Annotated in this window: 54 protein-coding genes and 1 tRNA gene; 26 read left to right on the forward strand and 29 right to left on the reverse strand. The window is 49.9% G+C overall.

Annotated elements, in window-relative coordinates:
* The first annotated feature begins 57 nt into the window (after nucleotides 1-57).
* From U868_RS0106735 to U868_RS25910, 6 genes are all read left to right on the forward strand, one after another.
* Nucleotides 58-654, forward strand: a complete 597-nt coding sequence (locus U868_RS0106735; RefSeq protein WP_036411562.1) for a tail assembly protein — start codon at nucleotides 58-60, stop codon at nucleotides 652-654.
* A 32-nt stretch (nucleotides 655-686) separates the two neighbouring features.
* Nucleotides 687-3,902, forward strand: coding sequence for a host specificity protein J (locus tag U868_RS0106740; RefSeq protein ID WP_025152626.1), 3,216 nt, complete (start codon nucleotides 687-689; stop codon nucleotides 3,900-3,902).
* 2 nt (nucleotides 3,903-3,904) lie between these two features.
* The gene (locus U868_RS0106745) at nucleotides 3,905-4,159 is read left to right on the forward strand and encodes a hypothetical protein (protein ID WP_025152627.1); all 255 of its coding nucleotides are present in this window, start codon (nucleotides 3,905-3,907) and stop codon (nucleotides 4,157-4,159) included.
* Nucleotides 4,144-4,404, forward strand: a complete 261-nt coding sequence (locus tag U868_RS0106750) for a hypothetical protein (protein WP_025152628.1) — start codon at nucleotides 4,144-4,146, stop codon at nucleotides 4,402-4,404. The genes U868_RS0106745 and U868_RS0106750 overlap by 16 nt, the downstream gene beginning before the upstream one ends.
* Before the next feature lie 242 nt (nucleotides 4,405-4,646).
* Nucleotides 4,647-5,018: a hypothetical protein gene (locus U868_RS25905; protein WP_240182683.1), complete on the forward strand. Its 372-nt coding sequence runs from the start codon at nucleotides 4,647-4,649 to the stop codon at nucleotides 5,016-5,018.
* 55 nt (nucleotides 5,019-5,073) lie between these two features.
* Nucleotides 5,074-6,534, forward strand: coding sequence for a hypothetical protein (locus U868_RS25910; RefSeq protein WP_025152630.1), 1,461 nt, complete (start codon nucleotides 5,074-5,076; stop codon nucleotides 6,532-6,534).
* A 39-nt stretch (nucleotides 6,535-6,573) separates the two neighbouring features.
* Here U868_RS25910 and U868_RS0106765 read toward each other — a convergent pair whose 3' ends face one another.
* The 4 genes from U868_RS0106765 to U868_RS0106780 form a co-directional block, all read right to left on the reverse strand.
* Nucleotides 6,574-6,858 carry a DinI-like family protein gene (locus U868_RS0106765; protein ID WP_025152631.1) on the reverse strand — a complete coding sequence of 95 codons (285 nt, stop codon included), beginning with the start codon at nucleotides 6,856-6,858 and terminating at the stop codon, nucleotides 6,574-6,576.
* A gap of 184 nt (nucleotides 6,859-7,042) precedes the next feature.
* A tRNA-Pro gene (locus U868_RS0106770) sits at nucleotides 7,043-7,119 on the reverse strand.
* Between the two features lie 76 nt (nucleotides 7,120-7,195).
* Complete coding sequence (gene yejM, locus U868_RS0106775) at nucleotides 7,196-8,965, reverse strand: LPS biosynthesis-modulating metalloenzyme YejM (protein ID WP_025152632.1); 1,770 nt, start codon at nucleotides 8,963-8,965, stop codon at nucleotides 7,196-7,198.
* A 27-nt stretch (nucleotides 8,966-8,992) separates the two neighbouring features.
* Nucleotides 8,993-9,220 carry a YejL family protein gene (locus U868_RS0106780; RefSeq protein ID WP_004238019.1) on the reverse strand — a complete coding sequence of 76 codons (228 nt, stop codon included), beginning with the start codon at nucleotides 9,218-9,220 and terminating at the stop codon, nucleotides 8,993-8,995.
* 232 nt (nucleotides 9,221-9,452) lie between these two features.
* Here U868_RS0106780 and yejK point away from each other — a divergent pair, with 232 nt between their 5' ends.
* The gene (gene yejK / locus U868_RS0106785; protein WP_025152633.1) at nucleotides 9,453-10,457 is read left to right on the forward strand and encodes a nucleoid-associated protein YejK; all 1,005 of its coding nucleotides are present in this window, start codon (nucleotides 9,453-9,455) and stop codon (nucleotides 10,455-10,457) included.
* A gap of 78 nt (nucleotides 10,458-10,535) precedes the next feature.
* Here the strand turns inward: yejK and rplY are convergent, their stop codons facing one another.
* Together rplY and U868_RS0106795 are read right to left on the reverse strand one after the other, a co-directional pair.
* The gene (rplY, locus tag U868_RS0106790) at nucleotides 10,536-10,817 is read right to left on the reverse strand and encodes a 50S ribosomal protein L25 (RefSeq protein ID WP_004238022.1); all 282 of its coding nucleotides are present in this window, start codon (nucleotides 10,815-10,817) and stop codon (nucleotides 10,536-10,538) included.
* 172 nt (nucleotides 10,818-10,989) lie between these two features.
* Nucleotides 10,990-12,750 (reverse strand): DEAD/DEAH box helicase, encoded by a 1,761-nt coding sequence (locus tag U868_RS0106795; protein WP_025152634.1) that lies wholly within the window; start codon nucleotides 12,748-12,750, stop codon nucleotides 10,990-10,992.
* Between the two features lie 231 nt (nucleotides 12,751-12,981).
* Between U868_RS0106795 and rsuA the strand changes: the two genes are divergently transcribed.
* The 3 genes from rsuA (at nucleotide 12,982) to U868_RS0106810 (ending at nucleotide 15,746) form a co-directional block, all read left to right on the forward strand.
* Nucleotides 12,982-13,677 (forward strand): 16S rRNA pseudouridine(516) synthase RsuA, encoded by a 696-nt coding sequence (gene rsuA / locus U868_RS0106800; RefSeq protein ID WP_025152635.1) that lies wholly within the window; start codon nucleotides 12,982-12,984, stop codon nucleotides 13,675-13,677.
* A gap of 36 nt (nucleotides 13,678-13,713) precedes the next feature.
* Nucleotides 13,714-14,898 carry a Bcr/CflA family multidrug efflux MFS transporter gene (locus U868_RS0106805; RefSeq protein WP_025152636.1) on the forward strand — a complete coding sequence of 395 codons (1,185 nt, stop codon included), beginning with the start codon at nucleotides 13,714-13,716 and terminating at the stop codon, nucleotides 14,896-14,898.
* Nucleotides 14,899-15,410: 512 nt separating this feature from the next.
* Nucleotides 15,411-15,746 carry a hypothetical protein gene (locus U868_RS0106810; protein ID WP_025152637.1) on the forward strand — a complete coding sequence of 112 codons (336 nt, stop codon included), beginning with the start codon at nucleotides 15,411-15,413 and terminating at the stop codon, nucleotides 15,744-15,746.
* A gap of 115 nt (nucleotides 15,747-15,861) precedes the next feature.
* Here U868_RS0106810 and mepS read toward each other — a convergent pair whose 3' ends face one another.
* Entirely contained in the window at nucleotides 15,862-16,416 is a 555-nt protein-coding gene (gene mepS / locus U868_RS0106815) for a bifunctional murein DD-endopeptidase/murein LD-carboxypeptidase (RefSeq protein WP_025152638.1), read from the reverse strand.
* 330 nt (nucleotides 16,417-16,746) lie between these two features.
* Complete coding sequence (locus U868_RS0106820) at nucleotides 16,747-17,460, reverse strand: phosphatase PAP2 family protein (protein WP_240182684.1); 714 nt, start codon at nucleotides 17,458-17,460, stop codon at nucleotides 16,747-16,749.
* 369 nt (nucleotides 17,461-17,829) lie between these two features.
* Between U868_RS0106820 and U868_RS0106825 the strand changes: the two genes are divergently transcribed.
* Nucleotides 17,830-18,159, forward strand: a complete 330-nt coding sequence (locus U868_RS0106825; RefSeq protein ID WP_025152640.1) for a type 1 fimbrial protein — start codon at nucleotides 17,830-17,832, stop codon at nucleotides 18,157-18,159.
* Nucleotides 18,160-18,335: 176 nt separating this feature from the next.
* A complete protein-coding gene (locus tag U868_RS0106830) occupies nucleotides 18,336-18,674 on the forward strand; it encodes a type 1 fimbrial protein (RefSeq protein WP_025152641.1) in 339 nt (112 codons plus the stop codon).
* A gap of 89 nt (nucleotides 18,675-18,763) precedes the next feature.
* On the opposite strand, the gene yeiP is transcribed toward U868_RS0106830, so the two are convergent.
* The 3 genes from yeiP to U868_RS0106845 form a co-directional block, all read right to left on the reverse strand.
* Nucleotides 18,764-19,336 (reverse strand): elongation factor P-like protein YeiP, encoded by a 573-nt coding sequence (gene yeiP, locus U868_RS0106835; RefSeq protein WP_025152642.1) that lies wholly within the window; start codon nucleotides 19,334-19,336, stop codon nucleotides 18,764-18,766.
* Nucleotides 19,337-19,486: 150 nt separating this feature from the next.
* Nucleotides 19,487-20,734, reverse strand: a complete 1,248-nt coding sequence (mtr, locus tag U868_RS0106840; protein ID WP_025152643.1) for a tryptophan permease — start codon at nucleotides 20,732-20,734, stop codon at nucleotides 19,487-19,489.
* Nucleotides 20,735-20,890: 156 nt separating this feature from the next.
* The gene (locus U868_RS0106845; protein WP_025152644.1) at nucleotides 20,891-21,313 is read right to left on the reverse strand and encodes a nucleotide triphosphate diphosphatase NUDT15; all 423 of its coding nucleotides are present in this window, start codon (nucleotides 21,311-21,313) and stop codon (nucleotides 20,891-20,893) included.
* Nucleotides 21,314-21,551: 238 nt separating this feature from the next.
* On the opposite strand from U868_RS0106845, the gene fruK reads away from it, so the two are divergent.
* Nucleotides 21,552-22,490, forward strand: coding sequence for a 1-phosphofructokinase (gene fruK, locus U868_RS0106850; RefSeq protein WP_025152645.1), 939 nt, complete (start codon nucleotides 21,552-21,554; stop codon nucleotides 22,488-22,490).
* 6 nt (nucleotides 22,491-22,496) lie between these two features.
* On the opposite strand, the gene nfo is transcribed toward fruK, so the two are convergent.
* Complete coding sequence (nfo, locus tag U868_RS0106855; protein WP_025152646.1) at nucleotides 22,497-23,339, reverse strand: deoxyribonuclease IV; 843 nt, start codon at nucleotides 23,337-23,339, stop codon at nucleotides 22,497-22,499.
* A 105-nt stretch (nucleotides 23,340-23,444) separates the two neighbouring features.
* A complete protein-coding gene (locus tag U868_RS0106860; protein WP_025152647.1) occupies nucleotides 23,445-24,533 on the reverse strand; it encodes a YeiH family protein in 1,089 nt (362 codons plus the stop codon).
* Nucleotides 24,534-24,714: 181 nt separating this feature from the next.
* Here U868_RS0106860 and yieE point away from each other — a divergent pair, with 181 nt between their 5' ends.
* The 9 genes from yieE to U868_RS0106905 all read left to right on the forward strand — a co-directional run bounded on the left by yieE (nucleotide 24,715) and on the right by U868_RS0106905 (nucleotide 37,229).
* On the forward strand, nucleotides 24,715-25,581 hold the full coding sequence (gene yieE / locus U868_RS0106865; protein WP_025152648.1) for a DNA-binding transcriptional regulator YeiE: 867 nt from the start codon (nucleotides 24,715-24,717) through the stop codon (nucleotides 25,579-25,581).
* A gap of 187 nt (nucleotides 25,582-25,768) precedes the next feature.
* Nucleotides 25,769-27,250 carry an amino acid permease gene (locus U868_RS0106870; protein ID WP_025152649.1) on the forward strand — a complete coding sequence of 494 codons (1,482 nt, stop codon included), beginning with the start codon at nucleotides 25,769-25,771 and terminating at the stop codon, nucleotides 27,248-27,250.
* A gap of 344 nt (nucleotides 27,251-27,594) precedes the next feature.
* A complete protein-coding gene (locus U868_RS0106875; RefSeq protein ID WP_430623532.1) occupies nucleotides 27,595-28,686 on the forward strand; it encodes an ABC transporter substrate-binding protein in 1,092 nt (363 codons plus the stop codon).
* A 28-nt stretch (nucleotides 28,687-28,714) separates the two neighbouring features.
* Nucleotides 28,715-29,812 carry a FecCD family ABC transporter permease gene (locus U868_RS0106880; protein WP_025152651.1) on the forward strand — a complete coding sequence of 366 codons (1,098 nt, stop codon included), beginning with the start codon at nucleotides 28,715-28,717 and terminating at the stop codon, nucleotides 29,810-29,812.
* Between the two features lies 1 nt (nucleotide 29,813).
* A complete protein-coding gene (locus tag U868_RS0106885) occupies nucleotides 29,814-30,632 on the forward strand; it encodes an ABC transporter ATP-binding protein (protein WP_025152652.1) in 819 nt (272 codons plus the stop codon).
* A gap of 279 nt (nucleotides 30,633-30,911) precedes the next feature.
* A complete protein-coding gene (locus tag U868_RS0106890; protein ID WP_025152653.1) occupies nucleotides 30,912-32,885 on the forward strand; it encodes a ligand-gated channel protein in 1,974 nt (657 codons plus the stop codon).
* Between the two features lie 582 nt (nucleotides 32,886-33,467).
* Nucleotides 33,468-34,847, forward strand: a complete 1,380-nt coding sequence (locus U868_RS0106895; protein WP_025152654.1) for an APC family permease — start codon at nucleotides 33,468-33,470, stop codon at nucleotides 34,845-34,847.
* Nucleotides 34,848-34,973: 126 nt separating this feature from the next.
* Complete coding sequence (locus U868_RS0106900) at nucleotides 34,974-35,759, forward strand: sulfite exporter TauE/SafE family protein (protein WP_025152655.1); 786 nt, start codon at nucleotides 34,974-34,976, stop codon at nucleotides 35,757-35,759.
* 261 nt (nucleotides 35,760-36,020) lie between these two features.
* Nucleotides 36,021-37,229 carry a tyrosine-type recombinase/integrase gene (locus tag U868_RS0106905; protein ID WP_025152656.1) on the forward strand — a complete coding sequence of 403 codons (1,209 nt, stop codon included), beginning with the start codon at nucleotides 36,021-36,023 and terminating at the stop codon, nucleotides 37,227-37,229.
* Here the strand turns inward: U868_RS0106905 and U868_RS0106910 are convergent.
* The 16 genes from U868_RS0106910 to U868_RS0106985 all read right to left on the reverse strand — a co-directional run bounded on the left by U868_RS0106910 (nucleotide 37,195) and on the right by U868_RS0106985 (nucleotide 43,399).
* A complete protein-coding gene (locus tag U868_RS0106910) occupies nucleotides 37,195-37,383 on the reverse strand; it encodes a helix-turn-helix domain-containing protein (protein ID WP_025152657.1) in 189 nt (62 codons plus the stop codon). The two genes, U868_RS0106905 and U868_RS0106910, sit on opposite strands and share 35 nt — an antisense overlap.
* Nucleotides 37,380-37,697, reverse strand: coding sequence for a hypothetical protein (locus tag U868_RS0106915; RefSeq protein WP_025152658.1), 318 nt, complete (start codon nucleotides 37,695-37,697; stop codon nucleotides 37,380-37,382). The genes U868_RS0106910 and U868_RS0106915 overlap by 4 nt, the downstream gene beginning before the upstream one ends.
* A gap of 166 nt (nucleotides 37,698-37,863) precedes the next feature.
* Nucleotides 37,864-38,004 carry a hypothetical protein gene (locus tag U868_RS25680; RefSeq protein WP_205275491.1) on the reverse strand — a complete coding sequence of 47 codons (141 nt, stop codon included), beginning with the start codon at nucleotides 38,002-38,004 and terminating at the stop codon, nucleotides 37,864-37,866.
* Nucleotides 37,988-38,245: a hypothetical protein gene (locus U868_RS0106930; protein WP_025152659.1), complete on the reverse strand. Its 258-nt coding sequence runs from the start codon at nucleotides 38,243-38,245 to the stop codon at nucleotides 37,988-37,990. Before U868_RS0106930 ends, U868_RS25680 begins: the two co-directional genes overlap by 17 nt.
* Entirely contained in the window at nucleotides 38,242-38,463 is a 222-nt protein-coding gene (locus tag U868_RS0106935) for a hypothetical protein (RefSeq protein WP_025152660.1), read from the reverse strand. The genes U868_RS0106930 and U868_RS0106935 overlap by 4 nt, the downstream gene beginning before the upstream one ends.
* The gene (locus U868_RS0106940) at nucleotides 38,460-39,053 is read right to left on the reverse strand and encodes a hypothetical protein (protein WP_025152661.1); all 594 of its coding nucleotides are present in this window, start codon (nucleotides 39,051-39,053) and stop codon (nucleotides 38,460-38,462) included. The genes U868_RS0106935 and U868_RS0106940 overlap by 4 nt, the downstream gene beginning before the upstream one ends.
* A gap of 13 nt (nucleotides 39,054-39,066) precedes the next feature.
* Nucleotides 39,067-39,636: a hypothetical protein gene (locus U868_RS0106945; protein WP_025152662.1), complete on the reverse strand. Its 570-nt coding sequence runs from the start codon at nucleotides 39,634-39,636 to the stop codon at nucleotides 39,067-39,069.
* The gene (locus tag U868_RS0106950) at nucleotides 39,636-40,466 is read right to left on the reverse strand and encodes an ORF6N domain-containing protein (RefSeq protein WP_025152663.1); all 831 of its coding nucleotides are present in this window, start codon (nucleotides 40,464-40,466) and stop codon (nucleotides 39,636-39,638) included. Before U868_RS0106950 ends, U868_RS0106945 begins: the two co-directional genes overlap by 1 nt.
* Nucleotides 40,467-40,468: 2 nt before the next feature.
* A complete protein-coding gene (locus tag U868_RS0106955; RefSeq protein ID WP_025152664.1) occupies nucleotides 40,469-40,684 on the reverse strand; it encodes a hypothetical protein in 216 nt (71 codons plus the stop codon).
* Nucleotides 40,681-41,019: a hypothetical protein gene (locus U868_RS0106960; RefSeq protein ID WP_025152665.1), complete on the reverse strand. Its 339-nt coding sequence runs from the start codon at nucleotides 41,017-41,019 to the stop codon at nucleotides 40,681-40,683. Before U868_RS0106960 ends, U868_RS0106955 begins: the two co-directional genes overlap by 4 nt.
* Before the next feature lie 74 nt (nucleotides 41,020-41,093).
* Nucleotides 41,094-41,513, reverse strand: coding sequence for a hypothetical protein (locus U868_RS0106965; RefSeq protein WP_025152666.1), 420 nt, complete (start codon nucleotides 41,511-41,513; stop codon nucleotides 41,094-41,096).
* A gap of 2 nt (nucleotides 41,514-41,515) precedes the next feature.
* Nucleotides 41,516-41,770: a hypothetical protein gene (locus tag U868_RS0106970; protein ID WP_029990816.1), complete on the reverse strand. Its 255-nt coding sequence runs from the start codon at nucleotides 41,768-41,770 to the stop codon at nucleotides 41,516-41,518.
* 36 nt (nucleotides 41,771-41,806) lie between these two features.
* Nucleotides 41,807-42,025 (reverse strand): hypothetical protein, encoded by a 219-nt coding sequence (locus tag U868_RS0106975; RefSeq protein ID WP_025152667.1) that lies wholly within the window; start codon nucleotides 42,023-42,025, stop codon nucleotides 41,807-41,809.
* A 1-nt stretch (nucleotide 42,026) separates the two neighbouring features.
* Nucleotides 42,027-42,224 (reverse strand): hypothetical protein, encoded by a 198-nt coding sequence (locus U868_RS0106980; RefSeq protein WP_025152668.1) that lies wholly within the window; start codon nucleotides 42,222-42,224, stop codon nucleotides 42,027-42,029.
* Nucleotides 42,208-42,450 carry a host cell division inhibitor Icd-like protein gene (locus U868_RS26325; RefSeq protein ID WP_115660423.1) on the reverse strand — a complete coding sequence of 81 codons (243 nt, stop codon included), beginning with the start codon at nucleotides 42,448-42,450 and terminating at the stop codon, nucleotides 42,208-42,210. The genes U868_RS0106980 and U868_RS26325 overlap by 17 nt, the downstream gene beginning before the upstream one ends.
* Nucleotides 42,451-42,670: 220 nt before the next feature.
* Nucleotides 42,671-43,399, reverse strand: coding sequence for an XRE family transcriptional regulator (locus U868_RS0106985; RefSeq protein WP_240182685.1), 729 nt, complete (start codon nucleotides 43,397-43,399; stop codon nucleotides 42,671-42,673).
* Nucleotides 43,400-43,482: 83 nt separating this feature from the next.
* Between U868_RS0106985 and U868_RS0106990 the strand changes: the two genes are divergently transcribed.
* The 4 genes from U868_RS0106990 to U868_RS0107010 all read left to right on the forward strand — a co-directional run bounded on the left by U868_RS0106990 (nucleotide 43,483) and on the right by U868_RS0107010 (nucleotide 47,592).
* Nucleotides 43,483-43,740, forward strand: coding sequence for a transcriptional regulator (locus U868_RS0106990; protein ID WP_025152670.1), 258 nt, complete (start codon nucleotides 43,483-43,485; stop codon nucleotides 43,738-43,740).
* A 512-nt stretch (nucleotides 43,741-44,252) separates the two neighbouring features.
* Entirely contained in the window at nucleotides 44,253-45,830 is a 1,578-nt protein-coding gene (locus U868_RS0107000) for a DEAD/DEAH box helicase (RefSeq protein WP_025152672.1), read from the forward strand.
* Nucleotides 45,827-46,813: a DUF7146 domain-containing protein gene (locus tag U868_RS0107005; protein WP_025152673.1), complete on the forward strand. Its 987-nt coding sequence runs from the start codon at nucleotides 45,827-45,829 to the stop codon at nucleotides 46,811-46,813. The genes U868_RS0107000 and U868_RS0107005 overlap by 4 nt, the downstream gene beginning before the upstream one ends.
* A complete protein-coding gene (locus tag U868_RS0107010; protein WP_025152674.1) occupies nucleotides 46,813-47,592 on the forward strand; it encodes an antitermination protein in 780 nt (259 codons plus the stop codon). Before U868_RS0107005 ends, U868_RS0107010 begins: the two co-directional genes overlap by 1 nt.
* Nucleotides 47,593-47,624 lie beyond the last annotated feature (32 nt).

The following is a 47,624-nucleotide window of genomic DNA, read 5'->3' on the forward strand; positions in this document are numbered from 1 at the left end:
GGGATCTCTCAGCGCTCCGGTGGGTTTTTTTATGGGGTAAATATGTCACAGGAAATAATGACAAAAATAGAGTTGGGTGGTGTATTGGGTAAAACCTTTGGTAAAAAACATCAACGGCTTGTCTGTACTACGTCCGAAGCCGTCCGTGCATTATGCTGCACTATCTCCGGATTTGAGCAATTCCTGAATACCAGTAAATCCCGAGGACTGACTTACGCGGTATTTCGCGGGAAAAAGAATATCGGGGTGGATGACCTCGGTTTTCCGGTGACTGATGATGTTATCCGGATTGTACCGGTGGTGATCGGTAGCAAGAGCGGTGGGTTATTTCAGACCATATTCGGTGCTGTGCTGGTGGCCGCTGCGGTGTGGATGGGGCCGGGTGGTATTGCTGCCGCTTTTGGTGCTGGCGGCATGGTTGGCTTTATGGCCACAACCGGCGCGGCGATGATGCTGGGCGGCATTATCCAGATGCTGTCCCCGCAGCCAAACGGGATCGCCATGAAAGATCAGGGCGAAAATAAACCGTCCTATGCGTTCGGTGCGCCGACGAACACCGTTTCTCAGGGTTACCCGGTACCGATCGGTTACGGTAAGCGCCGCATCGGCGGAGCCGTTATCTCAGCCGGAATTTACGTCGAAGATCAGCAGTAATCCTCTCTCCGTTATTCAGCAGGAATCCCACAATGACACAAATCACAGGCCGCAAAGGCGGCGGTGGCAGCCCGCGCACGCCCGTCGAACAGCCGGACGACTTACAGTCTGTTGCAAAAGCCAAATTGCTGATCGCCCTCGGTGAGGGGGAATTTTCCGGTGAGCTGACCGGGAAGAATATCTTTCTGGACGGCACGCCGCTGCTGAATGCTGACGGATCCGAAAACTTTCCCGGCGTGGTATGGGAATACCGTCCCGGCACTCAGGCACAAACTTACATTCAGGGGATGCCGGCGGCGGAGAATGAAATTACGGTCGGCACTATGGTGCAGAGCAGTACGCCGTGGGCGCATGCATTCACCAATCCGCAGTTGTCTGCAATCCGTGTCCGCCTGAAATGGCCGTCCCTGTTCCGTCAGGAGGATAACGGGGATATGGTCGGCAACGAAGTGAAATACGCCATTGATTTACAGACTGACGGCGGCAGCTGGAGAACCGTTGTGGATGGTCGCGTAAAAGGTAAAACCACTTCCGGTTATGAGCGTACTCACCGTATTGATCTGCCGCAGTCGGTCACATCCTGGACGCTGCGGGTGCGAAAAATCACGCCGGATGCCAACAGCGCTAAAATCGGTGACACCATAGTGCTGCAGAGTTATACCGAGGTGATCGACGCCAAACTGACCTATCCGCATACCGTGCTGCTGTATATCGAGTTTGATTCAAAACAGTTTAACGGCTCGATCCCGCAGGTCACCTGTGAGCCGAAGATGCGGGTTATCCGTGTACCGTCAAACTATGACCCGGAACACCGGACGTATTCCGGTACCTGGGACGGTTCGTTTAAGTGGGCGTGGACCAATAACCCCGCCTGGATATTTTACGATATTGTGGTTTCCGATCGCTTCGGTCTCGGTGACCGCATCAAAATGCAGAATATCGATAAATGGGAGCTGTACCGCGTTGCGCAGTATTGTGATCAGCCGGTACCGGACGGTAAGGGCGGCAGCGGCACTGAGCCGCGCTATATCTGTGATGTGTATGTGCAGGATCGCAATGAAGCTTATACCGTGCTGCGTGACTTTGCCGCCATCTTCCGGGGCATGACCTACTGGGGCGGCAACCAGATTATCACCCTGGCGGATATGCCGCGTGACATTGATTACAGCTACACCAAAGCCAACGTGCTGGACGGAAAGTTCACCTATTCCGGCAGCAGCAGTAAGGTCCGCTATTCCTCCGCGCTGGTATCGTACTCAGATCCGCTGAACGGCTATGCCGATGACATGGAACCGGTATTTGAAAATGAACTGGTTTTCCGGTTCGGCGTTAATCAGCTGGAGATGACGGCGATCGGCTGCACCCGCCAGTCAGAGGCCAACCGCAAAGGCCGCTGGGGCATACTGACCAACAACAAAGACCGGGTAGTGACATTCGGTGTGGGGCTGGACGGTAATATCCCGCAGCCTGGCTACATCATTGCGGTGGCGGATGAAAACCTGTCCGGGAAAGTGACCGGCGGCCGCGTCAGTGCAGTGAATGGCCGGAGTATCACCCTCGACCGCAAGCCGGATGCCGCTCCGGGCGATCGCCTGATGCTGAACCTGCCGTCCGGCAAATCACAGGCCCGCACTATCCAGATGGTCACGGACAAGGTAATTACTGTCACCACAGCATACAGCGAAACACCGGAACCGGAGTGCGTCTGGGTGACTGAATCAGACGATCTGTATGCCCAGCAGTACCGGGTGGTGAGTGTGACTGAGAATGATGACGGTACGTTCACGATATCCGCAGCTATGCATGACCCGGACAAATACGACCGGATAGACACCGGTGCGGTACTTGATGAGCGTCCTATCAGTGTTATTCCGCCGGGTAACCAGTTCCCGCCGAAAGATATCACCATCAGCTCTTACTCTGTGGTGAATCAGGGGATCAGTATTGAAACCATGCAGGTTACCTGGTCACCGGCAGAGAACGCGATTGCTTATGAGGCGCAGTGGCGGCGTGATGACGGTAACTGGATCAATGTGCCGCGCAATGCCACCACTTCGTTTGACGTGCCCGGGGTGTATTCAGGTCGCTATCTGGTGCGTGTCAGGGCGATTAATGCGGCTGAAATTTCCAGCGGCTGGGGATATTCAGAGGAAACCCGGCTGACCGGTAAGGTGGGAGATCCGCCGATGCCGCTGAACTTCCGTGCGGCCACACTGGTATTCGGGATCAAACTGAACTGGGAGTTCGGGAGATTCACGGAAGATACCCTGAAAACCGAAATTCAGTACAGCAAAACCAATGACGGACAGAACCTGTTGCTGTTAGCCGATGTGCCGTACCCGTCCCGCTCTCATGAGCTTGCCGGTCTGGCTGCCGGTACCGCGTTTTATTTCCGCGCCCGCCTGGTGGATAAAACCGGCAATCAGTCTCCCTGGACTGAGTTTGTGCGCGGTGTGGCCGAGTTTGACGCCTCGACCATTATTGATGAAGTCGCTGCCGGGCTGGGTGACTCACAAATCATCAAAGACCTGCAGTCGCAGGCGGATGATAACTTCGAGGCCATTATCAACAACGCCAACAACGCTTATGGTCAGTGGGGTTACTGGCAGCGTGAAAACGGCGCGATGAAAGCCGAAATTATCGAAGTCCGCAACTATACAGTCACGGAAACCACGGCGCTGGCCGAGAAAATCGACGCGGTGAAGGTGACTGCAGACGACAGTTTCGCCATGGCGCAGAACTCCATCCGGGCGCAGTGGGATATGGCATCCGGTCAGGCATCGGTGGTTCACGATATGAAAGTCCGTATTCATTACAACGGTGAGGACTATTCCGCTGGCATGGTTATCGGTGCCGAACTGAAGGGCGGACAGGTAAACACGCTTATCGGATTCAGCGCCCAGCAGTTTGCATTTTATAACCCGGTGAATAAATCCATGGATCTGTTTATGTACATGAAGGACGGTCAGGTGTTTATGCGTGAGGCGTTCATTAATCAGGCATGGCTCAACAGCGTGGTTGTCACTGATAAAATGCAGTCGGAGAACTATGTGCCGGGTAAAGCCGGAAATGGTTTCCTGATTGATGCCAAAACCGGAAATGCTGAGTTTAACAGCGCAATATTTCGCGGAACGCTGGATGTTGATTCAGGGGGAAACACCGGTCGGATGGTAATTAAAAACAATCAGATAATCGTTTATGACGAAAACGGGAAACTGGCAGTGAAAATTGGTTACCTTGGGGATTAACAATGAAAAAACTAATAGCAGTCATAACAGCAGTAATGGTGTCAGGGTGTGCAACAGGTTATGAAAAAGTGAACTGCACCGGTATTTACAGTATTAAAACGCCGGGCATGGGGAATAACGTGATCGTTAAATTTGATAAGCGACGACAGAACAAACAGGGATACATGTATCACCAGGTTCCTCAGCTCGGTTTCAGGATCAGAGGAGGATGGATAAAACCGGAACACCTTGAGGAGTTCTCATGTCATGGGGAATAGAAATCTACGATGACAAAGGAAAGCCGATAAAAATTACCGGGTCCAGTTTTATTCTCGACCAGTTTAATGTGACCATGGACGGGTCACGAACTTATTCAAATATCCCGCATGGTAAAACACTTTCAATATCCGCAATTAATATCAGCCCGAGCATAACCGGGACGCTCATTAGCGTTAACGGAAATACCGTAAGCTGGAAATGCGGCAATAATGCCAATGTGGTGGTAATGGTGATGGTCACATGAGATATGGCGCACAGGTTTACAACAACGGAACGGAAGAAATACTCTCCCCCTACGGAGCTTCTGTTTTTTATAAAAAGATAAGAATAACGCCGGGAGTCACACAACTGTTTCAGCGCACGGATCAATCCACACCGCTTGTTTTTATCCGGGCTGCAAATTTTACCGGAATATCATTAAACGGATTATGTGATATCACAGTGGTAAATAATTACTGGTGTGTGGATCTTAAAGGCGACCCGGGTATGCCGTTTGATATTTATGTATTCGTAAAATCATCGTATTACATTTCCGCCTTCCCTCAGAAGTGGGGGGTGCGTATTTACAATAACGGATTATTAACTCATGCATCCAGTCAGAGACCACTGCGTATACTGACCGGAAATAATTTTGGTTCACAGTCAGGAACGGCGGAAACCGGGGTTCCCTGCGCTGTTCTGATATCAACGCTTGGCATTCTTGGATTACCGGATGATCACGGAGGTAAAACGGTAAGAATTACAGGCTGCGGAGCAGGGAGTAAAGCCATATGGAATTCAATGATTGTCGCAGGACAAATGTCAGGCACCAATATCGGTAATCAGTATTTTTATATAGATACCAGGGAATATAACTAATCACAATAACAACCGCTCCGGCGGTTTTTTTTCGTCTGAAATTTAAGGAAACCCCATGATTTACACAGACGGCACTATAGCCATTAACGCCGGTTCACCGATTGTGACCGGTACCGGTACACAGTGGAAAAAGAACATTCACGGTGTTGCCCCGGGCCAGCTCATCAGCATCGAGAACGGTACTGCACCTGTCAGCATGATGATCCGCGCGGTAAACAGTGATACCGAACTGGTGTTGTCATTCAATGCTCCGGTAACGCTCAGCGGCGCGAAATACTCCATTGCCACCACGGTACCGGACACCATTTCAGATGTAGCACGTACCATGTCAGCCAATCAGGGTTATATCGTTTATTTTCTCCAGGCAATGCAGCAGTGGATGACAGACACCGGCCAGGTAGAAATTGAGCTGCCGAACGGCCAGAAGGTGACGCTGGATAGCATTAAAGCGCTGAATGAAGCGATTAAGAAAATAGACGAAAAAGTAGATAATATTAAAATCCCTGAACCTAAAGATGCAACAACGACCCAAAAAGGGATTGTGCAACTCTCAGCATCAGTCGGGGCATCAACAACTAAAGTGCCACATGAGAAAGCGGTAAGTGAATGGGTTCGCAATACAGAGACATACCGGAGTACGTTGCTGCCTTATAATGCTCCTGCCGGTGAACCAAATGATTTGAATGACAAGCTTGCCAGGCAAACACATTTTGATTATCGCAACCTTGATTATAACTACACACGAAGCTTTGCTGCGTATCCTCCCGGTGTGTCCTGCGGAATCAGTACCAGAGATAAAGTATGGGGCGGAACAGACAATACCGTCATTGGAATGGCAACATTCAGAGGATGGCCTGACGTATCAGGGAATAGGTCAAACTTCCAGTTATTGACGCAATCCGGGCATTTATATTTCAGATCAGGGAATGTTAATTTAGCAACCATGTCAAATGCCTGGACGGTATGGACAGAATCCAACACTGCCGTTGACGGCAATGGATTTATTAAACGGGCATCGCCTGTCATTCAAATCCACCCGGACGGCAACTACAAAACCAACGACGAATCCGAAGGTGCAGAGGTTCTCTGTACCGGCACCGGCCAGTATCACATTACTGGTATACTCGGTTATAACGCAGATGGTGCATGGGGCGTAAACGGTGGTATTTCGGTACCGAAAGACAATAACGGCCTTGAGCTGGTTTATGTCGATGACCGCGTACAGGAAGACGGTAGTCTGATTATTGAAACCTGTCACCGTCAGCATGCGCATTTACCGGAACGCTTCCAGAACTGGCGGCTGAAAGAGATCACCCCGGAAGGTGAGCGTATTTTCTATCAGGACGGTGAACCGTGTGATCTGCCGGAATCCACTCGCCTTGATGTGCGTGTGGAAATGCCACAGGGCTCTGTGTGGAATGTGAAGCAACGTGAACTGGCGGAACAGATGGAGCGTGAGCAGGCTGAGCGTGAAGCGCAGGAAGCAGCAGAGCAGACCGGAGGCTCAGAAGAATAAAACAAAGCCGCGCAGGTGGATGTCCGGCGCGGCTGTCGCTTACTTATCAAAATATTCTACATCATCATAGACATCTTCCATTTCCGGCATCCAGCCGTCATCCTCCCAAATCTCCTGCATAAGCGTCTCCAGATCTTCTTTTTTGTCACCTTTCTTTAATCCATCTAGAGAAAAATTAGTATTTGATCCCCAGGCGATTCGTATATCAGATTCCTGATATTTTTGTGGGATGCGTTTTTCGATTTCATCACGAAGCGCGTCAAAAGTGCCGGTGGGTAAAGTGTCTTTGAGTGCTTTGTCAAAAATTACGTTGATACGAAGCATGCGATTACCTTATTTATACTGTTTAAATATACAGTATAAATTAACGGGGCAGAATAATACTGTCAAGGCGGACTTCGATCTTTTTGGCGGCGGTTTTACCATGGTTTTACCATTATTTTACCATCGACATTTTGACGGACACAAAAAAACCAACCCTAACAGGTTGGTTTTATTATAAAAAGACTGGTCGGCATGACAGGATTTGAACCTGCGACCCCCGACACCCCATGACGGTGCGCTACCAGGCTGCGCTACATGCCGAATACTACCTATACTACTGTTTTCTTTGATTAAAGCAAGACAGCACTGTGCCGGTTGCGTTTTTTTTGTCCGGGGATCAGTGTGTGTCGATAAAGCGTTTTTGTTCAGTCAGCACCTGAAGTAATTCAGCCATATCCGGTTTGGCATTGCGGATCTTCCCGTTATTTTCATCAAAGCGCTGATATTTACCCTGTGTTGTCAGCAGTGAGGCAGAGTCTGGTTTGATAATCACCAGATTGCTGTTATCGCCGGTAAATATCCGTGGTTTACGCCGTGTGGCGCTGAACAAATCATCACCCTGAGTGTATTCCCCCGGCGGATTGCTGACGTGCAGCAGTCGCTGCATCAGGGTTGCCATAATATCCGGATGTGCGGTCAGTTTGCTGATAGTCTGCGCCGGGGTATCCGGCCAGTGAATAATCAGCGGAACACGCAGCTGGTCACGGTTGAATTTGCCATCGGTGACCCAGTTGTCCTGCAGTTTTGCCATGCTGTCACCGGTACCGGCGGTGATGACGATAACGGTTTTATCCCACTCGCCGCGTACACGGATATCCTGAATCAGTGTGCCCAGCGTGTTATCAATATTTGTCATATCCGGGGCGGAATGACCATCCGGTAACGGGGTGCTGAGGTTAATCAGCGCAAACCACGGCTGATCTTTACGGGTCTGTTTCAGCCAAAGTGACCAGCGTTCTGCCACATCCGCAGAGGCGGTGGCTGTTCCGCGGTTGTCCTGCCCGTCACGCAGCGGCGGCAGGCTGTAATCCGCCAGCAGGGCATAGCGGAAGAGCGGGGAGGCAAAGTTTTCCGTTGAGAAGAATCCGGTCTGATAATTCTGAGCACTCAGTGCGGTCATCAGTGCAGACGGAACGCGTCCGTTGAGGATGCCGTCATAATAAGTGCCGGAGATACCGTAATAAAGCCCGAACTGCGCCCGTTCCGGATTGATCTCACTGCTGTAGTGCTGTGTGAATTGTGTACTTTCCTGTGCAAACCGGTTCAGGTTCGGCATTGCCTTATCAATATCTTCCCGGCTCAGCGAGGTGAGGGTGATAAGCAGTAAATTATAGCCGCTGCCATTGTCTGCATAAGTCAGTTTATTGATCGGGTATTCAACGCCCTGGGCGGTCGGGTCGCCGTGCAGAAGCAGTTGCTGCTCATAACTGGTGCTGTCGAGCAGGCCGTGGCGCTCCAGGAATTTGCGGGCGGTCATCGGGTAAGATACCGGCAGATTATAGCGCTGCATGGTCACCGGGCGGTAGAAATTGGCATCCGCCCAGATATACATAATATGAGAGGTAATAAAGGCGGTGATAAATACCACTGCAATGGGTTTACCGAATTTTTGCCGGTTCAGGCTGCGCAGTTTCTGCCAGCTCCAGGTGCCGAACAGCATCTCGACCAGGAAAATAACCGGGATCGCAATAAAGACAAACTGCCAGCGCCGCGCCATTTCCCCTTGCTCCGGGTTCACGACCAGATCCCACACCACCGGGTTTAAATGCAGGCGGAACTGTTCATAGATGCCGATATCAAACAGCAGCAGTGTCAGCCCGGCGGTACCGAGGGCGGCGGATAAGAAGCGCAGCAGCCGTTGTGACATCACCACAAAGGTGAGCGGGAACACGATCAGCAGATAGAGAGCAAACGCCAGGAAACTGAAATGTCCCAGCCAGCTGGTGATGGCGTAAATACGGCCAATCAGCGTATCCGGCCAGTCAGAAATAAACAGGTAACGGCTGCTGAGTGCGAGACCCAGCAGAATATTAAACAGGGTAAACCAGTGCCCCCAGCTTATCATCTGGGAGACTTTGTCACCGTATTTCGGACGATACGTTACCATAGAATTTCGTCGTCAGCCGGAATGCGGTCAGTGCGCTTTATCTTCACTGACGGAAGATTGCAGGGCGCGGGCGAAGGATTCAGCAATATGAGCGCGTTGTGACGGCGCAACACTGGTATTGATGAGATTGGTCACCATATTTCCTAACACCATAAGAGACAGGTCGGTCGGTGTCCGGTTTTTTTCCAGCACACTGACCAGCTCAGCCAGTAATTTTTCAACGTGTTCATCACTGTAGCGGGATGATTGCGGCATAAACGTAGATATCCTGATTGTACAAAGCTCTATATCATAACTGATGAGCGTTCGTATTTCTGCTTTTTGCGGAAAATTATTTCAATTATGGATCCGGTTACGCAGGGAATACGTCATTTTCAGTATGCACGCTGCGGATTATCCTGTCTCGTCACATTCTCCTGTCATTGTGACTTGCGCACAGATTGTAACGGTGTTTGAATACGCGCAAACGAGGCCGAAGGAGTAAAAGATGAGTCTGGATATCATTCAGATTGCGTTACATCAGCTGATTAAACGCGACGAACAGACACTGGAAGTGGTGCTGCGGGACACACCACTGGAAAAGACCGCCATTGTTGAGGAAATGATGGCTGAACTGCACCGGGTCTACAGTGCGAAAAGCAAAGCGTACGGTGTGTTTAATGAAGAGAGTGAGCTGTCTGCCGCACTGCGCCTGCAGCGGCAGGGCGAGGAAGAGTTCCATGCCTTTACCCGTGCGGCAACCGTCCGCCTGAAGGATGAACTGGCAAAATACCCGTTTGCCCAGGGCGGTGTGGTGTTATTTGCCCATTACCGCTATCTGGCGGTGGAATATCTGCTGGTCGCGGTGCTCGATAACTGCCAGAGCATGCTGGTCAATGAGAGCCTGGAGCTTAACAGCACCCATTATCTGGATATCCCGCATGCGGATATCATTGCCCGTATTGACCTGACCGAATGGGAAACCAATCCGGAATCCAGCCGTTACCTGACGTTCCTCAAAGGCCGGGTCGGGCGCAAAGTGTCCGATTTCTTTATGGATTTCCTCGGTGCCGCAGAAGGCTTTAATGCCAAAATCCAGAACAAGGGCCTGTTACAGGCTCTGGACGATTACTGTGAGGAAGCACAGGCGGACAAACAGGAGCGCCAGTCTTACCGCAAACAGGTGTTTGATTACTGCACGGAGCAGTTACAGAGCGGTGAAGAGATTCAGCTGACAGAGCTGTCTGCGGAACTGCCGCCGCTGGGTGAGCAGAGTTTTGCGCAGTTTACACAGGAAAAAGAGTACGGGCTGGAGGATTCTTTCCCGGCCGATCGCAGCACATTGCGCCAGCTGACAAAATTTGCCGGCAGCGGCGGCGGGCTGACCATTAATTTTGATGCGATGTTACTGGGTGAGCGGATTTTCTGGGATGCGGCCACGGATACCCTGACGATTAAAGGGACACCACCGAACCTGCGGGATCAGTTACAGCGCCGTGGTAATAAAGGATAGTGAGAGCAGAAATAAATAACGCCGCAAAAGCGGCGTTATTTACTCGGCGTCCCGATTAAAGCTCGATAGGTGGCGTAATTAAGCGCGCAGGAAATCGATGTGTGTCAGTTTTGGCTTGAACGGATGACGCTGTACAGCCTGTACTTTCACTTTAGTTTCTTTACCATCGATAACCAGGTTCAGAACTTCGTAAAATTCTGGTTTAGCTTCCTGGTTGATCAGGACGTCGTGGTCCAGTTCGATGGAAACAGGCTCCTGGTTGCCACCATAAACGATAGCAGGGAACTTGTTTGCGCGGCGCAGGCGGCGGCTCGCACCCTTACCCTGCTCTTTACGTAATTCAGCATTGATAGTTAACATAGCTTTTCTCTTTAACAAGAGTAAAAAAAATCTTTGCTACAGGCGACCCAGCAGCAAAGTCGGTATTTGGCTTCAGCAGGGTTACCCGTGTTGAAGCGGCGTGCATTTTACCGAAAATGCGGACAAACGGCAAACGAAACCCGGCATAAAACCCAAAAAGCAGCACGCCGGGTCAGGCAAGGCTGTCGGATTTGCGGAATCGCCCCTGATAATCAAAGATTTTTTCGCGGATTTGCCAGAAGTTCTCTTTTTTGCGTGAGACAACAAAATCCGGGTAACGCAGCAGTACCTGCTGACGGATAACCGATTCCGCATCCTGCCACTGAAACGGCACGCCGGGCGCGCGCAAATGTTGTGCCAGAAACTGTTTTTCAAAGACAAAACGCTGTGCCGGGGTGGTCAGGCGGAAACGCTCACTGACGGTGGTGCCGTCTTCATCGTAATAATTGATGGTCAGCCATTCACCGCGATTATCCTGCCCGGCAGAAAGCGCCATACCGCCACAGCGCAGCACCAGCGCATCTTTCAGGCGCAGCGCGGCTTTCAGCATATCATCCGGGTCACTGAGCACTTCATCACAGTGGCTGCAGCGCCGGGCGGCAATATCATTTTCGCCGTTACAGGAAGGGCAGAGCTTAAAGCGGAAACGGAAATCACACTGATGACGGGCGGATTCATCATCCGAATCAATAATTCCCTGACAGCGGCGGCCGTAGTGTTCGATGATATGTCCGTCGTCAGTACATAATCCCCAGAACAGATTGGCAAAACCGCATAACGGGCAGAACACCTGCACCGGCCGGCTTTTGCTGTTCGGTTTATGATTGCCGACTTCCGGCATATAGAGGTCATGCGGGTTTCCGGCGTAATCGAGGATCAGACACTCCGTTTTTCCGGGAGACAGGCGCAGGCCGCGGCCGGCAATTTGCTGGTAGAGGCTGACAGACTCTGTCGGGCGCAGAATGGCAATCACATCCACATGAGGGGCATCAAACCCGGTGGTGAGCACGGAAACGTTAACCAGATAATGCAGCTGCCGCGCTTTGAAATTCCGGATTATCGTTTCCCGCTCTGCTGACGGGGTATCCGCGCTGACCAGCGCCGCTTCGCCCGGCGGCAGCAGTGACACAATTTCCGCCGCATGCTCCACGGTGGCGGCAAATATCATGCAGCCCTGACGGGGCGCGGCATACTCAATAATCTGACGGACAATACGCGGAGTGATCCGTTTTTGTTTTTTCACTTCGCGCGCCAGTACCTGCGAGTCAAACATCCCGGCGGCGCTGACCGGTACCTGAGAGAAATCATATTGCAGCACCGGCATATCCAGCCGCTGCGGCGGTACCAGATACTGATGGCTGACCATATAACGCAGCGGCAGTTCATAGATACAATCGCGGAAGAAGCATTCATGATCGCCGCGGATCATGCCATGATAGTGATACTGATAGATCCAGCCGCAGCCCAGCCGGTATGGTGTGGCGGTCAGGCCGAGAATGCGCAGGGCAGGGTTATTTTTCTGCAGATGCTGTATCACCTGCTGATACTGACTGTCTTCACTGAGGCTGATACGGTGGCACTCATCAATAATCAGCAGGGAAAATTTGCCGTCAAAATCGGCGGTATTACGGGCGACAGACTGCACGCTGCCGAAGATGACTTTCTGTGAGGATTCTTTCTGTGATAATCCGGCTGAATAGATACCTGCATCTAACCCGTAAGCCTGATATTTACTGTGATTCTGCTCCACCAGCTCTTTGACATGCGCCAGCACCAGCACACGACCGTGTGCCAGCCGGGCCAGTTCGGCGATCACCAGACTTTTTCCCGCCCCGGTGGGCAGAACAATCACCGCAGGCGTGGTATGTTTGCGGAAATAGAGCAGGGTGGCATCGACAGCCTCCTGCTGATAAGGTCGCAGGGTAAACGTCACAGAAACTCCGGCGGAACAGACAAAATCAGGGCATCAGCATATCATACTTTAGGCGCGACAATTGACTGCATGACGGCGGATAAACAGCGGAAGCGCCGTCAGAAAGGCGCTGTGATGTTGATAGTTTGTTGTTATAATGATTACCGTGGTTATTATCGAACCAAATTCTTTCATTTTATCTGCTTATCAGCCGGCAGGATGCTGCGGGCGCGTCAGGTTTAAGAGACATTCATGCGATTAGATAAATTTCTTGCCCATCAGATGGGTATCAGCCGGAACCTCGTGGCCAGAGAGCTGCGTGCGGGAATGGTGACTGTGGATGGTGACGTCGTGAAAAACGGCGCACTGAAAGTCAGCGCGGAAAACGAAGTGGCGTATGACGGCAATGTGATGACACACGTCACCGGGCCGCGCTATTTTATGCTGAATAAACCGCAGGGCTATGTCTGCTCAACGGATGACCCGGTAAACCCGACTATTCTTTATTTTATCGATGAACCGGTTGCCCATAAACTCCATGCCGCCGGCCGGCTGGATATTGATACCACCGGGCTTGTCCTGATGACTGATGACGGGCAGTGGTCGCACCGTATTACCTCACCGAAACATCATTGCGAGAAAACCTACCGTGTCACCCTGGCTGAGCCGGTGGCGGATACGACCGCAGCGTTGTTTGAGCAGGGGGTGATGCTTAACGGTGAACAGCACCCGACCAAACCGGCAAAACTTGAGATTATCACTCCGCAGGATGTGCGGCTGACGATTTCCGAAGGGCGCTATCATCAGGTCAAACGTATGTTTGCCGCTGCCGGTAACCATGTGGATGCGCTGCACCGCGAGCGTATCGGCGGTATTGTGCTGGATGACAGCCTGGAACCGGGGGAATACCGCCCGCTGACTGACGAAGAGATTCAGTCAGTTCTCTGAACACCTTTTTACTGAATTGAATACGGAGTAACAGGCGTGCAAGTGCAACGTTCGGCCTATTTCGGCCTGATTTTTATTCTGGGTCTGTTATCGATGCTGATGCCGCTGGCTATCGATATGTATCTGCCAAGCATGCCGACCATCGCCCGTGACTTTGGTGTCACTGAAGGCGATGTCCAGATGACACTCAACAGCTACCTGATAGGGTTTGCCGCCGGGCAGCTGGTGTACGGCCCGATGGCGGATGCGCTCGGCCGCAAGCCGGTGATCCTCGGGGGAACACTGATTTTCGCCCTGGCCTCCGCCGGGTGTGCGATGTCTCAGGATATCGGCACCTTTATCGGGATGCGCGGGCTGCACGGCTTTGCAGCGGCTGCGGCAAGTGTGGTGATCAACGCCCTGATGCGCGATATGTTCACCAAAGATGAATTTTCCCGCAGTATGTCGTTTGTGGTGCTGGTAATGACAGTGGCACCGCTGCTGGCACCGATCATGGGCGGTATGATGATGCTCTGGTTCAGCTGGCACGCGATTTTCTGGACCATCATGATTGCCGCGCTGATCGCTGCACTGCTGGTGCTGTTCTTTATCCGCGAAACCCTGCCGAAAGATCGGCGTCAGCCATTCCGGCTGCGGATCATGCTCGGTCAGTTTGTCACGCTGTTCCGCCAGAAGCGGGTGCTGTGTTATATGGTGGCATCCGGTTTTTCATTTGCCGGGATGTTCTCGTTTTTATCCGCCGGGTCATTCGTTTACATTCAGCTTTACGGGCTGACAGAGCTGGAATTCGGTTACTGCTTCGCGCTGAATATTGTTTTTCTCTTTATTATGACCACCATTAACAGCCGTTATGTCCGCCGCTTCGGGGCTCTGAATATGCTGCGCACCGGGCTGGTGGTACAATTGCTGGCGGGATGCTGGCTGGTACTGGCCGCATCCGCCGATCTCGGCTTTGTGGCGGTGATGATAGGCGTGGCCTGCTATGTGGGAAATATCGCTATGATCACATCGAATGCCATGGCGGTGATTCTGGATGATTATCCGCATATGGCCGGCACCGCGTCATCACTGGCCGGAGTGCTGCGGTTTGGTATTGGTGCCGGTGTCGGTGCGGTGGTGGCTTCGTTTAATATGACAACCGTCTGGCCGATGATTGGTGCAATGGCTCTTTGTATCCTGGTTGCTGCCTCACTGGTGCTGTACGCACGGCGTTTCGCCTGATTCCCTTTCTCTGCTGCCGGTCCGGATGTTTCCGGGCCGGTCATTTCGGCAATATCAGTAATAGTCGAATGATTACCCTGGATAACGATCCAGTCATCGTCTGGTTGATCTGAATCATGAAAAGTTACATTAATGTAAATTTAATTTCATGACAGAAAGTAATGCATAATACTGTACGTGTTCCTCTTAATTATATAATTAGCTGATATTTCATCGTATTTAAGGGTAAGTCAGTTGTTACAATACGGAATTATATCCTTATTCAGTCAATTTCAGCTATATGATATAAAATAAACCAGTTGAGAATATTAACAAAACAGTATACAAATAGAGGCAATTGGATTGATGATGTTAACATCCGGCGAAAAAGCACATTGTGTTTTATTACCGGAACGGGAGTAAATCACCGGTGTTTTATCATCCGTGAACACAGAATGTTCGTTAATTCCGAGGGATTGAGTCGGAAATTTTATTTCAGATGATTCACCGGCACAGTATGACAGGATAATAGTGTGAATAGTAATGCGCTTTCAGTAGTTTCCCGCCTGCCACAGCATTACCGGCTTGCCGGTCATGACCGGTTAGAGGCGTTACCGGAATCGTTGCAGAGCAGGAAAGACAGCCTGACCGGTTTGAAATTACTGAGTCACGGCCATCACTCAACATATGATGCATTGTGCGCCATCCGGTCGCATCTGGAAGGATTACAGATTGACAGCCTGATCCTTATCTGGGAAGGGGAGCCGTGCCTGTTTTTACACAGTGATGATGAAAGTACCGCACTGTGTGCCCTGAAAATGGCCGGGGCGGCCATTGCAGAGAATATTTCTGCCCGTTACCCGTTCTGATGTGCCGCTTAACCGGTTTGCATAACGGGCGCTGATAAAATTCAGAGATAAAAAAAAGCTTCCTGAAAGGGAAGCTTTTTCTTTTTAAATAATACACTGCAAGGGAGTGAATGTATTATTTAATTAAACGGCGTCCGTCGTAATAACGGTTGTTCCAGTATTTATCAGTCATGTTTGAGACGATAACACCGTTTGATGTGGATGCGTGGACAAATTTGTCATTACCGACATAGATACCGACATGGCGCTGACGTTTTCCGGTTTTAAATAACACCAGGTCACCGGCCTGTAATTTAGCGCGTTTTACGCTGGTGCCGACACTCTGCTGTTCTGCGGTTGAACGCGGCAGTTCCATACCGAACTGGTCGAGGAAAGTCTGACGGACAAACGCGGAGCAATCAATACCCGTGCGGGTAGTGCCGCCGAGACGGTAAGCTACGCCTTTCCAGCTGGCATACTGAGACATCAGTTTGGATTTTACATCGGCATTATTGACTAACTGTTCGAATTCATCCTGAGACGCTTGCAAGATAAAACCGTTTGTACGGGTTTCAGATTGAACTTGACGGGCTGAATTTGGAGATGTGCTGCATGCTGACAATGTCGCCGCGATAATCAATGCCGGAACAATCCGGGTGATATATCTCAGAATCGGTTGAGATGTGACCATGTGTGAGTTTTCCCTTGCAGTCCTTATGTGACAAGCGCCACTTTAAAAAAAACAAAACATATCAACACTAATTAAATCTGCGTATATGCACAATATGTTTATTCTGAAAACGTGCGGAACAACACGTTTAATATCCATGAACAATTACTGAGGAAAGGTTAATCCGTCACCCGTAAAGGCCTTATTATCGGTGAAATTAATCAATTCCTAATAATCGGACGGATTGATACTACATAAAGGTGTAGGAAATGGCGAGGGAAAAAGCCGGTTATTTACAAAACCTTAAATACACCGGCAAAACCATCAGAATGTGATGTCAAATATGTTTCACTAATGTGAAATTTTCTTTGTAATATCGGCCGGACGGGGCATACGGCGTACCAGAAAATTGACACACCAATCACTCAGCGGTGTCAGTAAAATCCAGGGGACTGTGATGAGTGCCAGTGACAGTGAACCGGCCATTATATCGCTGAACCAATGAGCACCGGCCATTATCCTGGGTAAGGAAAATATAATAATCAATAAAACCGCCGCCGCAAAATAACGCAATCCGGCATAACGCCAGACAAAAGCGGCAAAAATGATCAGCATCAGTCCGTGGTCGCCCGGAAAACTGCTTTTTGAGGCATCTTTTGTAAAGATTCCGGTGATCTCGCTGACACGGTGAACAGAATCCAGCGCCAGTGTCGGGCTGAGCCGGTTAAAAGGAATTGCCTGTCCGGCCTGATTAATCAGTACTGCACTTATCACCATGACAATACCCGCCATCACCAGACGGTGTTTCCCGGTACGATCCTGTCTGCGGAAAGCCGCGTAATAAACCAGTCCCATCAGAAGAAGTGCAGCGGCATCAAACGCCCGGTTATTGATGACGGCAATAAAGACAGCCAGTGAATGCTGATCGGCGAGCGGATCGTTGAAAAAACGGAAGATAGCGTGATCAGGCTCTGCCCACAGACCGTGGTCAACCGGAAGGTACCAGGAAAGGAACAGCAGGGTACCGGCGAGACTGATAAAAAGCGGATATAGAATACGTTTCACGATAGTGATTTAACCTGTTGATAACATATGTAAAGCAGCCATAAGCGGCCTTTTATAGTCTGTCAGGAAAACGGACACCGTGTTTTACAAAAAAAGGGAAAAATGAGTATTAATTTTATTTGTAATTTGCCGTATAGAATAGGCAGGCTATAATTTTTCTAAAGAAGAATTTCAAGATAATAAGAACGTGCAACTGTCATCATATGGGATAACCAGGAATATAATACTTGATGATATGATCTGAGCTCGTCGTTTATTATGTCGCAGTTAAAGATTAGTGACTTATTGTCGATAAAGAATAAGCGAATATTTTTCATCCCGGCGGTAAAACGGACTGCCTCCGGGAATACTTATCCGAAGAGGTATGTTATGAAAAAGTTACAGTTCTTTATCACTGCAGCTGGTTTATTGATGAGCAGTTTTGCTGTTGCAGCTGAAAGTAAAGGCCAGTCGGCATCCGGTGTGATTATTTTCCACGGTGCGATTGTTGAGGGCCCCTGCACAATGGACTTTCAGACGAATGACATCAGTTCCCGCTGCTACCGTTCCGGAATGAAAAAAGAACGGCTGAATACCCAGACCATTACCCGTGATACCCGGTCTGTGTCCGATCTGATACCGGCTAATATGGGCGATGCAAAACTCCACTGGCTGGATGACAGTAAGCAGCTCGCTATGGTTGTTGTCAGTTATCTTTGATACAGACAGAAAATCACCATTCATGCATGCAGAGGAAACCGGAAAAATCGTGTGATGCATCACACCACGATATCGGTTTCCTCTTCTTTTTTTGTGCCGGGCGCGTTATAACAGGTACAGCGGTAACGTTAACACGCTGGTCGTCAATCCGACGAAACAACAGTGAGGTGCCTGTGATGAATCATCTTAAGGCTATTTTCAGCGGTATGTTGTTAAGCTTGTCAGTTATCATGCCGGGTGCGGCATCCGGTGTCAGTGAAGGAACGATTCTGTTGTCCGGCAGTGTGGTGAATGCCGCCTGTGAAGTCAGTGTTCTGACAGCAGAAAAACCGCAGAACAGCCAGCCGTCGTTTGAATACCGTTGTCTGCGCAACGGTGAACCTGTGAGTGTTCAGGATAATATCACCGGAGGTGAACCTGCTCAGGGGCGTCTGCCGCAGTCAATGGGGCGCACGTCTTATTCGGTGCTGAATGAAGAGCGCCGTGAAGCGTATTTGCGGGTGGATTATTTCTGAAGGAAGAAACGTGACGGCGGGTCAGCCGGTCTCTGCAACGTGCAGAAAACCGGTAACCCGGTAACAGGCAGTTTTACCGGCTGCGGGAATTAATCCGCGCGGCCCATATAACGGCGTTCCGCGATATGAATGCGGATTTTTTCACCGTTACTCAGGTATTCCGGCACCTGGATCACCAGCCCGGTCGCCATGGTTGCCGGCTTGGTCCGCGCGCTGGCAGAGGCTCCTTTGATTCCCGGGGTGGTTTCAGTAATTTCCATATCGACAGTCTGCGGTAATTCCAGCGCCAGCACCTGGCCATCCATTGTCAGCACCTGCATACCCGGCAGGCCTTCCTCAGGAATAAACAGCAGTTCTTCTTCTATCTGATCTTTTTTCAGCGGATACGGCGTGAAGTCTTCATCATCCATAAAGACATACTCATCACCATCAACATATGAGAGCTGAACTGCGCGGCGGGTTAAGGTAATGGTCTCGATAATATCATCGCCTTTAAAACGCTCTTCCACTTTCTGACCGGTGCGGACATCAGTAAAACGCATTTTATACAGGGTGCTGGCCCCGCGGGCACTCGGCGTCTGGACATCGATATCTTTGACCATCAGCAGTTTACCGTTATAGCTCACTGCGGTTCCGCGTTTAATTTCATTGGCTTTTGCCATAATTTGTCCCGTTACATAATTAATATCAATAATAAGCAAGCCGGGGGGCCTGCGGATTGGCGACAAAATTACTCGCAGTTTTTCCAATGTGCAAGCCCAAATTATCACACCCGCCTGCAGAAATGCGGCGGGTGTGATATCAGGGAGAAATCAGCGGTAAACCGGCAGAAGATCCATCATGGATAAAATATGTGTGACGGCATTGAGAAGACCGAACAGGATGATAAAGATGATCATCGCATTGCCGCCCGGCACCCGGTAGGCTGCCTGCGGGAAACGGCGGCGGGTGGCTTTTGCCATCAGCGCCGGGACAATCACTGCCCAGATGGTTGCTGCCAGCCCGGCATAGCCGATGGCATACAGGAACCCGTCCGGGTACAGCACCGCCAGAATCGCCGGCGGAACAAAGGTGAACACGGCGGATTTCAGACGACCGGTGCCGTTATCCTTAAACTTAAAGAAGTCTGCGATATAGTCAAACAGTCCCAGTGACACTCCGAGGAATGAACTGGCCAGCGCCATATAACTGAAGGCATTGAGTAACTGCACGGTGGTGTCACTGTTGATAGCCGCTTTCATCTGGTTTAACAGCGCGGTGATATTGCCGCCTTCCGCGATAACCTGCTTAAAGTTTTCACGCGGGACGTTACCCTGGGCGGCCAGCTGCCATAAGATATAGATCACCAGCGAAATCAGGGAGCCGATAAACAGGCTGCGTACCACGGATTTCGCGTCATTACGGTAATACTTCACCAGACCCGGCACGTTACCGTGGAAGCCGAATGAGGTCAGCAGGAACGGCAGCGCCACCAGCGCATACGGCAGATAACGGGCCTCCGGATCCTGCGTGTTAAATAACACCGCAGTTTTCACTTCGGTGATCATACCACCGGCGGACATCACAAATGCAATCACCATCCCGCCGATTAAAATGGTGCACAGGCGGTCAACGGCTTTGGTGGAAATCCAGACAATCACGGCCACCACGGCGGCAAAGAACACTCCGCTCATCGCCGGGGTGATATTAAGCCCGCGTGCTGCCAGGTTCTCCTGCAGCATCGAACCGCCTGCCGAAATATAGGCATAAGTCAGAATATAGAGCACAAAAGCAATGGACAGCCCGTTAATCACTGACCAGCCGTTACCCAGCAGATCTTTGGCAATGGTATGAAAGCTGGAGCCTGACGGATAATTGAGGTTTGCCTCAAGGATCATCAGCCCGGAGGTATACATACAGAACCAGGTGTAAATCAGCAGCAGAACGGAGCCGGTAAACCAGACACCTGCCGTCATCACAGGGATGGAAAACATGCCTGCACCAACAGCGGTACCGGCGATAATCATGGCACCGCCCAGGACGGAAGGGCGTTTGGTTTGTGTTATTGCGTCGCTGCTCATTAAATCCTCCGGTTACTCAGCTCCGTGTACTAGCTTGATGATACGGCGGCAAAAAAAGGTTGTAAAGAAGATAAACTGATAAATCCGCGTAATTGTGTGTGACTGGGCGATAAATGAGCAATTGCCGCCCCGGTATTCAGGCGCGGCAGTAACGGATTATTTTGTCTGATAAAACTGACCGGTCTGCCACAGATGAATGGCGTTGCGGCTGGCTTCAAAATGCGGTTCCGGCAGATTGTCCGGAGAGCACCAGATAATACCGTCAAATTTATCCGGCTCCTGAATCACCGGCAGAGTATCGCTGTCATAGTGTGCCAGCAGGCAGACAGACACCGTATGCTTGCCTTCTGCCCGGTATGTTTCCAGGTTATTGCACAGCCCGATAACGTTAGGGTCAGTAAGGGTAATGCCGATCTCTTCCTGAATTTCACGGATGGCACAGGCTTCAAAGGTTTCACCGGGATCAACATGTCCCCCGAAAATGGACCAGTATGGCGCATGTTTGCCGCTGCGTTTGCCCAGCAGCACTTCACCTTTGCTGTTGACAATAACCACTCCGGTACCGACGACGACTGACATTATTTTTTCCTTCTTTTTAATCAGATTGCGGGTGCTATGGTACACTGCTGCCCGCCGGAGTGACAGCCTGTCTGTTTTTGACAACATCGTTCTGCAAAATGAATGATTCAGAGCATAGAATATCTGCCGGTCTGTGTTATAACTGAAACGATTCAGAAGCAGCTGTGGTATTATGCTGCACACCATTACTAATGATTATAACCCGTTAGCCAAAAATAACAGAGGGAGCACCCGGCTGATGACCCGTCGAGTCGCCACAATTACCTTAAATCCGGCCTATGACCTTGTGGGAATGTGTCCGTCCCTTGTCCCGGGCGAGGTGAACCGTGTCAGAACGGTCGGGTTACATCCTGCGGGAAAAGGCATTAATGTCGCCAAAGTCCTGAGAGATCTCGGGGTGGACGTGACTGTCAGCGGCTTTCTGGGGAAAGATAATCAGGAAGAATTTCAGCATTTTTTCAGTGAAAACGGGCTGGCAAACCGTTTTCATGTGATCCCGGGGCGCACGCGGATCAATGTGAAACTGACCGAAAACAGCGGCGCGGTGACGGATCTGAATTTCTCCGGTTTCCGTATCACCGAAAGCGAGTGGCAGAAGTTTATGGCCGATTCGCTGACCTGGCTCGGGCAGTTCGATATGGTGGTGGTCAGCGGCAGTCTGCCGGAAGGTGTGGATCCGGCGTGGTTTACCACCTGGATGAGCCGTCTGCGTCAGCTGTGCCCGTGCATTATTTTTGACAGCAGCCGTGAGGCGCTGGTGGCCGGTCTGAAAGCCACACCGTGGCTGGTGAAACCCAACCGTCATGAACTCGAGGTCTGGGCGGGGAAACCGCTGCCGGAACTGAAAGATGTGATTAATGCCGCTCATGCCCTGCGTGATAAAGGTATTGCTCATGTGGTCATTTCGCTGGGCCGGGAAGGCGCGTTGTGGGTGAATGCGTCCGGTGCCTGGCGCGCACTGCCGCCGCATTGTGAGGTGGTGAGTACTGTCGGGGCAGGCGATTCGATGGTCGGCGGTCTGGTATACGGCCTGCTGATGAGTCAGAGCAGCGAACACACGCTGCGGATGGCGACAGCGGTGTCTGCACTGGCCGTGAGCCAGCCCGGCGTCGGTGTCCGTGACCGCGCCGAACTGGCGGCAATGATGGCAAAAATCAAACTCAGCCCGGTGGTATAATCCGGGTTATTTCTCCAGCGATTTCAGCCAGGCAATTTCCTGTGCCCAGATATCGGGATTTACGGTTTCCAGCACCATCGGGATACCGTCGAACCGGTTATCTTTCATAATAAACTCAAACGGCGCATTGCCGATTTTACCCTGACCGAGACTATCGTGGCGGTCAACGCGGCTGGCGAACTCACTTTTTGCATCATTCAGGTGCATGCCCTTCAGATACTCAAACCCGACAATGCGTTCAAAATCCGCAAATGTGGCCCTGCAGGTCTCCGCTGTCCGCAGATCATATCCGGCGGCAAAGGCGTGGCAGGTATCGATACAGACACCAACGCGGGATTTATCCTCAACACCCTCAATAATGGCGGCCAGCTGCTCAAAGCGGAAGCCGAGGTTGCTGCCCTGTCCGGCAGTGTTTTCAATCACGGCAATCACACCGCAGGTTTTATCCAGCGCAATATTAATGGATTCCGCGATCCGTGCCAGACAGGCTTTTTCCTCAATCTTATTGAGGTGGCTGCCGGGATGGAAATTCAGACGGTCGATCCCGAGCTGTTCGCAGCGCTGCAATTCATCAAGAAATGCATCACGGGATTTTTCCAGCGCTTCCGTTTCCGGATGACCGAGGTTAATCAGATAGCTGTCGTGGGGCAGGATCTGCCCGTGACCGTAGCCGTATTTTTTGCAGTTGGCTTTAAAGGCCGCGATGACGTTTTCAGGCAGGGGGGCGGCTTTCCACTGACGCTGGTTTTTGGTGAACAGGGCAAAGGCTGTGGCGCCGAGTTCATGCGCACGGATAACCGCCTGATCAACACCACCGGCGGCGCTGACGTGTGCTCCGACATATTTCATTGGTTTTTCTCCTTCTTTGTGCCGATTATGGCATAAGGAACCGGAGAATGCAGTGACAGGATATCCCGGCCGCACAACCGGGATATCACAGAAAGAAGGGCCGGATCAGCCGGTGATCAGCGGGATCAGCAGGTTAATCGCGGCACCGCCGCCAATCAGCCAGCCGAACAGCACCAGCGCCATCAGCATCGGTTTGATACCGGCCTGACGGATAGCACTGACGTGAGTGGTCAGACCGAGTGCCACCATTGCCATGGCCAGCAGAATGGTATCGAGCACAATAATCTGGCGGACAATAATTTCCGGGATCAGATGGAAGGAGTTAAATCCGGCCACCAGAATAAAGAAGACGGCAAACCACGGAATGGTGATTTTGGATTTTTCCTTCGCCGCGCCCCCGGCACTGCTTTTCTGACGGCTCAGATACTGAGACAGGATCAGCAGGAATGGTGCCAGCATCATCACACGGATCATTTTACTGATCACGGCGCTGTTTTCCGCATCCGGGCTTATGGCATGACCAATTGCCACCACCTGGGCCACTTCATGCACGGAAGACCCGGCATACACCCCGAAACTCATGTCGGTGAACGGCAGCCAGCCCAGCGCGGCATTAAGGTGGAACAGCCACGGGTACAGGAAGATGCCGATGGTACCGAAAATCACCACTGTAGAGACGGCAACCGCCACTTTACTTGCCGGGGCTTTCACCACCGGCTCGGTTGCCATCACCGCAGCCGCACCGCAGATACTGCTGCCGGCACCAATCAGAATAACGGTTTCTCTGTCCAGTCCGAACCATTTACGGCCGATATACATGGCGATCAGGAAAGTACTGGTCAGCATCACGGCATCAATAATCACGCCGCTGATCCCGACATCCGCAATTTGCTGGAATGTCAGACGGAAGCCGTACAGGATGATCCCTGCCCGTAAAAAATAGTGTTTGGCAAAACCGACCCCGGCTTCGCACTGCGGTTTGATATGCGGGTAAACAGTATTACCGGCAATAATCCCCAGCAGAATAGCCAGTGTCAATGCGCCCAGCCCGAGGTTGATAAACCAGGGCATTTCCCCGAGCAGCATCGCCGCGGTGGTCAGAACTCCTGCCAGGACAAAGCCCGGAAGCAGTCTCAGCCACATCGGTTTTGCTGTGCAGCGGTTTTTTTCGGTTTTGATATGACTTTCAGACATAAGCAGCTCACAAAATGGAATAACGATGGGCAAAGCATAGCGGAAAGCGTAATATTTTTAAAATTCATAATAATTCTATAATCAACCTAAAAATCAGATTAGCGGTAATGGCAATGTTAAATTATAAGTATAATGTTAATATGATGATAATAATCGGGATAAAATAAGGGAGCGCTTTGCCATGCGCATCACACTGAGACAGCTCGAAGTCTTTACAGAAGTTCAGAAGTCCGGTTCGACGACACAAGCTTCCCAGCAGTTAGCGCTATCACAGTCCGCCGTGAGTGCCTCTCTGACGGATCTGGAAAATCAGCTGAATGTTCAGCTGTTCGACCGGGTCGGTAAACGCCTGGTGACCAATGAGCACGGGCGGCTGCTGTATCCGAAGGCCATTGCTCTGCTTGAGCAGGCCGGTGAAATTGAACAGCTGTTTAAATCCGATGCGGGGGCATTGCGTTTTGCGGCCAGTACCACTATCGGCAACTATATGCTGCCGGAGATGCTGGGGACATACCGCGCGGTGCATGAAAATACGCCGGTTGAATTATTTATCGCTAATACAGAGGAAGTGATTAAAGCCGTGCTGGAGTTTCGTGCGGATATGGGGCTTATCGAAGGGGTCTGCCATTCCCCGGAACTGATTACCGAGCCGTGGCTGGAAGATGAACTGGTGATTTTCTGCAGCCCGGATAACCCGCTCAGCCGGAAAAATAATGTTACCCCTGACGATCTGAAAGATGTGGCCTGGGTTCTGCGTGAGCGCGGCTCGGGTACGCGGGAAGTGCTGGATCAGATCCTCTTTAACCGTCTGCCGGGGTTCCGCGTGGAAATGGAGCTGGGGAATTCCGAGGCCGTCAAACACGCGGTACGTTTCGGTCGCGGCGTCAGTTGTCTGTCGCGGCGGGTAATTGCCGAGCAGCTGAATAACGGGCTGCTGTCAGAGGTGAAGATTGCCGGGCTTACCCTCAACCGCACACTTTTCCGGATTTATCACCGCCAGAAACATATCTCCAACGCCCTCAATACCTTCCTGACCTATTGCCGCTGATGCGGCATCTGTTTCTTCTGCCGCCGGTTTCCGGCAGGCAGCTGAGGCAATTATAAGCCGGATGCTTATAATTCCGCAGCGATTATGCAGGTATCTTATAATGCCGTATATTTGCTGGGTACAGCCTCGGGATTTCGCTACAATCACGCTCAGTGGATGAAAAATAACTACATGAAACAGGATTGTAATGTCTCAGCAAGCAAATCAAAGCGCGGGTGAACAACCGCAGACACTGCGCCGTGAATTAAAGGCGCGCCATCTGGCGATGATCGCCATCGGCGGATCTATCGGCACGGGGCTGTTTGTCGCTTCCGGTGCCACCGTTGCCCAGGCCGGTCCCGGCGGGGCGCTGTTAACTTATGCCATTATCGGTCTGATGGTCTATTTCCTGATGACCAGCCTCGGCGAACTCGCGGCCTACATGCCGGTATCGGGTTCATTTGCCACTTACGGTGCCAAATATGTGGATGAAGGCTTCGGTTTCGCACTGGGCTGGAACTACTGGTACAACTGGGCGGTGACTATCGCGGTTGACCTGGTGGCGGCGCAGCTGGTGATGACCTACTGGTTCCCGGCGGATCAGATCCCGGGCTGGGTCTGGAGTGCGGCGTTCCTCGCCATCATGTTCCTGCTTAACTTTATTTCCGTAAAAGGATTCGGTGAGGCGGAATACTGGTTCTCCTTAATTAAGGTCAGTACCGTTATCCTGTTTATTGTTGTCGGCGTGATGATGATCACCGGCATTATGAAAGGCGGGGAAGGTGCGGGCTGGCATAACTGGACTGTCGGTGAGGCGCCGTTCAAAGGCGGGTTTGCCGCAATGATCGGGGTGGCCATGATTGTCGGCTTCTCCTTCCAGGGAACTGAACTTATCGGTATCGCTGCCGGTGAATCCAAAGATCCGGCCAAAAATATTCCGAAAGCGGTGCGTAAAGTGTTCTGGCGTATCCTGCTGTTCTATGTGCTGGCGATTCTGGTGATCAGCCTGATTATCCCGTACACCGACCCGAACCTGCTGCGTAATGATGAAACCGATATCAGCGTCAGCCCGTTCACCCTGGTCTTTGAACGCGCCGGTCTGCTCTCTGCGGCGGCCGTAATGAATGCGGTTATTCTGACAGCGGTACTGTCTGCGGGTAACTCCGGGATGTATGCCTCCACCCGTATGCTGTACACCCTGGCGAAATCCGGCAAAGCACCGAAACTGTTTGCCAGACTGTCCAAAGGCGGTGTGCCGCGTAATGCGCTGATTGCCACGACGGTGATCGCCGCTCTCTGCTTCCTGACATCGATGTTCGGCAACCAGTCTGTATACCTGTGGCTGCTGAATGCCTCGGGGATGACCGGCTTTATCGCCTGGCTGGGGATTGCCATCAGCCACTACCGTTTCCGCAGAGGTTATATTAAGCAGGGCTATGACCTGAACGATCTGCCGTACCGCTCCGGTTTCTTCCCGGTCGGCCCGATCTTCGCCTTTATTCTGTGTCTGACCATCACGCTCGGCCAGAATTACGAAGCCTTCCTGCAGGATCAGATTGACTGGGTGGGTGTGGTCGCGACGTATATCGGTCTGCCGCTGTTCTTCGCTATCTGGTTTGGTTATAAAATTGTTAAGCGTACTAAGTTTGTCCGCTATGGCGAAATGGACTTTCCGGCCAGCCATAAATAAGGCTGCGTGACCCGGTTTTGTGACATATCACGTAAATTGATAAAAAACCTGACGATATTGGTCAGGTTTTTTTTATGTTTGTCGTTACAGGCTTTGCGGGGGTATCCTCGGGTTGAAACTGCATTTATCCGTTAAGTCAGTCGTTTTAACTATCAATAACAGACATTGCTTACTGATTATATTTCGATATATCGTTACAACGCGATGATAACGAATATTGTAATGAGGAAGATAATTATTCCATATTGATAAGAGTTCTTATTTGCTTTATTGTTAACGCCAATTTCTGACAGATAACAGGAGCCGGTAACGTGAAATTAGTATCTGTAGCAAAAGGGCTGACCATGAGCCTGGCAGCAGGAGCTGTTCTGATGAGCAGCGCAGCATGGGCGGAAACAGTGGTTGATGCCGCAGGACGTACGGTGGAAGTGCCGGAAAAAGTGGAGCGCATCCTGTTAGGGGAAGGGCGTATGATCCACGCGGTGGCTCTGCTGGAAGGTGATAAACCGCTGGCGCGTATTGCCGGCTGGCAGGGGGACTTCCGCAAACTCGACCCGCAGTCTTATGCTGTCTACAAAGCTAAATTCCCGGAAATCGACAAGATCCCGCTGATCGGTAACACGACAGAGGACAGCGTCAGTGCAGAAAAAGTATTAACCCTCAATCCTGATGTGGCTATTTTCGGCCTGGCCGGTCACGGACCGGGTAAGAACAGCGAGCTGGTCGGTCAGCTGGAAAAAGCCGGTATCCCGGTTGTTTTTGTGGATTTCCGCAACGAACCGCTGAAAAACACCCTGCCGGGTATGCGTGTGCTGGGTAAAGTGCTGCACCGCGAAGAAAAAGCCAAAGCCTTTGAAGATTTTTATCAGAAGCAGATGAAGTTAGTCACTGACGTGACAGACAACATCCCGGAAGATAAAAAACCGACTGTGTTTATCGATCTGCGCGCCGGGTCTTTCCCTGACTGCTGCGGTACTGCCGGTAACGGTAACCTCGGTAACTTTATCGATGTGGCGGGCGGTAAAAATATCGCCAAAGACGTTCTGCCGACCCCGCTGGGTACCATGAACCTGGAAAAAGTGATTGCGGTTGATCCGGATATTTATCTGGTCAGCGGCGCAAAAGCACCGGGCAGCACCGATGCGGGTGTTCAGCTGGGTGCGCAGGCCACAGAAGCAGATGCCAAAACCAGCCTGAAAGCCATTACTGAGCGTAAGGGCATCAATACCCTGACGGCGGTGAAAGAAGGGCGTGACTATGCTATCTGGCACAACTATTATAACTCACCTTATAACGTGATTGCCGCGCAGGTCTTTGCCAAGTGGTTCTATCCGGAGCAGTTTAACGATCTGGATCCGAAGAAAACCATGGATGAAATGTACAGTCAGTTCCTGGCTGTCGAACCAACAGGTACATACTGGGTCAGCGGTAAATAATTTTAAGTAGTCAGCAGGTATTTGAATAATGAGTATTACCACAGAAGCAATGCTACAGACGAAGCCGGAACAGGCAGGCAGTGAATTAAGCTGTGATGTGAAATCACATTACCGGCGTGTACTGCGCAGGCGGCTGATGTGGATGTTAGCGGTGGTTGCGGTAATACTCTGTACCGTGGTGCTCGATTTCACCATGGGGCCGTCCGGGCTGAGCCTTGATGCCCTCTGGCAGACCCTGGTGTCGCCGGAAAGTGTATCAGCGGGCACCCGTGTGATTGTCTGGGAAATACGTCTGCCGTATGCCCTGATGGCCGTGGTGGTCGGCATGTCTCTCGGTCTTGCCGGGGCAGAGATGCAGACCATCCTCAATAACCCGCTGGCGAGTCCGTTTACCCTCGGCGTCTCCAACGCCGCATCGTTTGGTGCGGCGCTGGCGATAGTCCTCGGGATTGGTATTCCGGGCGTGCCGGATCAATGGTTTGTTTCCGCGAACGCCTTTATTTTTGCCCTGTTTTCCGCGCTGATGCTTGACGGCATCACCCGCTGGACACGTGTGGCAACCTCCGGTGTGGTGTTATTCGGTATTGCAATGGTCTTTACCTTTAACGCACTGGTATCGATGATGCAGTTTATCGCCACGGAAGACACCTTACAGGGTCTGGTTTTCTGGACGATGGGCAGCCTGGCGCGTGCCACCTGGGTGAAACTGGGGGTGATGACACTGGCCTTTGCCATTCTGCTGCCGATCTCCATGAGTAATTCATGGAAGCTGACCGCACTGCGCCTCGGTGAGGATCGCGCTGTCAGTTTCGGTATTAACGTGCGCCGTCTGCGCCTCGGCACGCTGCTGCGCATCAGTATTCTGACCGCACTGGCGGTGGCCTTTGTCGGCCCGATTGCCTTTATCGGCCTGGTCGCGCCGCATATTGCCCGTATGATGTTTGGTGAGGATCACCGTTTCTATCTGCCTGCGAGTGCATTAATCGGGGCACTGGTACTGTCGATGGCGTCCATTGCCTCGAAGAACCTGATTCCGGGGGTGATTATTCCGGTCGGTATTGTGACATCACTGGTAGGTGTGCCGTTCTTCCTGAGCATGATCCTGCGTCATAAGGGGAGCATGTAAGATGGATTTGAATGCAATGTCAGCGCAGAGCGGGTTAGAGATTAAACACTTCAATGCCGGTTATCCGAAACGGAAAATCATTGAAGACCTGAATGTTGAACCTCTGCCGCGCGGTAAAATCACCGTGCTGCTCGGGCCGAACGGCAGCGGGAAATCAACCCTGCTGCGCTCTCTGGCCGGGCTGAACAAGGCAGAGGGGCAGTTACTGCTTGACGGCCACGACCTGATGCGGATGAATTTTGCCGAACGCGCGAAGCAGGTGGTTTATCTGCCGCAGACCCTGCCTGCAGGTGTGCATCTGCATGTGCTGGAATCCGTGATTGTGGCACAACGGGCATCCGGCGGCGTTTCTGACCGCGACAGTGAGCAGGAAGTGATGTCTCTGTTGTCACAATTAGGGATTGAACATCTGGCTCTGCATTATCTGGATCAGTTATCCGGCGGTCAGAAACAATTAGTCGGGCTGGCACAATCGTTAATCCGTCAGCCGACTCTGTTATTACTGGATGAGCCGTTAAGCGCACTGGATTTAAATTATCAGTATCACGTGATGGATTTGGTACGCCGTGAAACGCAGCGCCGGAATATTATTACTGTGGTTGTTGTGCATGATATTAATATCGCACTGCGTCACGGTGATCATATATTAATGCTGAAAGACGGGAATTTAATTGCGGAAGGGGATCCGGAAGCGGTTATTACGCCGGACAGCCTGGCAACCGTTTATGGTGTACGCGGCCGTATTGAGCACTGCTCACAGTCTGTGCCGCATGTTGTGATTGATGGCCTGGTGCCGCGCGCGGTTGCAGCACTGGCATAATAAAACCGGTTTATATTACATATTCTTTTTTATTCTCTGCGGAATATATTTCCGCAGAGGGTGATTATCTGCACGCTGTATCGATCTGCTGCACTGATAATGTACTGTTTTCTGTATAGTTTTCTTTATAAAAACAAATAGCCTTATAAAAGGCAATACTAAAATAATGACGGATGCCTGCAATGGCAGAGCCATTATTATTTAAAAAAAAGGGATATAAATCCCTGAGAGCTAATGTCGATTGTCCATAAATATATTATCTCTTGGAGAATCAAAAGAATGGTTATTTTTTCAAAACGAAAAGTGGCGGTATGTGTTATGGCAGCACTCGCCGCTCAGGTGATGGCTGCTCAGGCTGCAAATAAAGAAGACGTGATTATGGTCACCACCGCATCCGGCTTCCAGCAGAAAATTGAGGATGCTGCGGCGACTATCTCCGTTGTTTCACGCGAACAGCTGGAAGATAAAGCCTACCGCGATGTGACCGATGCCCTGAAAGATGTACCGGGGGTTGTGGTCACCGGCGGCGGCAGCTCGTCAGATATCAGTATCCGCGGGATGGATCCGAAATACACCATGATCCTCGTGGACGGGAAACGGGTTGCCAGCCGCGAAACGCGCCCTAATAGTGATAACTCCGGTATTGAACAGGGATGGTTGCCGCCGCTGACAGCAATTGAACGCATTGAAGTGGTGCGCGGACCGATGTCGTCACTGTATGGTTCGGATGCCATGGGCGGGGTTATCAATATTATCACGCGGAAAGCGCAGGGTGAGTGGCACGCCAGTGTTCGTACCGATGCAACCATCACCGAACGCAAAGACAGCGGTAACACCGGACAGGGCAGTTTCTTCGCCGCCGGTCCGCTGGTGGATAACCTGCTGAGCATGAAAGTGAATGGTCAGTATTCTCATCGCGGGGAAGATAATTTCGCGAACGGCTTTAACCGTCAGATCATGACCAGCGGCGGCGGTACACTGACATTAACGCCGGATGAGCAGAACAGCATCGATTTTGATTTCAAAAAAGATAATCAGCACCGTGATTCCCGCTGGGAAAAAAGTGCGTCAGAATCCAGCAAAAAGAAAAAATCCAGCAGTTTCAGCAAGTATGAAATGACGCAGTATGCGATTACCCATGACGGTAACTACGACTGGGGCAGCATGAACAGCTATGTTCAGCGTAATGAAACCAAAAACCCGGGCCGTAATATGGAGTATTACGACACCATCGCCCGTAACCAGACCGTTCTGCCGCTCGGCGACCATATGCTGAGCCTCGGCGGCCAGTACCGTTTCGAAGAGCTGAAAGACGAGGGCAATAAATTAGCCGGCAATAAACTGGATCGCTACAGCTGGGCATTGTTTGCGGAAGATGACTGGGCACTGACTAATGATTTCACTCTGACCGGCGGACTGCGTATGGATAAGGATGAAAACTTTGGTACGCACTGGACGCCGCGTGTATACGGGGTGTGGCATCTGGATGAGAGCTGGACAGTGAAAGGGGGTGTTTCCACCGGTTACCGTTCACCGGATCTGCGTCAGGCAACGGCATCCTGGGGACAAGTGACCGGCGGCGGCAGTTTGAACGGTGTTATTTTCGGTAACCCGGATCTGAAACCGGAGAAAAGTGTTACTGAAGAGATCAGTGTGCTGTGGAACAATCAGGACAACCTCAATATGAGCCTGACTGTCTTTAACACTGACTTTAAAGATAAGATCACCGAAATACGTCGCTGCGGAACAGGCACCAAAGAAAAATGTACCGAGAAAGACCCGGACGGAAATACTTATGACTTCATCAGTGACCGTACCAACGTTGATAAAGCCAATATGCGCGGTGTGGAAGCGATCATGAACTGGCAGATCGTGGAATCTGTGGATCTTACAGCGAACTATACCTTCACCGATTCTGAACAGAAGAGTGGTGATTTCAAAGGCAAACCGCTGAACAAGATGCCAAAACATATGGCTAACGCCACACTGAACTGGGATACCACTCAGGATATCAAAACCTGGAGCCGGGTAAACTTCCGCGGCAAAACCTCGGATTACCTGTCCCGTACCAGCATGGCAACAGGAACCGGCTCGTATGCCACCGTGGATATCGGCGGCAGCTATCAGCTGAATAAAGACCTGAACTTCGTGGCGGGTGTGTATAACGTGCTGGATCGCCGTATTAATAATGAAAATTACGGTGCCACACTGGATGGCCGCCGTTACAACATCGGTCTGAATTATAACTTCTGATGTAACCTCATTCGTTATTATGTGCCGAAACACGGCGTCCTTTTCCGGACGCCGTGTTTTTTTTATGACAGGCAGAGTGACTGCAAAATATACAAATAACGGGATTTTTTAACGTTTCAGCTATAAATATTCAAAGTTTCGTCACGGAAATTCTGTCGCTAAACAGGTATAGAAAAAAATTACCGGTTCAGGGCGAACAAAGCTTGAAATTTATGACTGGGGGGTGCAGAATGCGCCATCCAAAAAAATAACTGATGCATTTATACGCATCGGTTTTTTTTTTTGCACTAAAATATTGTCACCGACAAAAAAGGGGCCGATAGGCCGGATAACTGTTTACTGAATGACACCGGACGATAAACACCGGTATGAGGATGCGATAAATGGCGCAATTTTTCACTTTTGCACCTGTGCCAATCGGCGCTGGCTGCTGCAACGATGACTACGGAGCACGGCGCTCCTGCTCAGCACCCCAAACCTCTTCTTACTTCACTGCCTACAGGCAGATGCGAAGTCTTCCCGGTAACACGCCATCTGATAGTAGTATCAGTATGATTGTCGGTGTTACGGGAGGATTCGCTCATGTCGGATAATACCGCCCTCGATATTGGCCTGAACCGTACAGCTGCCAATAACCGCGTACAACTCGCAAAAACACTGACCCTCGTTCAGGTTGTCATGATGGGGCTTGCTTACCTGCAGCCGATGACTATCTTTGATACCTTCGGGATTGTGTCCGAAATTACCAGCGGTCATGTTGCGACCTCTTATGCTATCGCACTGACAGCCATTCTTTTTACTGCGCTGAGCTACGGAAAACTGGTTAAACGGTTCCCGTCTGCCGGCTCGGCGTATACCTATGCCCAGAAATCCATGAGCCCGCATATCGGCTTTATGGTCGGCTGGTCATCCCTGCTGGACTACCTGTTCATGCCGATGATCAACATTCTGCTGGCAAAAATTTATCTTCAGGCCATCTTCCCTGACTGTCCGGCATGGATTTTCGTCGCGGGTCTGGTTTTCCTGATGACATTATTCAACCTGCGCGGCATCAATGTCGTGGCAAACCTCAATACCGGGATTGTACTGGTACAGGTTGCTGTGATGATTGTGTTTGTCGGTCTGCTGGTCCGTGGTGTGTCTGCGGGTGAAGGGGCGGGTACGCTGCTCTCTTTCCGTCCGTTTGCCTCCATTGATGCGGAACTGATCCCGATGATAAGCGGGGCGACCATATTGTGCTTCTCCTTCTTAGGATTTGACGGTATCAGCTCACTGTCGGAAGAAACACCGAATGCCGGGAAAGTGATCCCGAAAGCGATTTTCCTGACCGCTCTGATTGGTGGTCTGATCTTTATCGCGGTGTCTTATTTCCTGCAGCTCTATTTCCCGGATGTGTCCCGTTTCAATAATCCGGAAGAGTCACAGCCTGAAATCATGTACATGGTGGCCGGTGCCTTCTTCCAGTCTATCATTCTGGTGTTCTCCTGCGTCACTGTACTGGCTTCCGGTATGGCGGCACAGGCAGGGGTATCCCGTCTGATGTATGTGATGGGGCGTGACGGTGTGTTCCCGGAGCAATTCTTCGGCTACGTGCACCCGAAATGGCGCACCCCGGCACTGAACGTGCTGCTGGTCGGTGTGCTGGCACTGAGTGCAGTCTGGTTTGATCTGGTGACCGCAACCGCGCTGATTAACTTCGGGGCACTGGTGGCGTTCACCTTCGTCAACCTGTCTGTGATTTCGCAGTTCTATATCCGCGAGCGCCGCAACAAGACGCTGGGCGACCAGATCAACTATCTGCTGCTGCCGGTTATCGGTGCTGCGACAGTGACCGTGCTCTGGTTCAACCTCGATGCGAAATCGATGGAACTGGGATTGAGCTGGGGCGCACTGGGTCTGATCTATATGCTGTTTCTGACCCGCCGTTTCCGCCGCCCGATGCCGCAGATGCCGGAAAAGTAAGTCTTTAAGCAGTTATGTCGTGAAAACGGCGCACAGTTTGATTCTGTGCGCCGTTTTTTTATAGGTAATCGCGTATAGTAACCCTATGAAAGTATAGAAAATGATAATAATAATTAAGGGATAGGGATGTATATTGAACACAGCCTGATGGCAGACTATTTTTATGCGGGACTGGCACTGCTGGTGATCGCCTCTTTTGTCGCCGGGTATATTGATTCTATTGCAGGAGGTGCGGGGCTGATTCTGATCCCGGCCTTTATGCTGACCGGTTTGCCGCCGCATATGGCACTGGGTCAGGAAAAACTGGTGAGTTCTGCCGGGACACTGGCGGCCATTTCTAATTTCATCAAAAATAAATCGGTTTACTGGCAGATAATTCCTGCCGGGATTATTTCATCGTTCTGCGGAGCCTGGGTGGGTGCGAAAGCGATTATATATCTGCCCTCTGAAACGATTACCTATATTATTATCTGTATGCTGCCGATCGGCCTGCTGGCCGCCTTCTTTAAGGGTAAGCTCGGTGGCGCCCGACAGGGCAGCGCTGTGCACAAATCGGTGTGGCTGGTCTTTTTCACCTGCTTTATTGTCGGTTTCTATGACGGCTTTTTCGGGCCGGGCACCGGCAGTATCTTTATACTCTGTCTGTTTCTGATCAATAATCTTGATTTACTGAAATCCTCCGCCACCTCAAAAATCTTTAACCTGGCGTCGAACGTCGGCGGGCTGGTCGCCTTTATTATGGCCGGACATATCGCGTTTCTGCTCAGTATCCCGATGATCGCCGCCAGTCTGCTCGGGAATCACCTCGGCAGTCAGCATGCTATCCGCACCAACGGTGAAATTGTCCGTAAAATCCTGATCCTGACAGTCAGCATCATGATGGTGACGCTGCTGATCAACCTGTTCAGATAAGCCGGAGTCGTGGTTAATCTGTTAAATTTGTTAAAAATAGTATTTGTATTATGAACATTATTTCTGGTGATTTGCAGTGCGTGGATGCTCATAAATGGTCATGAAAATCAGGAAGCAATTTGATATTAAAAGATTTTTATTGGTCTTTGTGTGCGCATTGGTTTGTAATGGTGATCTTGAGTGTGTACGGGTGCATAAGATTTGTGTACATATGCGTGTACATATTCTATCATTCCTCAAATGCTTTTAACGGGGTGTGGTATGGCTATTACAGATTCCTGGCTTCGTTCTGTGAACGGAAGGCCGCAACAAAAAATGCTGACAAAATCGGACAGGGATGGCTTGTCTGTCAGGGTTACGCCATTGGGCAAAGTTGTATTTCAATTTCGGTATCGGTGGGACAATAAAGGTGAACGTATCGACATAGGTACTTATCCTGCTACCGGCCTCAAAGAAGCCCGTGACAGCGCGGTGTTTTATCGTGGTGAAATTGAGCAGCACCGTAATCCCAAGGTTGTAAAGCGCGTCAAAAAGCAGGAGGCCATCACATCCTGTACGGTGGAGATGGTGATCCGCGAGTGGTGGGAAAAGGCAGTAAAAAAATCACAGGTCAGGGCTGATGAGTTGCTGAGGTCTTTTGAGATTTATGTTTTCCCTAAAATCGGGATGTTGCCCCATAATGACACCCATCTGCACGTATGGTTATCTCTTCTCGAGGATGTAAGCAAAAACAAACCGACGATAGCGGCCCGCATTCTTCGTTACGCTAAGACGGCCCATCGTTGGGGGATCAGGCGGGGTATCATAACTGCAAATCCGCTAAGTGATTTGTCACCGGTGGATCTTGGTGTTAAGAACAAGCAGGGCGACCGTGTGTTGTCGGATGATGAAATATCGCAGCTTTTCAGGCTGATTGATGATAAAAAATACAATCCGAGAAACCGTCTTATTATCAAATTAGCCTTGCTGTTTGGTTGCCGGATTGGTGAGTTACTGAAAGCAAAAATAACTGATTTTGACTTTGATTCTGGTGTTTGGACCGTTCCGCCTGAAAACCATAAAACCGGAAACAGAAGTAATAAGCCACTTATCCGACCAATCATTGAGCCAGCAAAAGCTATGATATTCGACGCTATATCAATGAGTGGCGGTATTTATCTTTTTACGACATCTGACGGAAGCCAGATGATAGAAGGTAGTCAGGGTTCGATAATGCAAATTCTTAATAAGAAGATGGCTGCTCATTATGATGACTATAAAACCTGGTCTATTCATGATTTGCGCAAAACGATGAGAACCGGAGTGTCCGAACTGACTATGCCTCATGTTGCTGAAATTATGCTGGGGCACAAATTGCCGGGAGTATGGCAGGTGTACGATAAGCACACCTACCTTGATGAACAACGCGAGGCTTATGAGAAATGGTGGGATAAGGTTATTCGCGTTGCCTACCAGCAGCCCATGCCTTAATTTCGTCAGTGCTGAACTGATGTGATCTGGTTTTATGTTTTGGTTTCGGGAAACCTTCTTTTTTCTGTTTTCCCGAACCAATCCACCGGATCACCGTTTTTTCTTTTACTCCCAGATAACCGGCAACCTTTGCCGTGCTCCAGTAATCGCTCATTTTTCACACTCCTTTTTATACCCGTTCATCAATACTGCATTTGCCACTGCTGCAGGCGTACCTTCCCATTTCGCCTCAAAGATAATGCCATTCAGATGGTACTGACTGAGGTCATCCAGTGTTTTCGGTAATGTGTCAGCAGGGAAACCGTTCAGCACGGTATCAGCGGTCTGACTGACTGCCATTTCGATAATCTGCTCAGTGGTAAAGTCTGTTTTCCGGTAACCGGCAGCCCAAACTGCATCTGTAATATCAGACGGATCATGACCGGCGGCAGTGATAATTTGCACCAGGTGCAGATCAGTTGTTTTCATTTCGCCTTTCTCCGTTTCTTTGCTTGCCTGTTTAACTTTCTGTGCCCTGATATCCGTCTAGCTGATAATGGGTAGTCGCATCTCTGACTGTCTGCAATTCTTGACCATGCTGCGGTTGTGGTTGACATCTCCACCATAAGAAGCGCTGCTGTAAGAGCAATTTTCATTATCTGATCCCCTTAGCAGCGCGCCAGACTTCAAACATACGGCGAACAATTTCACAGACGTAATTGTCTTCCATGTCCCGTTCTAAGTTGTACCGGCTGCCGTACATGCGGCGGATCGTGGCTTCAAATTGTTTGTTCATGGCTCACCTTCCTGACTTTCTTATTCCGTTTTTTACCCGTCATTACCGGGGTTAACTTTGGCGCAACGACCTGCGGCGCTGGTGGGCGGGGAAGGTATATCCCCGCTCTGATGTGATAGTTTTGCCGCATATCGTGAATAATCTGCTGGCTGTAATCCCGCCCGTCATCCACGTGGTGGATTGCTTTAATCAGCGGGTCGTCGTACACGCTCACCTCGTAATCCGTTGCCTGCTGGCTCATAGCGACACCTCCCGGCAGATAATCTTATGTGCCCGGCGTACATGGTTCTGCTTGCCGTACAGGGTCGTCACGCGGAAAAACAGGCCGGTGGTTGATTCATTGACCGGCTCATGAAATAAGGCAACATCGATCAGGCGGTTCAGTTTCCGGTGTTCGGTGATGAAGGAACGGATCACCACCTTGGCTATGTTGCAGTTTGAGATAAATTCGATTTTCACTGTAATGCCTCCGTGCGTTTGGTCAGTGCTGCTGCTTCCGCAATCTCAAATGAATTCGGATAGCGTGGCATAATCAGCAATAACGGATTACCGAACTCCTCATTAACATAGGCATCAAATTCCACACGCACCGCCGTTTCTTCTCCGGATGGGTGGAGTCTGATTACAATCGCGTAGTCGCCGAAAAGAATATACGGGAGAGCAAGGTGTTCTGGCCCGATGCACGGCAGCTTGTCGGTTGTTGTCACGGGAATGACTTTGTCGATCTCAGGGTAACGACAATCGACCAGCTCAATGCGGTTACAGGCAATTTCAGTTTTATTTTCGTCATAGTGGATTACACGGTGATCACCATCGAATCGCAGTTCACTGAATTCAGCCGCATCAGGAATGTCGTCAAAGAAACGCACCGTTGTATCGATATCTTCATTAACCGGTATCCCGTGTTCCATACGGACGCAGGCGGCACCGTTCGTTGACTCCACATGCCATGAAGTAATGTGTATTGTATCTTTCAACTGCGGACGCTTAGGGTTGACCTCGGCGGTCATTGTTAAAGCAACCCACAGCATATTTGATTTAAATAACATATCGATCTCCCCGTCAGTGCAGTGTCGGAATCGGCGGAATGCCGTTGGTGTTAAGTTCATTCAAATAGTCGTTATGCAGAATGGTTAATCCCTCCCGCCCGCGGTCAGAAAGGCAAACACCACGACCTTTTGGTGTGTCAACAAAATCCATGTATATGTTCAGTGCCAGCATGCGCCCGGCTTCTTCCCCGTATTTTTCCTTTGTCAGTTGTTCAATGTTAACGGCCAGCGCAAGACGCAGCGGGCCGGGGTAAACGGACATGGCGGATGTTTCATTTACATAAACAGCTGCGGTATCTGTACCACCCAGATGGTTTTCTACTTCCACTGTGCCGTTTTTCTGCTGTATCTCAGAGATAAAGCAGGCTGCAACAATCCAGCGCCACATCGTGACGCGCTGCTCATCGGTCGGTGAGTGGTATTTTTCCTGCCACCCTCTGAACACTGCATACATCAGTGAAAAGCCGCCTTTCAAATTGTCGTCATATTCACCGGTATCAAGTGAATTAATGGCCTCCGCATATCCGGTTAAATTTCCGGTTTCGTCAGTGATGCCGTGCGTCATTGCGGTGTGAGTAATCATTATTTTCCCTCCATGGTATAAATGGCCTTATCGTGGCTGTATTCGCCGTTCCATGTCTTTTTCATCGGTAATTCGCCTTTCATATAAAGCTGAAACAACCGCTGACAGCCTTTTTCCAGTAACACAGGTGTGAATTTGGTAAACTCATCCATACCGTGCGGGGTGATCTGGGTTTCTTCCTCTGTCAGGTATTTGTCCCGGGCATATGAGGCAACGCGCCATTTAGGGCTTTTCCCCTGGTCACGCCGTGAATTAAACACCCAGCTGCGTTCACTGGCCCACGACATCACCTTACTGACGTTGACGCCGTTCAGTGACTTGCAAAATGAAGTGATTGTCATGCCTTTGCGGAAGCGTTTTTCGAGGCTTTCAACGGTGGCATTAAGTTGTTTATTTTCGATTGAAAAAGCCTCTGCACGGTCTTCTGCTTCAATTACCATGAGGGCTAACTGTTTGCGGCTGACTTCTGTCGGTGCCGGGCGGAAGTAGGCATCTTCCATTTTTTCAAAGAATAACCAAGCTTCGTCGCTATCAACGATTTTCGACATACGGGCCGCGCCTTTTTCCGTCCATAAAATCAAGTTTCTGGCGTGTTTATTAACTGACCCAATACTATTGGGGCAGTTCTTAAGCTGGCGTAATTCGTCACCTTCGAGTTTGAAATAGTGTTCACCATTAATAAAACGGGTTTTATGGTTTGCCAGATTCATCTGGATGCTTTTGACATCTGATCCATACCCGGCAGCCAGTGTTTCCGTGGTTACAACCCGGACACCTTTCCATTCAATGACCGGCATTTGGGTTTCATTAATGGTAATTAATTCGTTCATAATCAAACCTCCTCAATATTAATTTTCATTTTTTTTGCATAACGGCGCATTGAGCGGTTAAGCGGCATCTGTACTGTGTCCGGCGATACTTCATATTGCTTTGTAAATTGTCGGGCATTTTCGTAATTCTGTTTTTCGCTTTTATCCATCTGGACAGCCTGACCAATATTCATTCCCATAAAACTCTGAGCTGTTTTACTGCGTCGTTTTTTGGTCATTTATTTATCCCCGTGTGATGGATTTGTTCAGCAATTAATTCCGTGATAAAGCTGATAAACATTTCCCCGTTAGGTGTGATGTTTCCGTACTTGCTGTAATAGTCAGCGTATGAATTAATTATCTGCTGCTCCGTATACCCTGCATCCTTACATGCTTTATTTTCATAAAGCGTTATCAGCGCCTGTGTTAATACCTCAGCATCTAAATCAATCTGATATTGCGCACCATCTACAGAGCGTTTAAATGATGCTGCTTTACCTTTCTTTTTGAGATGGTCAAAGAAAGCGTTAACGAATGACTTTCTTCTGTTCGATAAAAGATTGTTATTTTCCATAATCAATATCCTGAAATTAAGATGTGGAATTCCCCAGCGCAGGCGCTGTAATTAAAAGTTATTATTGATTTCTGTTATTTATTAGTGGCTGACTTTAATTTCCATGATGCAATTGATAAAGCTTCTTGTGCGTCAGTTGCTTTTTTAATAGCTTTTTTATGCTCAACTTTTAATTTCATAATTTCGTTTTCACGGCGCAGTGCCGCTTTTAATTCGTTTAGCACTTCGTTCTTCCGTTCAAGGTATTCAGGTGTTATTTCTCCTGTTTTGTGAGCCGGTGTGCCGTCTTCAAGCGCAGTTTCTTTGTCCGGGAAATTGGTTGGCTTACCTTCGTCACGGAACTGCTTTTCAGCGACAATGTAGGCCAGTTTATTCAGTGCGCCGCCCTGGCTGAGGTAAGCATGATTGGCACCTGATACAACATACACAGGGCGCATCTCGATAGTGATTTCACCCTTTGATGCTTTTTCGATTGCTTCAAATTTATTAGTCATGATTATTTTCCTGAGTTAAAAAATGCTGATATACGATTTCCAATTTCAGGGCGCAAATACATAATTATTTTTGTTTCTCCTGATGCTTTGTGATGATCTGAAAATGAATCAACTAATTCATAATCATCATTAACCAACTTATATAGGTTACACTCCCAACGTATTGAACTACTCTGTCTAAATTCAGTGATAAATTTAGCCGCTGGCGTATTCATTATTTTTCGGGTAATGAGTTCATTACATTTAATATAATTCATAATGTTTGCCTGATGATTTTAATAGTAAGGTTTTTATTAAATTTGATTCTTAATTCCACTGGCAGTAATTCCTGTCATTAAAACCAGTTCGTTAATAAGTCCGTTATAACGTGCTGCTTCTGCCGGATAATCTACAGACAGTCTGTTTATCAATGGCGCTATTTCGGTTCTTAATTCCTTCGCGTAATTACTGGCGTAGGTAGCTGTTTTGTATAAATCAGAATTGTTGTGACTTATAATTATTTTCTGTGACATGTCACGACTCCTTTCTATGTGCATTTTCTTCAATCAGCCAGGACGAAACAGGGTCTGATAGTGATAACGCCAGCTTGACTAAAGCTGATATTTGTTGGCCATCGAGTTCGTTAAAATCCATATCGCGTAGCACATACAACAGAGTGTTTAGTTGAAATGCTTTTTTTTCAGCTACCTCTAATTTAATTTCGTGTGCCATGACATCCTCCCGTAACTCGGCAATTATCGTCCTGGCGAAAACGTGCTGCGAATACCAGAGTACCGCCTAAAACGTCTCGTGCCTGTTCCTCATCTGTTGCTGTAATATGTTTTCTCTCGAGTGAATCGCTGTCGATAAAGCGGAACAGGAACGCACTCACAACAAAGCCTGTACGGATATCCACTTCTGATACGTCACAATTTGACATACAATGTATAGTCGGCATTTTTTAAACCTCATTGTTTCTGATATAATCATTAAAAACTATAGTTGTTTTTGTGTCAACAACCATTGTTGTTTTTGTTTGGTTTTGATGAGGTCGTATTTTTAATGCGTTGCTTTAAAAGGGTTTATTTCTGAAAATAAATTTCAGCTATTGTTACCTCGGCGTTATGGGCACAAAAAAACCCTCAAAAGAGAGGGTTTTGGTTTTGATGAATTTTGTTTTAATATGCCATTACCGACCAATTAAATACACGACCAACGATTTTAACAGTGGATGGATCTGCCTCTTCATCGGGAAAATCAACGGAATTATAGCTTTTGATAATGATTTTACCGGGTTGCCGGTACAAAAGTTTTATTCGCAATAAATCATCCTGCTCAATGAAATAAATTCCGCCATCGACGATACGCGTGTCGCCTTTATTCACAAAGACCGTTGTTCCATTGGGAATGATTGGTTCCATGCTGTTGCCATGTACTGGGAACGAGGCTACATCTTTTGGTGAAATGCCATAACGACGCAGTGTTGAACGGGAGAAGCGCAGTTTGTAGTCGTTATTATCGCTCCCGCCATTGCATCCATTACCGGCGGCAAGCTCTATGCTTTTGTAATACGGCACCTCCACCTCGTCATCATCAAGAGGCGTGCTGCTATCCCACTCTGCCACTTCTCGCGGCTTAAAATCCTTTGCGGGGATGCCATCCCTAAGCTTATTGGCGATAGAGTCACTATCTCCGTGCAATAGCCACTCAGGGGAAACCTGAAGAAATCTAGCAATATCAATCAACTTTGTTGATGACTTGGCTTGTCCGGACTCAAGCTTTTGAATGGCAGCCTGGGTTACGCCAACAGCTTTACCCAGGCCTTGTTGGGATATGCCTGCGCGATTCCTAGCGTCTTTTAATCTTTCTGCGAGTGTAGTTTTCATAGTCAATAAATATACAACCATAGTTGTACATAATCAATACCGTTTTGGTTGTTGATTAAAAACAACTATAGTTTTATTATGTGATAAATAAAACGGAGGTTGTTATGTGTGAAGCTATCAAAGCTGTTATTAAAATAATGGGAACACAAAAAGATCTAGCGGCTGCGTGCGGTGTATCGCAGCAAGCTGTTCATAAGTGGGTTAATGGTAAATCAAGAGTACACCCGAAACTGGTAAACCTGATAGCCAACCTAACAAATGGGGCAGTGAAGCCACACGAAATTCGCCCTGATCTTCCTGATCTTTTCCCTCACCCAGTGGGTTATTCCCATGCATCCGAACCAAAACACACTGATGCCTGACAGCTATTTTCCTGATGACGGCAAATGGATTCAGGAAATGCTGTTGCAGTTATCACCGGGAGCCAGGAACAGAGCGCTAGTGGCTTACTCAGCGGTGTATCAGGAACAATGGGAAGCAGAGCCTGTTCCGTACAGGAAAGACAACACAGCACGCAGGGAAGCGAATAAACGGCTCAGGGAATACGTCAGGAAGTTTAACAGAGCCATGCAGGGTTACACCGCAGACCCACAGAAAGTTGCGGGATAAGAATTATCAGGAGGGTGTGGAAGTTAAGACGTTTAGCCGTCCAGATGGTTTTCCGGTTTGGGGAAGAGGGGAAAACTTTCTAGGGGGGTAAGGGGGGTGATCTTTGAAAGGGGTGTAGGGGAAGGCACTGCCAAGGGAAGGACTCAGATCTTAAAGATAGATCTCTGTAGGGGTTAAAAATGGCATCAGACGTATAGACGTCCATTTATAAAAATACCCTATCTCCTTGGCAGTGCTACCTGGTCGATAAAATTGAGGTAATGGCATGTTAACTATCACACCAAATTTTGCACAGGAAAGAGCACTGCGGTTATTACGCAGCGAGTGGAAGTCACACCGCACGTTCATGATCAGCAGTCCGACCGGCAGCGGTAAAACAGCACTAGCTGCATTCATCACGCACGGTTGCAACAGCCGTGATATGCGGGTGATGTTTGTTGTGCCGTACACGATCCTGATTGAACAGACCGCAGCACGGTTTATCGATTACGGGATTCCGATAGAAGATATCGGTTTTGTCTGGCGTGATCATCCGAACTATGACCCTACACGACTGATCCAGATTGCCTCAGCCGATACGCTGATCCGCCGTGAATTCCCGGACAACATCGACCTGCTGTTTGTCGATGAGGCCCATTTGCGCCGTAAAAAACTGCTGGAAGTTATCCGCGATAATGAATTTAAAGTGATTGGCCTGTCCGGCACACCGTTTTCTCCGTTTCTGGGGACATATTACGAAAGACTGATCAAACCCACCACGATGAAAGAACTGATCGAACGTGGGGACCTGAGTCCGTATGAGTTTTACGCCCCGACAAAGCCGGATCTTTCTGCGGTTAAATCCACCAGCAGCGCAGAGTATGGCAGCGATTACAAAGAGGCTGAGATAGCGGCAATCATGTCGGGCGCGGATCTGGTCGGTGATGTGATCGATAACTGGCTGGCCAACGGTCAGAACCTGCCGACCATCTGTTTTTGTGTGACCGTCAGCCATGCAAATTTTGTCACGGTAGCGTTTAACCGGGCGGGTGTGAATGCAGAGATCATCACCGCAGATACCCCGCATGAAGAGCGCCAGCTTATCATCCACCGCTTTGAACAGGGCGGAACAAAAATCATCGTGAACGTCGGCACACTGGTTGCCGGGTTTGACAGTGATGTCCGGTGCATCATTTACGCCCGTCCGACCAAATCGGAAATTCGCTGGGTGCAGTGTCTCGGTCGGGGTCTGCGTAAAGCACAAGGCAAAGATAAATGCCTTATTTTCGATCACTCCGGATCCGTACACCGCCTGGGGTTTCCTGATGATATCGAATATGACGAATTGCCGGGTAAAAGTGACGGTCTGGAAGAATCATCGTCCGTCCGTGACCAGGAAAAGCAGGAGAAAAAGCCGAAGGAATGCACATCCTGTCACTACATGAAGCCTGCCGGTGTTTACGTCTGCCCGAAATGCGGTTTTAAACCGCTGGCCGGTGAAGACGTTGATGTTGATACCTCCCGTAATATCAAAAAAATGGGCAAATCCGAAAAGGTTTATACCACCAAAGACAAACAGAGTTTTTACTCCCAGCTCAAATATTACCAGAACATCCGCGCCACCGAAGGAAAGCCGGTCAGTGACGGGTGGGTCTCTAATACCTTCAGGGACAAGTTCGGTGAGTGGCCGCGAAGCCTGCATGCCACACCGCAGGAAATCACCCCGGAGGTATCCAATTTCATCACACACAAACGCATTCAGTGGGTTAAGCGCAAACAGAAAACCGAAGCACTGATGCCGCAGAGAATCGCAGATTTAAAACAGCAACTGAATAAAAACGCACAGCAGGGAGAATTATTGTGAATACAGCCGAAGCAGCAAAGGGCCAGTGGGGAAAGATTTTCGCATACTACGGTTTGCCGCCGATCACCGGGAAGCGGCACTTTAAAGGAAAATGCCCGATATGCGAGAAAAAGGGCAAATTCCGCATAGACGATCAGGATGGACGGGGGACGTATATCTGCACCTGCAGTTCCGGTACCGGATTTCAGTTACTGGAAAAAACGCAGGGTAAGAGCTTTAAGCAGCTGGCAGACGAGATTGATCAGTTGCTCGGAAATAACCGGGAAAAAGAGACTCCGAAGCCGGTCAGCAGCAATACCCGTTCAGACCGTGAAAAATTTATCAGTTGCTATGCTCAGATGCCGGATCTGAAAGACACCTCAGCGGCGGGCTACCTGCAAAACCGGGGCATATTTACGTTACCGGCAGAGCATATCCGGTTTTGTGAGAGACAGCCGATCCGTAAAGGCATGGCGGTTATCAACTATCAGGCCATGTGGGCGCTGGCCACGGACTCAAAAGGTCAGCTGTGTTATCTGCACCGCACGTATCTTGACGGTGACCGGAAGGCCGATATCAACGTGGTAAAGCGCATGACAAGGCTGCAGGAAGATAATTATCTGGATTATGCCGAATCGGTGGCGATCCGCATGTTTCCGGTCGCATCCACCCTGGGAGTGGCAGAAGGAATAGAGACAGCACTGTCCTGTAAACAGGTTTACGGAGTAAATACCTGGGCAACGATTAATGCCGGATTTATGGATAAATTCACTGCACCGAAAGGCGTGACCCACCTGATTGTTTTTGCTGATGCAGACTGGGGCAGCGCAACCGGACATGCTGCGGCTTTTGCCTGTGCCAAACGCAACCTTGTGGCAAACAATGATGTGGAGAAGGTTAGCGTCCGCTGGTGTGACGGCGGTGATTTTAATGACCTAATTCGCGACGGAAGCGAAGTTCGTGAACTGACATTTTACCGGGAAAAGCACCAGGAGGCTGCGTAATGAAACTCGAAAGCGCATTAAAACAATTTCATCCGAAGTCACCGACATTCAGTGACAGCTCAAACTCTACAGCCCCGGACAGACTGAAAGGCATGGATTCGGCAGCGGCAATGGGTATGGCATCACAGCGGGCCGCGTTCGGTATGCATGCGTTCTTAGGTAAAAATGATGTCAGTATTGAGGATAAATTCAGGACTGTTGAAGCACTGACGCAGTATGCTCTGCGCACGGTACCAAAGCTGGTGGCCAAAGCAGCCGGTAATCGTGTTGCTCAGTGTATGAAGATTCTGGCCGCAATGGCATTTGAGGATTACGCCCGTTCAGCGGGTTCGGTCTGTCAGTGTCAGGACTGCGGCGGAAAAGGACTGATTTATCGCCGGAAAGAGGTGGTGAAGCATCCGGGTATCACCAATATGGAAGGTACTGTGATTGTTGAGCCTGTAGTCCGTAATGAGCTGGTGAACGAACTGTGCGTGACCTGCAACGGGAAAGGGCAGTTAACTCACCGGTGCCGCTGCAAAGGCCGGGGTAAGGTATACGACGAAGAACAGAGCGAATTACAGGGTGCGCCGGTATTCAAAGACTGCCCGAAATGCTCAGGGCGCGGGTATAAGCGTGTGCCGTCATCAGTAGCTTATCAGGCGATAAAGCATCTGGTACCGGAGTTAACACAGCCAACCTGGTCACGGAATTGGAAGCCATTTTATGAGAGTCTGGCAGGAAAGTGCTACAAAGAGGAAAGCGAGGCTGAGGCGTTTTTCGGTAAAATTACACGGTAACTGTATATCTATGGGTCTTCCCTTGTTGTGGT

The organism is Morganella morganii H1r (assembly GCF_000633515.1).
Taxonomy (GTDB): Bacteria; Pseudomonadota; Gammaproteobacteria; order Enterobacterales; family Enterobacteriaceae; genus Morganella; species Morganella morganii_B.

Coding starts and splice junctions, on each gene's coding strand:
- U868_RS0106735 (WP_036411562.1), top strand. CDS start 58: ATGACAAAAATAGAGTTGGGTGGTGTATTGGGTAAAACCTTTGGTAAA.
- U868_RS0106740 (WP_025152626.1), top strand. CDS start 687: ATGACACAAATCACAGGCCGCAAAGGCGGCGGTGGCAGCCCGCGCACG.
- U868_RS0106745 (WP_025152627.1), top strand. CDS start 3,905: ATGAAAAAACTAATAGCAGTCATAACAGCAGTAATGGTGTCAGGGTGT.
- U868_RS0106750 (WP_025152628.1), top strand. CDS start 4,144: ATGTCATGGGGAATAGAAATCTACGATGACAAAGGAAAGCCGATAAAA.
- U868_RS25905 (WP_240182683.1), top strand. CDS start 4,647: ATGCCGTTTGATATTTATGTATTCGTAAAATCATCGTATTACATTTCC.
- U868_RS25910 (WP_025152630.1), top strand. CDS start 5,074: ATGATTTACACAGACGGCACTATAGCCATTAACGCCGGTTCACCGATT.
- U868_RS0106765 (WP_025152631.1), bottom strand. CDS start 6,858: ATGCTTCGTATCAACGTAATTTTTGACAAAGCACTCAAAGACACTTTA.
- yejM (WP_025152632.1), bottom strand. CDS start 8,965: ATGGTAACGTATCGTCCGAAATACGGTGACAAAGTCTCCCAGATGATA.
- U868_RS0106780 (WP_004238019.1), bottom strand. CDS start 9,220: ATGCCGCAATCATCCCGCTACAGTGATGAACACGTTGAAAAATTACTG.
- yejK (WP_025152633.1), top strand. CDS start 9,453: ATGAGTCTGGATATCATTCAGATTGCGTTACATCAGCTGATTAAACGC.
- rplY (WP_004238022.1), bottom strand. CDS start 10,817: ATGTTAACTATCAATGCTGAATTACGTAAAGAGCAGGGTAAGGGTGCG.
- rsuA (WP_025152635.1), top strand. CDS start 12,982: ATGCGATTAGATAAATTTCTTGCCCATCAGATGGGTATCAGCCGGAAC.
- mepS (WP_025152638.1), bottom strand. CDS start 16,416: ATGGTCACATCTCAACCGATTCTGAGATATATCACCCGGATTGTTCCG.
- U868_RS0106825 (WP_025152640.1), top strand. CDS start 17,830: ATGAAAAAGTTACAGTTCTTTATCACTGCAGCTGGTTTATTGATGAGC.
- U868_RS0106830 (WP_025152641.1), top strand. CDS start 18,336: ATGAATCATCTTAAGGCTATTTTCAGCGGTATGTTGTTAAGCTTGTCA.
- yeiP (WP_025152642.1), bottom strand. CDS start 19,336: ATGGCAAAAGCCAATGAAATTAAACGCGGAACCGCAGTGAGCTATAAC.
- mtr (WP_025152643.1), bottom strand. CDS start 20,734: ATGAGCAGCGACGCAATAACACAAACCAAACGCCCTTCCGTCCTGGGC.
- U868_RS0106845 (WP_025152644.1), bottom strand. CDS start 21,313: ATGTCAGTCGTCGTCGGTACCGGAGTGGTTATTGTCAACAGCAAAGGT.
- fruK (WP_025152645.1), top strand. CDS start 21,552: ATGACCCGTCGAGTCGCCACAATTACCTTAAATCCGGCCTATGACCTT.
- nfo (WP_025152646.1), bottom strand. CDS start 23,339: ATGAAATATGTCGGAGCACACGTCAGCGCCGCCGGTGGTGTTGATCAG.
- U868_RS0106860 (WP_025152647.1), bottom strand. CDS start 24,533: ATGTCTGAAAGTCATATCAAAACCGAAAAAAACCGCTGCACAGCAAAA.
- yieE (WP_025152648.1), top strand. CDS start 24,715: ATGCGCATCACACTGAGACAGCTCGAAGTCTTTACAGAAGTTCAGAAG.
- U868_RS0106870 (WP_025152649.1), top strand. CDS start 25,769: ATGTCTCAGCAAGCAAATCAAAGCGCGGGTGAACAACCGCAGACACTG.
- U868_RS0106875 (WP_430623532.1), top strand. CDS start 27,595: ATGAGCCTGGCAGCAGGAGCTGTTCTGATGAGCAGCGCAGCATGGGCG.
- U868_RS0106880 (WP_025152651.1), top strand. CDS start 28,715: ATGAGTATTACCACAGAAGCAATGCTACAGACGAAGCCGGAACAGGCA.
- U868_RS0106885 (WP_025152652.1), top strand. CDS start 29,814: ATGGATTTGAATGCAATGTCAGCGCAGAGCGGGTTAGAGATTAAACAC.
- U868_RS0106890 (WP_025152653.1), top strand. CDS start 30,912: ATGGTTATTTTTTCAAAACGAAAAGTGGCGGTATGTGTTATGGCAGCA.
- U868_RS0106895 (WP_025152654.1), top strand. CDS start 33,468: ATGTCGGATAATACCGCCCTCGATATTGGCCTGAACCGTACAGCTGCC.
- U868_RS0106900 (WP_025152655.1), top strand. CDS start 34,974: ATGTATATTGAACACAGCCTGATGGCAGACTATTTTTATGCGGGACTG.
- U868_RS0106905 (WP_025152656.1), top strand. CDS start 36,021: ATGGCTATTACAGATTCCTGGCTTCGTTCTGTGAACGGAAGGCCGCAA.
- U868_RS0106910 (WP_025152657.1), bottom strand. CDS start 37,383: ATGAGCGATTACTGGAGCACGGCAAAGGTTGCCGGTTATCTGGGAGTA.
- U868_RS0106915 (WP_025152658.1), bottom strand. CDS start 37,697: ATGAAAACAACTGATCTGCACCTGGTGCAAATTATCACTGCCGCCGGT.
- U868_RS25680 (WP_205275491.1), bottom strand. CDS start 38,004: ATGAACAAACAATTTGAAGCCACGATCCGCCGCATGTACGGCAGCCGG.
- U868_RS0106930 (WP_025152659.1), bottom strand. CDS start 38,245: ATGAGCCAGCAGGCAACGGATTACGAGGTGAGCGTGTACGACGACCCG.
- U868_RS0106940 (WP_025152661.1), bottom strand. CDS start 39,053: ATGTTATTTAAATCAAATATGCTGTGGGTTGCTTTAACAATGACCGCC.
- U868_RS0106945 (WP_025152662.1), bottom strand. CDS start 39,636: ATGATTACTCACACCGCAATGACGCACGGCATCACTGACGAAACCGGA.
- U868_RS0106950 (WP_025152663.1), bottom strand. CDS start 40,466: ATGAACGAATTAATTACCATTAATGAAACCCAAATGCCGGTCATTGAA.
- U868_RS0106955 (WP_025152664.1), bottom strand. CDS start 40,684: ATGACCAAAAAACGACGCAGTAAAACAGCTCAGAGTTTTATGGGAATG.
- U868_RS0106960 (WP_025152665.1), bottom strand. CDS start 41,019: ATGGAAAATAACAATCTTTTATCGAACAGAAGAAAGTCATTCGTTAAC.
- U868_RS0106965 (WP_025152666.1), bottom strand. CDS start 41,513: ATGACTAATAAATTTGAAGCAATCGAAAAAGCATCAAAGGGTGAAATC.
- U868_RS0106970 (WP_029990816.1), bottom strand. CDS start 41,770: ATGAATTATATTAAATGTAATGAACTCATTACCCGAAAAATAATGAAT.
- U868_RS0106975 (WP_025152667.1), bottom strand. CDS start 42,025: ATGTCACAGAAAATAATTATAAGTCACAACAATTCTGATTTATACAAA.
- U868_RS0106980 (WP_025152668.1), bottom strand. CDS start 42,224: ATGGCACACGAAATTAAATTAGAGGTAGCTGAAAAAAAAGCATTTCAA.
- U868_RS26325 (WP_115660423.1), bottom strand. CDS start 42,450: ATGCCGACTATACATTGTATGTCAAATTGTGACGTATCAGAAGTGGAT.
- U868_RS0106985 (WP_240182685.1), bottom strand. CDS start 43,399: ATGGTTGTATATTTATTGACTATGAAAACTACACTCGCAGAAAGATTA.
- U868_RS0106990 (WP_025152670.1), top strand. CDS start 43,483: ATGTGTGAAGCTATCAAAGCTGTTATTAAAATAATGGGAACACAAAAA.
- U868_RS0107000 (WP_025152672.1), top strand. CDS start 44,253: ATGTTAACTATCACACCAAATTTTGCACAGGAAAGAGCACTGCGGTTA.
- U868_RS0107010 (WP_025152674.1), top strand. CDS start 46,813: ATGAAACTCGAAAGCGCATTAAAACAATTTCATCCGAAGTCACCGACA.